Annotated in this window: 56 protein-coding genes (2 of these 56 cut by a window edge); 36 read left to right on the top strand and 20 right to left on the bottom strand. The window is 68.7% G+C overall.

Going from position 1 to position 54,953, the window contains the following annotated elements; translation table 11 throughout:
* A protein-coding gene (locus tag QTI68_RS26240; RefSeq protein ID WP_286525840.1) for an FAD-dependent oxidoreductase crosses the window boundary here: on the bottom strand, positions 1-1,095 show its 5' portion. Its footprint begins 366 nt before the window's first position; 1,095 of the gene's 1,461 nt are visible here — the first part of the coding sequence; the start codon lies at positions 1,093-1,095; its stop codon lies beyond the left edge, outside the window.
* A gap of 207 nt (positions 1,096-1,302) precedes the next feature.
* On the opposite strand from QTI68_RS26240, the gene QTI68_RS26235 reads away from it, so the two are divergent.
* Complete coding sequence (locus QTI68_RS26235) at positions 1,303-2,244, top strand: Bug family tripartite tricarboxylate transporter substrate binding protein (protein WP_286526089.1); 942 nt, start codon at positions 1,303-1,305, stop codon at positions 2,242-2,244.
* On the top strand, positions 2,241-3,260 hold the full coding sequence (locus tag QTI68_RS26230; protein ID WP_286525837.1) for a Bug family tripartite tricarboxylate transporter substrate binding protein: 1,020 nt from the start codon (positions 2,241-2,243) through the stop codon (positions 3,258-3,260). The genes QTI68_RS26235 and QTI68_RS26230 overlap by 4 nt, the downstream gene beginning before the upstream one ends.
* A 36-nt stretch (positions 3,261-3,296) precedes the next feature.
* Here the strand turns inward: QTI68_RS26230 and QTI68_RS26225 are convergent, their stop codons facing one another.
* Positions 3,297-4,103, bottom strand: coding sequence for an IclR family transcriptional regulator (locus QTI68_RS26225; RefSeq protein WP_286525836.1), 807 nt, complete (start codon positions 4,101-4,103; stop codon positions 3,297-3,299).
* Between the two features lie 181 nt (positions 4,104-4,284).
* Here QTI68_RS26225 and QTI68_RS26220 point away from each other — a divergent pair, with 181 nt between their 5' ends.
* The 3 genes from QTI68_RS26220 to QTI68_RS26210 are packed head-to-tail and all read left to right on the top strand — an operon-like array spanning position 4,285 to position 8,174.
* Complete coding sequence (locus tag QTI68_RS26220) at positions 4,285-5,262, top strand: tripartite tricarboxylate transporter substrate binding protein (protein WP_286525834.1); 978 nt, start codon at positions 4,285-4,287, stop codon at positions 5,260-5,262.
* A gap of 21 nt (positions 5,263-5,283) precedes the next feature.
* Positions 5,284-6,081, top strand: coding sequence for an enoyl-CoA hydratase/isomerase family protein (locus QTI68_RS26215; protein ID WP_286525832.1), 798 nt, complete (start codon positions 5,284-5,286; stop codon positions 6,079-6,081).
* Between the two features lie 5 nt (positions 6,082-6,086).
* Complete coding sequence (locus QTI68_RS26210) at positions 6,087-8,174, top strand: acetate--CoA ligase family protein (RefSeq protein ID WP_286525830.1); 2,088 nt, start codon at positions 6,087-6,089, stop codon at positions 8,172-8,174.
* An 88-nt stretch (positions 8,175-8,262) separates the two neighbouring features.
* Here the strand turns inward: QTI68_RS26210 and QTI68_RS26205 are convergent, their stop codons facing one another.
* Both QTI68_RS26205 and QTI68_RS26200 read right to left on the bottom strand, forming a co-directional pair.
* Positions 8,263-9,315 (bottom strand): Bug family tripartite tricarboxylate transporter substrate binding protein, encoded by a 1,053-nt coding sequence (locus tag QTI68_RS26205; protein WP_503011737.1) that lies wholly within the window; start codon positions 9,313-9,315, stop codon positions 8,263-8,265.
* Positions 9,316-9,832: 517 nt separating this feature from the next.
* Positions 9,833-10,546 (bottom strand): GntR family transcriptional regulator, encoded by a 714-nt coding sequence (locus QTI68_RS26200; RefSeq protein WP_286525829.1) that lies wholly within the window; start codon positions 10,544-10,546, stop codon positions 9,833-9,835.
* 138 nt (positions 10,547-10,684) lie between these two features.
* Between QTI68_RS26200 and QTI68_RS26195 the strand changes: the two genes are divergently transcribed.
* Genes QTI68_RS26195 through QTI68_RS26150 form a run of 10 tightly spaced genes read left to right on the top strand, consistent with a single transcriptional unit; the run spans position 10,685 to position 20,045 of the window.
* On the top strand, positions 10,685-11,551 hold the full coding sequence (locus tag QTI68_RS26195) for an SDR family NAD(P)-dependent oxidoreductase (RefSeq protein WP_286525827.1): 867 nt from the start codon (positions 10,685-10,687) through the stop codon (positions 11,549-11,551).
* Positions 11,552-11,609: 58 nt separating this feature from the next.
* Entirely contained in the window at positions 11,610-12,818 is a 1,209-nt protein-coding gene (locus QTI68_RS26190; protein WP_286525825.1) for an ABC transporter substrate-binding protein, read from the top strand.
* Positions 12,819-12,840: 22 nt separating this feature from the next.
* Positions 12,841-13,743, top strand: coding sequence for a branched-chain amino acid ABC transporter permease (locus tag QTI68_RS26185; protein WP_286525824.1), 903 nt, complete (start codon positions 12,841-12,843; stop codon positions 13,741-13,743).
* On the top strand, positions 13,740-14,693 hold the full coding sequence (locus tag QTI68_RS26180; RefSeq protein WP_286525822.1) for a branched-chain amino acid ABC transporter permease: 954 nt from the start codon (positions 13,740-13,742) through the stop codon (positions 14,691-14,693). Before QTI68_RS26185 ends, QTI68_RS26180 begins: the two co-directional genes overlap by 4 nt.
* Positions 14,690-15,454 (top strand): ABC transporter ATP-binding protein, encoded by a 765-nt coding sequence (locus tag QTI68_RS26175; protein WP_286525821.1) that lies wholly within the window; start codon positions 14,690-14,692, stop codon positions 15,452-15,454. The genes QTI68_RS26180 and QTI68_RS26175 overlap by 4 nt, the downstream gene beginning before the upstream one ends.
* Positions 15,447-16,178: an ABC transporter ATP-binding protein gene (locus QTI68_RS26170; protein ID WP_286525820.1), complete on the top strand. Its 732-nt coding sequence runs from the start codon at positions 15,447-15,449 to the stop codon at positions 16,176-16,178. Before QTI68_RS26175 ends, QTI68_RS26170 begins: the two co-directional genes overlap by 8 nt.
* 25 nt (positions 16,179-16,203) lie before the next feature.
* A complete protein-coding gene (locus QTI68_RS26165) occupies positions 16,204-16,956 on the top strand; it encodes an SDR family NAD(P)-dependent oxidoreductase (protein ID WP_286525818.1) in 753 nt (250 codons plus the stop codon).
* A gap of 16 nt (positions 16,957-16,972) precedes the next feature.
* Positions 16,973-17,710: an SDR family NAD(P)-dependent oxidoreductase gene (locus tag QTI68_RS26160; RefSeq protein WP_286525817.1), complete on the top strand. Its 738-nt coding sequence runs from the start codon at positions 16,973-16,975 to the stop codon at positions 17,708-17,710.
* Complete coding sequence (locus tag QTI68_RS26155; RefSeq protein ID WP_286525816.1) at positions 17,707-19,440, top strand: FAD-dependent oxidoreductase; 1,734 nt, start codon at positions 17,707-17,709, stop codon at positions 19,438-19,440. Before QTI68_RS26160 ends, QTI68_RS26155 begins: the two co-directional genes overlap by 4 nt.
* On the top strand, positions 19,437-20,045 hold the full coding sequence (locus tag QTI68_RS26150; protein WP_286525815.1) for a glutathione S-transferase: 609 nt from the start codon (positions 19,437-19,439) through the stop codon (positions 20,043-20,045). The genes QTI68_RS26155 and QTI68_RS26150 overlap by 4 nt, the downstream gene beginning before the upstream one ends.
* 24 nt (positions 20,046-20,069) lie before the next feature.
* Here QTI68_RS26150 and QTI68_RS26145 read toward each other — a convergent pair whose 3' ends face one another.
* A complete protein-coding gene (locus QTI68_RS26145) occupies positions 20,070-21,050 on the bottom strand; it encodes a LysR family transcriptional regulator (RefSeq protein WP_286525813.1) in 981 nt (326 codons plus the stop codon).
* A gap of 114 nt (positions 21,051-21,164) precedes the next feature.
* On the opposite strand from QTI68_RS26145, the gene QTI68_RS26140 reads away from it, so the two are divergent.
* Complete coding sequence (locus QTI68_RS26140; protein ID WP_286525811.1) at positions 21,165-21,713, top strand: 4-hydroxylaminobenzoate lyase; 549 nt, start codon at positions 21,165-21,167, stop codon at positions 21,711-21,713.
* A gap of 3 nt (positions 21,714-21,716) precedes the next feature.
* The gene (locus tag QTI68_RS26135) at positions 21,717-22,430 is read left to right on the top strand and encodes a nitroreductase (protein ID WP_286525809.1); all 714 of its coding nucleotides are present in this window, start codon (positions 21,717-21,719) and stop codon (positions 22,428-22,430) included.
* 42 nt (positions 22,431-22,472) lie between these two features.
* On the opposite strand, the gene QTI68_RS26130 is transcribed toward QTI68_RS26135, so the two are convergent.
* The gene (locus tag QTI68_RS26130; RefSeq protein ID WP_286525808.1) at positions 22,473-23,261 is read right to left on the bottom strand and encodes an SDR family NAD(P)-dependent oxidoreductase; all 789 of its coding nucleotides are present in this window, start codon (positions 23,259-23,261) and stop codon (positions 22,473-22,475) included.
* A 201-nt stretch (positions 23,262-23,462) separates the two neighbouring features.
* Here QTI68_RS26130 and QTI68_RS26125 point away from each other — a divergent pair, with 201 nt between their 5' ends.
* Positions 23,463-24,965, top strand: coding sequence for an ATPase domain-containing protein (locus QTI68_RS26125; RefSeq protein WP_286526086.1), 1,503 nt, complete (start codon positions 23,463-23,465; stop codon positions 24,963-24,965).
* 4 nt (positions 24,966-24,969) lie between these two features.
* The gene (locus QTI68_RS26120) at positions 24,970-26,676 is read left to right on the top strand and encodes a response regulator (RefSeq protein ID WP_286525807.1); all 1,707 of its coding nucleotides are present in this window, start codon (positions 24,970-24,972) and stop codon (positions 26,674-26,676) included.
* 24 nt (positions 26,677-26,700) lie between these two features.
* Here the strand turns inward: QTI68_RS26120 and QTI68_RS26115 are convergent, their stop codons facing one another.
* Complete coding sequence (locus tag QTI68_RS26115) at positions 26,701-27,528, bottom strand: YihY family inner membrane protein (RefSeq protein WP_286525805.1); 828 nt, start codon at positions 27,526-27,528, stop codon at positions 26,701-26,703.
* 120 nt (positions 27,529-27,648) lie between these two features.
* On the opposite strand from QTI68_RS26115, the gene QTI68_RS26110 reads away from it, so the two are divergent.
* Both QTI68_RS26110 and QTI68_RS26105 read left to right on the top strand, forming a co-directional pair.
* The gene (locus tag QTI68_RS26110) at positions 27,649-28,551 is read left to right on the top strand and encodes a phytanoyl-CoA dioxygenase family protein (RefSeq protein WP_286525804.1); all 903 of its coding nucleotides are present in this window, start codon (positions 27,649-27,651) and stop codon (positions 28,549-28,551) included.
* Positions 28,548-30,449: an acyl-CoA synthetase gene (locus QTI68_RS26105; protein WP_286525802.1), complete on the top strand. Its 1,902-nt coding sequence runs from the start codon at positions 28,548-28,550 to the stop codon at positions 30,447-30,449. Before QTI68_RS26110 ends, QTI68_RS26105 begins: the two co-directional genes overlap by 4 nt.
* 12 nt (positions 30,450-30,461) lie before the next feature.
* Here QTI68_RS26105 and QTI68_RS26100 read toward each other — a convergent pair whose 3' ends face one another.
* Positions 30,462-31,478, bottom strand: a complete 1,017-nt coding sequence (locus QTI68_RS26100; RefSeq protein ID WP_286525800.1) for a DUF2272 domain-containing protein — start codon at positions 31,476-31,478, stop codon at positions 30,462-30,464.
* A gap of 66 nt (positions 31,479-31,544) precedes the next feature.
* Between QTI68_RS26100 and QTI68_RS26095 the strand changes: the two genes are divergently transcribed.
* Entirely contained in the window at positions 31,545-32,027 is a 483-nt protein-coding gene (locus QTI68_RS26095; RefSeq protein WP_286525798.1) for a GNAT family N-acetyltransferase, read from the top strand.
* 47 nt (positions 32,028-32,074) lie between these two features.
* Here QTI68_RS26095 and QTI68_RS26090 read toward each other — a convergent pair whose 3' ends face one another.
* Positions 32,075-32,635, bottom strand: a complete 561-nt coding sequence (locus QTI68_RS26090) for a TetR/AcrR family transcriptional regulator (RefSeq protein ID WP_286525797.1) — start codon at positions 32,633-32,635, stop codon at positions 32,075-32,077.
* Between the two features lie 111 nt (positions 32,636-32,746).
* On the opposite strand from QTI68_RS26090, the gene QTI68_RS26085 reads away from it, so the two are divergent.
* Positions 32,747-33,316: a hypothetical protein gene (locus tag QTI68_RS26085; protein WP_286525795.1), complete on the top strand. Its 570-nt coding sequence runs from the start codon at positions 32,747-32,749 to the stop codon at positions 33,314-33,316.
* 69 nt (positions 33,317-33,385) lie between these two features.
* Entirely contained in the window at positions 33,386-33,877 is a 492-nt protein-coding gene (locus QTI68_RS26080) for a hypothetical protein (protein WP_286525793.1), read from the top strand.
* 7 nt (positions 33,878-33,884) lie between these two features.
* Here QTI68_RS26080 and QTI68_RS26075 read toward each other — a convergent pair whose 3' ends face one another.
* Positions 33,885-34,448 (bottom strand): methyltransferase family protein, encoded by a 564-nt coding sequence (locus tag QTI68_RS26075; protein ID WP_286525792.1) that lies wholly within the window; start codon positions 34,446-34,448, stop codon positions 33,885-33,887.
* A 15-nt stretch (positions 34,449-34,463) separates the two neighbouring features.
* A complete protein-coding gene (locus tag QTI68_RS26070) occupies positions 34,464-35,456 on the bottom strand; it encodes a hypothetical protein (RefSeq protein WP_503011736.1) in 993 nt (330 codons plus the stop codon).
* Between the two features lie 193 nt (positions 35,457-35,649).
* On the opposite strand from QTI68_RS26070, the gene QTI68_RS26065 reads away from it, so the two are divergent.
* Positions 35,650-36,732 (top strand): M4 family metallopeptidase, encoded by a 1,083-nt coding sequence (locus QTI68_RS26065; protein WP_286525787.1) that lies wholly within the window; start codon positions 35,650-35,652, stop codon positions 36,730-36,732.
* Positions 36,729-37,061 (top strand): protealysin inhibitor emfourin, encoded by a 333-nt coding sequence (locus QTI68_RS26060; RefSeq protein ID WP_286525785.1) that lies wholly within the window; start codon positions 36,729-36,731, stop codon positions 37,059-37,061. Before QTI68_RS26065 ends, QTI68_RS26060 begins: the two co-directional genes overlap by 4 nt.
* Before the next feature lie 4 nt (positions 37,062-37,065).
* Here QTI68_RS26060 and QTI68_RS26055 read toward each other — a convergent pair whose 3' ends face one another.
* The 4 genes from QTI68_RS26055 to glsA form a co-directional block, all read right to left on the bottom strand.
* On the bottom strand, positions 37,066-37,977 hold the full coding sequence (locus tag QTI68_RS26055; RefSeq protein ID WP_286525784.1) for a bestrophin family protein: 912 nt from the start codon (positions 37,975-37,977) through the stop codon (positions 37,066-37,068).
* Positions 37,978-38,023: 46 nt separating this feature from the next.
* A complete protein-coding gene (locus tag QTI68_RS26050; RefSeq protein WP_286525782.1) occupies positions 38,024-38,260 on the bottom strand; it encodes a YMGG-like glycine zipper-containing protein in 237 nt (78 codons plus the stop codon).
* Positions 38,261-38,271: 11 nt separating this feature from the next.
* Positions 38,272-38,658: a hypothetical protein gene (locus QTI68_RS26045; RefSeq protein WP_286525781.1), complete on the bottom strand. Its 387-nt coding sequence runs from the start codon at positions 38,656-38,658 to the stop codon at positions 38,272-38,274.
* A gap of 77 nt (positions 38,659-38,735) precedes the next feature.
* The gene (gene glsA / locus QTI68_RS26040) at positions 38,736-39,740 is read right to left on the bottom strand and encodes a glutaminase A (protein ID WP_286525780.1); all 1,005 of its coding nucleotides are present in this window, start codon (positions 39,738-39,740) and stop codon (positions 38,736-38,738) included.
* A 101-nt stretch (positions 39,741-39,841) separates the two neighbouring features.
* On the opposite strand from glsA, the gene QTI68_RS26035 reads away from it, so the two are divergent.
* Positions 39,842-40,069 carry a hypothetical protein gene (locus tag QTI68_RS26035; RefSeq protein WP_286525778.1) on the top strand — a complete coding sequence of 76 codons (228 nt, stop codon included), beginning with the start codon at positions 39,842-39,844 and terminating at the stop codon, positions 40,067-40,069.
* On the opposite strand, the gene QTI68_RS26030 is transcribed toward QTI68_RS26035, so the two are convergent.
* Together QTI68_RS26030 and QTI68_RS26025 are read right to left on the bottom strand one after the other, a co-directional pair.
* Positions 40,066-43,125: an FAD-binding and (Fe-S)-binding domain-containing protein gene (locus QTI68_RS26030; protein WP_286525776.1), complete on the bottom strand. Its 3,060-nt coding sequence runs from the start codon at positions 43,123-43,125 to the stop codon at positions 40,066-40,068. The genes QTI68_RS26035 and QTI68_RS26030 overlap by 4 nt on opposite strands.
* A 10-nt stretch (positions 43,126-43,135) precedes the next feature.
* Positions 43,136-43,831, bottom strand: coding sequence for a GntR family transcriptional regulator (locus QTI68_RS26025; RefSeq protein ID WP_286525775.1), 696 nt, complete (start codon positions 43,829-43,831; stop codon positions 43,136-43,138).
* Positions 43,832-43,956: 125 nt separating this feature from the next.
* On the opposite strand from QTI68_RS26025, the gene QTI68_RS26020 reads away from it, so the two are divergent.
* A complete protein-coding gene (locus QTI68_RS26020) occupies positions 43,957-45,198 on the top strand; it encodes a pyridoxal-phosphate-dependent aminotransferase family protein (protein WP_286525773.1) in 1,242 nt (413 codons plus the stop codon).
* A gap of 34 nt (positions 45,199-45,232) precedes the next feature.
* Positions 45,233-46,210, top strand: coding sequence for a Bug family tripartite tricarboxylate transporter substrate binding protein (locus QTI68_RS26015; protein ID WP_286525771.1), 978 nt, complete (start codon positions 45,233-45,235; stop codon positions 46,208-46,210).
* Positions 46,211-46,224: 14 nt separating this feature from the next.
* Here QTI68_RS26015 and QTI68_RS26010 read toward each other — a convergent pair whose 3' ends face one another.
* Positions 46,225-46,830 carry a lipid-binding SYLF domain-containing protein gene (locus QTI68_RS26010; protein WP_286525770.1) on the bottom strand — a complete coding sequence of 202 codons (606 nt, stop codon included), beginning with the start codon at positions 46,828-46,830 and terminating at the stop codon, positions 46,225-46,227.
* A 173-nt stretch (positions 46,831-47,003) separates the two neighbouring features.
* Between QTI68_RS26010 and QTI68_RS26005 the strand changes: the two genes are divergently transcribed.
* The 5 genes from QTI68_RS26005 (at position 47,004) to QTI68_RS25985 (ending at position 50,773) form a co-directional block, all read left to right on the top strand.
* The gene (locus QTI68_RS26005) at positions 47,004-48,026 is read left to right on the top strand and encodes a nitroreductase family protein (protein ID WP_286525767.1); all 1,023 of its coding nucleotides are present in this window, start codon (positions 47,004-47,006) and stop codon (positions 48,024-48,026) included.
* A gap of 102 nt (positions 48,027-48,128) precedes the next feature.
* Positions 48,129-48,890 (top strand): molybdate ABC transporter substrate-binding protein, encoded by a 762-nt coding sequence (gene modA / locus QTI68_RS26000; protein ID WP_286525765.1) that lies wholly within the window; start codon positions 48,129-48,131, stop codon positions 48,888-48,890.
* A gap of 27 nt (positions 48,891-48,917) precedes the next feature.
* On the top strand, positions 48,918-49,571 hold the full coding sequence (modB, locus tag QTI68_RS25995) for a molybdate ABC transporter permease subunit (RefSeq protein ID WP_503011735.1): 654 nt from the start codon (positions 48,918-48,920) through the stop codon (positions 49,569-49,571).
* Between the two features lies 1 nt (position 49,572).
* A complete protein-coding gene (locus tag QTI68_RS25990; protein ID WP_286525762.1) occupies positions 49,573-50,262 on the top strand; it encodes a sulfate/molybdate ABC transporter ATP-binding protein in 690 nt (229 codons plus the stop codon).
* Between the two features lies 1 nt (position 50,263).
* The gene (locus QTI68_RS25985; protein WP_286525761.1) at positions 50,264-50,773 is read left to right on the top strand and encodes a molybdopterin-dependent oxidoreductase; all 510 of its coding nucleotides are present in this window, start codon (positions 50,264-50,266) and stop codon (positions 50,771-50,773) included.
* A 19-nt stretch (positions 50,774-50,792) separates the two neighbouring features.
* On the opposite strand, the gene QTI68_RS25980 is transcribed toward QTI68_RS25985, so the two are convergent.
* A complete protein-coding gene (locus QTI68_RS25980; RefSeq protein ID WP_286525760.1) occupies positions 50,793-52,397 on the bottom strand; it encodes a SulP family inorganic anion transporter in 1,605 nt (534 codons plus the stop codon).
* Positions 52,394-53,392, bottom strand: a complete 999-nt coding sequence (locus tag QTI68_RS25975) for an AraC family transcriptional regulator (protein WP_286525759.1) — start codon at positions 53,390-53,392, stop codon at positions 52,394-52,396. The genes QTI68_RS25980 and QTI68_RS25975 overlap by 4 nt, the downstream gene beginning before the upstream one ends.
* A 142-nt stretch (positions 53,393-53,534) precedes the next feature.
* Between QTI68_RS25975 and QTI68_RS25970 the strand changes: the two genes are divergently transcribed.
* Together QTI68_RS25970 and QTI68_RS25965 are read left to right on the top strand one after the other, a co-directional pair.
* Positions 53,535-54,383 (top strand): TauD/TfdA dioxygenase family protein, encoded by an 849-nt coding sequence (locus QTI68_RS25970; RefSeq protein ID WP_286525758.1) that lies wholly within the window; start codon positions 53,535-53,537, stop codon positions 54,381-54,383.
* A gap of 26 nt (positions 54,384-54,409) precedes the next feature.
* A protein-coding gene (locus QTI68_RS25965; protein WP_286525757.1) for a beta-keto acid cleavage family enzyme crosses the window boundary here: on the top strand, positions 54,410-54,953 show its 5' portion. 515 nt of this gene lie beyond the right edge of the window; 544 of the gene's 1,059 nt are visible here — the first part of the coding sequence; its start codon is at positions 54,410-54,412; its stop codon lies off the right edge, out of view.

The following is a 54,953-nucleotide window of genomic DNA, read 5'->3' as shown; positions in this document are numbered from 1 at the left end:
GGGCCACTGGCTGCGCAGCACCGCGCCGACGCCGCTCAGGCGCCGCGCATGGCGCACGCCGATCTGCGGTGCGCTCAGCATCAGGTAGGCGTCCTCGAAGCCGGGCGCATGGGCGCGGAAGAAGTCGAGGTGCGCGGCCATCGCCCGGTGCGAGCGCACCTCCACCGCGGTGAGATCGTCGACGTCGAGCGCCGAGTAGCCCGACTGGCGCGGCCCCATGAACAAGGCGACGTCGTTGCGCCAGGAGACGAAGGGGCGCTCGAACAGGCCCAGCTGCTCGCGGCCGCGCGCCATGAAGGCGCTGAACGCGTCGGGGCGGCCGGCCTTGAAGTCGATCCAGCGGCCCATGTCGACGCCGCCGAACAGCCACGAGGTGTTCATGCAGTGGTGCACGTCGGCCTCCTCGATGTCGTTGACGAAGGCGGCGCCGGCGCGCGCGAAGAGATCGCCGTCGCCGGTGGCGTCGACCACCACGTCGGCCATGATCGCCATGCGCCCCTCCTTGCTCTCGAACACCACGCCCTTGACCGCGCCGTCCTGCACGATCGGCACCGCGGCCCACGAGTGGTAGATGAGCTTGACCTTGCGCTCCAGCACGATCTGCTGCGACAGCAGCTTGAGGCGCTCGGGATCGATGGTCGGCGACCACGTGACGATGCCGTGGTAGGCCGCGGTGCGCTGCGCCCAGTGGCTGGCCTTGGCCGAGTCCTGGGAGCCCCAGTCTTCCCGCGACGGCCCGGCCACCGCGTCGGCCGGCAGCCGATCGAACAGCTCCTCGGCGAAGCCGCGGATCACGAGCTGGCCCTCCCAGTCGGTCATGCGGTCGATCCAGATCACGAGGCCGCCGGTGGACAGCCCGCCCAGGTGGTTGTAGCGCTCCAGCAAGGCCACGTCGGCGCCGGCCCGCGCCGCCGACGCCGCGGCGGCGGTGCCCGACGGCCCACCGCCGACCACCAGCACGCCGCACCGGTGATAGACCGGTACGTCACGGCCCGGCTCGGACCAGACCCCGTGGTCGGGCCGTGCCACGCGACCGTCGCGATCGAAGATGTCGGAACTGAGGATGCGCTCGTCGGTGCGGACGATGGTTTTCATAACTTGGGTCAAAGGCGGGTTGATTCGACTATTTTGATTTCGATGTCCATTTTATTTATATCACTTGGCCTGAAATCCGGGTATTCCCTTGGCTTTGTTCGTCTTTTATGGTTTGACAATCCATTTTCAAGACGGAGACGAAAAATGGACATTCACCGGCAAGCAGGGCGGAACGCGCGGCGGCGATTGAGCCTCCTGCTCGGCAGCATGCTGCTGGCACTCACGCCCTGGGCCGGCGCGCAGGACTTTCCGGCCAAGGGAAAGCCGATCCGCATCGTGGTCGGATTCACCGCCGGCGGCGGCACCGACGGCCAGGCACGCCTGGTGGCGCAAAAGCTCGGCGAGGTGCTCGGCACCCCCGTGATCGTCGACAACCGTCCAGGCGCCAGCACCATGCTGGCGGCCAGCGAAGTCGCGCGTGCGCCGGCGGATGGCTACACGCTGATGTATGCGCCCTCGTCGACCATGGCGCAGAACCCGCACACGCTGTCCCAGGTTCCGTACGACCCCTTCAAGGACTTCACCGCGCTGTCGATGGGCGGCCGCGGGCCGCTGGTGCTGACAGTCAACGACAGCGTGCCGGCGAAGTCGGTCGGCGAGCTCGTGCGCTACGTGAAGGCGCATCCGGGCACGGTCAGCTACGCGTCCTTCGGTACGGGCACCTCCTCGCACATCTACGGCGAGGCCTTCGTCAAGAAGACCGGCATCGATGCAGTGCACATCCCCTACAAGGGCGGCTCGGACGCCGCCAAGGACCTGATCGCCGGCCGCGTCCAGTACATGTTCGACTCCGCCTCTTCCGCGATCATCACGGTCGGCTCCGGCAAGGTCAGGATTCTTGCCGTGGCCTCGGCCGCGCGCATCCCCGCCTTGCCGGAGGTCCCGACCTTCGCTGAGCAAGGCGTGGAAGGCCTGGACCTGCCGAGCTGGCTCGGTTTCTATGGCCCCGCGAACATGCCGGCACCGGTGGTGGCGCGCCTCAACAAGGCGCTCGGCCAGGTGCTAGAGATGCCCGCGGTGCAGGACTTCTATCGCAGTGGCGGCTACGAAGCCGGTGGCAGCTCGCCGGATGAATTCGCGCGCATCACGCGGTCGACCTACGACCGCTGGGGCGCGATGGTGAAACAAGTTGGATTGGCCAAGGAATGAAACCGCATCGTCTTTCCGTATGTCGCATCGACCGCCGCCGCGCACTCGGCGCGCTGGTCCTGTCCCTCGCGCCCGTGCTCGCAACCGGCGCACCGGCGGCGCCGCCTGCGTTCCCCGACAAGGGCCGGCCGATCCGGATCATCCTGGGCCTGGCCGCCGGCGGCGCCTCGGACGCGCAGGCGCGCTTCGTCGCCAACAAGCTCGGCGACGTGCTGCAGACACCGGTGATCGTCGAGAACCGCCCCGGCGCCAGCTTCATCCTCGCGACCGAGGAAGTCATCCGATCGGCGCCCGACGGCTACACGATCATGTACGCGCCCTCCTCGGTCGTGGCGCAGAACCCGCAGACGCTCGCCCAGGTGCGCTACGACCCGTTCAAGGACCTGACGCCGATCTCGCTCGGCGCACGAGGTCCGCTCGTGCTCACCGTCCACGTCAGCGTGCCCGCGAAGACCGTGCAGGAACTGATCGCGTACATCAAGGCCAACCCCGGCAAGCTCAGCTATGCCTCGTTCGGCACCGGCACCTCCTCGCACATCTACGGCGAGGCCTTCGCGCGCAAGGCCGGGCTCGACGTGGTGCACGTGCCCTACAAGGGCGGCGCGGACGCCGCCAAGGATTTCCTCGCCGGCCGCGTGCAGTACTACTTCGACGCCGCGCCGAACGCCATCACGAACACCGCGACCGGCAAGGTCCGCATGCTGGCCGTGGCCGCGCCCCGCCGCAGCCCGATGCTGCCCGACCTGCCGACGATGACCGAGCAGGGCGTGAGCGGTGTCGACATGCCGAGCTGGCTCGCCTTCTACGGCCCGGCACGCATGCCGGCCCCGGTCGTCGCCAGGCTCAACGCCGCGCTCGCGCAGGTGCTGGCAATGCCGGCCACGCGCGACTTCTTCCGCCAGGGCGCCTACGAGGCCGAGGCGTCGACACCGCAGCAACTCGACGAGCTCACGCGCTCGACCTACCAGCAGTGGGGCGGCATCATCCGCGAGCTCGGGCTGACGCGGCAGCAGTGACGCACCGCCGGCCAAGCGGTCGCAGCCCACCGATGCTCACCATGCGTCCGTCGCGACGTCCAAGTCGTGCTGAATGCGCGCGCTCAGCGCGAGCAGCGTCGGAGCGAGTTCGCGCACCGCCGACGCCAAGGGTTCGGCCGTCGACAGGCTCACGTTCAAGGCGTATCGCGAGCCCTTGAACAGCAGCGGAGCCGCCAGCGCCACGACTTCAGGCTGCCAGGCGGCGGCGCAGAAGCCCTTCTCCTCGACGTCCCGGATCGCGGCCGCGAGCGCCGGCCCGAGCGCCGCCCACTGGGTGCGCCGGGTCCGGCGAAAGTGCGCGAGCAAGGCCTTGCGCTGGCCCTCCGGCGCGACGGCCAGGTAGGCGCGACCGAGGGAGGTCAGCTCCATCGGCACACGCTGGCCTGACACCACCCGGCGCAGGGAGGGCCGGCGGTTGTATCGGATTGACTCCAGGTAGACCATCTCGTCCCGATCGGGAGCGGCCAGGCCCACGTTGAGCCGTTCCGCCTGGGATGCATCGCGCATGTGCGGCGCGGCGATGGCGAGCGCGGTGGAACCCGAACGCATGGCGTGCGCCAGGCTCAGGACCGCGGGCGCCAGGCGATACGCCCGGGTGCGTGCTTCCACCTGCAGATAACCCGACCCCACCAGCGTTTGCGTCAGGCGGCTCACCGTCGAACGGGAAAGGCCCGTTCGCTCGGCGATCTCGGCGTTGCCCAGCAGCTCCGAGCCGGGGCGGAACGATCGAAGGATCTCGATGCCCCGCTCCAGCGACCTGTTCGCGGGCGAAACCCCGGGCTTCTCCGCCCCCAGAGACTGCGCAGGCGTTGACGAATTCATGAGATTCAGCACCTCCATGCCGGACCGGACGACGGCGGAACGCCAGTGTATTGGGTTCCACTGGTTGGAATCGAAGGGATGCCAAACCGGCACCGGCTTCCTAAGCTACCTCCCATGGCGACTTCACCCGGAAGCCCCAGCGACAACAAAGACCTTTGCCCCGCGTAGCAGGAGACAACCGATGACCCGACCCTTTCGTTCCTTTCTGTGCCGCGTGGCCGGCTGTCTGGCCGCGACCGCACTGGCAGCCTCCGCGGCCTTCGCCGCCTTCCCGGACAGGCCCGTGAAGCTGGTCGTTCCCTTCGCCCCGGGCGGCGGGACCGACGCCATCGCGCGTGCGCTGGGCCTCGGCATGTCGCAGGCGCTCGGCCAGCCGGTCATCGTCGACAACAAGCCCGGCGCAGGCACCATCATCGGCAGCGATGCCGTGGCCAAGAGCGCGCCCGACGGCTACTCGGTGCTGGTGTCCACGTTCGCCCATGCGGTCAATCCCAGCCTGATGGCCAAGCTCCCCTACGACACGCAGAAGGCCTTCGCGCCGGTGGTGCTGCTGGCCCGCGGCCCGAACGTCCTCGTGGTGCGTGCGGACAGCCCCTACCGGTCGGTGTCGGACGTGGTGGCAGCCGCGCATGCCAACCCAGGAAAGCTCACCTTTGCCTCGCAGGGCAACGGCACTTCGGCGCACCTCGCGGGCGAGCAGTTCACGAACCTCGCGAAGGTGCAGATGACGCACATCCCCTACAAGGGCGCCGGCCCGGCCCTGACCGATCTGCTCGGGGGCCAGGTCGACATGATGTTCGCCACCGCCGCGGCGGTCTCGTCCCAGCTGGCCGCCGGCAAGCTGCGCGCCGTCGGGGTCACCACGCCGCGCCGTGCGCCGGCCCTGAAGGATGTGCCCGCGATTGCGGAGACCGTTCCCGGCTACGCCGTGGAGAGCTGGTACGGCCTGTTCGTCGCGGCCGGCACGCCGGCCGATGTGGTCGCCAAGCTGAACGCGGCCGCAAGGAAGGCGACCGAAAGCGCCGAGTTCCGCAAGATGCTCGAGCCCGAGGGCCTCACGGTCAGCGGCGGCACCCCGGCCGAACTGGACGACTTCGTCAGGTCCGAGGCCGTCCGCTGGTCGCGGATCGTGAAAGAAAACAACGTCAAGGCCGACTGAGGCCGAGGAAGGATGAACCCCATGGACTACACCCTGATCCAGCTGCAGGTCGAGCGCGGCATTGCCACGCTGACCTTCAACCGCCCCGAGAAGCGCAACGCGATGAGCGATGAACTGCGCGCCGAATTCAGCCACGCCCTGGAGCGCGTCGCCGCCGACAAGGAGATTCGAGCGCTGGTGCTCACGGGCGCCGGCAAGGGCTTCTGCGCCGGCGGCGACATCGCGGGCATGGAGCGCCGCATGAACGCGCCGGCCGGCGAGGTCGCATTCAACGGCTGGCATCGGCAGCAACGCGTGCACCACACGCAAGCGCTGCTGCACACGATGCCCAAGCCGGTGATCGCCGCAGTGAACGGCGCTGCCTCCGGCCTTGGCGCGGACACCGCGCTCGCGTGCGACTTCATCATCGCCAGCGAGTGGGCCAGCTTCACCTGGTCCTACATCCACCGGGGCATCATCCCCGACGGCGGCGGCATGTACTTCCTCCCGCGCCGCGTCGGCCTGGCCAAGGCCAAGGACCTGATCTTCACCGGACGCAAGGTGGAGGCCGACGAAGCGCTCGCCTTGGGCATCGTGGACCGCAAGACCACGGCGGACCGGCTGCTGGCCGATGCCCAGGCGTGGGCCGCCGAACTGGGCCGGGGTTCCGCGACCGCGCTGGCGCTGTCCAAGACGATCCTGAACCAGGCCTTCGAACTGCCGGCCCAGCAGGTCTTCGCCCAGGGCAGCCAGGCGCAGGGCATCTGCTACACGAGCACCGAGCACCGCGAGTCGGTCCGGGCCTTCCTGGCGAAGACCCACGGCACGGCCGGGGAATGATCGCCATGGAAGCGCTGTCCCGATTGCTCCAGCCCCGAAGCGTTGCCGTGATCGGCGCCTCGGGCGACCCGGCCAAGACCGCCGGCCGGCCGGTGTCGTACCTGCAGAAGCATGGCTTCGCCGGCACGATCTACCCCGTGAACCCGAAGCTCGATCGCATCGGCGAGCTGCCTTGCTACCGCGACGTGACCTCGCTGCCGGCGGTCCCCGACGTGGGCATCGTGCTGCTGGGCGCGGAGCGGGCCCACATCGCCGTGAAGGAACTCGCCCAACGCGGCGCGGCCGCGGCCATCGTGCTGGCGAGCGGCTACACCGAGACCGGCGAAGAAGGCGCACGGCGCCAGCAGCAGCTGCTGGAGGCCGCCGGCAGCATGCGCATCCTGGGCCCGAACACCATCGGCCTCGTGAACCTGACCGACCACATCGTGCTCTCGGCCAGCGGCGCGCTGGAGATGGATCATTTCCACGCCGGCGCCATCGGCGTGGTGTCGCAGAGCGGCGGCATCCTCGGCGCGCTGCTGTCGCGCGCCGCCGCCCGGGGCATCGGCTTGTCGAAGCTGGTGTCGACCAGCAACGAAGTGGATCTCGAGCTCGCGGATTTCGTCGACGCACTGGTCGACGACCCGGCGACGCGGGTCATCGCGCTGTACATCGAGGCGATCCGGCACCCGGAGAAATTCCGCGCCGCCGCGCTCAAGGCGGCGCGCGCCGGCAAGCCCATCGTCGCCTTCAAGATCGGGCGCTCCGAAGCGGGCGCCAAGGCCGCGGTGTCGCACACGGGGGCGCTGGCCGGCGCGGACCGCATGTACGACGCGCTGTTCCAGCGGACCGGCGTGATCCGGGCGCAGACCTTCGGCGACCTGCTCGACATCCCGGCCGCCCTCGCGACAGGGCGGGTCCTGCGCGGCAAGCGGGTCGCCATCCTGACTTCGACCGGCGGCGCCGGCACGCTGGTGTCCGACAGCCTGGGCGTGTCCGGCTTCGAGACCCCGGCGCCGGACGAAGTCACGGCAGCGGCCTTGCGGGCCTTGCAGACCGGCGACCATGCCGCGCTGGACCGCAATCCGATCGACGTCACGCTGGCCGGCCTGCAGCCGGATCTGCTGCGCGGCGCCATCAGGGCGCTGCTGGCCAGTCCGACCTATGACGCCTTGGCCGTCATCATCGGCTCGTCGGGCGTCGGCAGGCCCGAGCTGATGGCCGGCGCGATCGCGGACTGCCTGCCGCTGTCCGACAAGCCGGTGCTGGCCTACGTGAGCCCGCATGCGCCCGAGGCCGCCGCGCTCCTGACGCAGCGCGGCGTGCCCGCCTTCGTTGCCGCCGAGAGCTGCACCGCGGCACTGGCGGGCATGCTGCAGGCGAGCCGATGGCGGGCGCCGGCCAGTGCGCCGGACGGCGCCGCCCGCGTGCAACTGCACGAGTTCCCCGCGGGCTCGCTGGACGAGGCGCAAGCCAAGCGCTTGTTCGCCCGCTTCGGCGTGCCCTGCGCCCGCGAGGCGATCGTCTGCAGCGGCGAGGAAGCCGAGCGCGCAGCGCGCGAACTGGGCGGAAGGGTCGTGCTGAAGATCCTGTCGAGCGAGATCACCCACAAGAGCGACGTCGGCGGCGTCGCCGTCAACGTCGCGCCCGAGCAGGTTGCCGCCCGGCTGGTCGCGATGGCGACCGGGGTCGAACGTGCCACCGGGCTACGCCCGGAACGATTCCTGGTGCAGGAGATGGTGGACGGCGGATGCGAACTGATCCTCGGCATGCACCGCGACGCGCTCGGCACGGCCATCCTGCTCGGCATGGGCGGCGTGACCGCGGAACTGTTCAAGGACACGACGATCCGCCTGCTGCCGGCGCAAGGCGGCCTGGGCCGCGACGAGGCCCAGGCGATGGCGCGCGAACTCAAGACCTGGCCGTTGCTCGACGGCTTTCGCGGGCGCCCTAAGGCCGACGTCGACGCGCTGGCCGATGCCATCGTGGCCTTCTCCCGCATGGCGGCGCAATTGGGCGATCGGCTGGTTGAGGCCGAGATCAATCCGCTGTTCGTGCTGCCCCGAGGCGCCGGCGTGCGTGCCGCCGATGGGGTCGTCGTGCTTCGCGAATGACGGAGTCAAGAAAAAGTGGCTGAAGGCCGAGCGGCTACGGTACTGTCCTCCGATGGGTAGAGTGCCACCTAACGAAAATATCAACGACTCAGCCCGTCTTCAGCTTCAGCAGCACCGTCATCACACCGGCCATGGCGGAGTCGAGTTCCAGATATCCCTGGAAGTCTTTGCCCTCCATCCAGGAGGAATCCCAGTTCTGCCGCTTGAGGGTCTTCTGCCAGGCGTCGGTCTGAACCGCACGCCGCGCGAGAGCGACCAGTTCCTGTTGCCGCTTCGGCGGCACGGCCTTGCCGGTGAAGACACCGCGCCAATTCGCGAGGTCGGCATCGACCCCCTGCTCACGCGCTGATGGAATCCCGAGGAATGGTCGCTTCGCGGAGACGCCGATGGCGCGCAGCTTGCCGCTCGCGATGCCTTCGCTGAACTCGCTGTAGCCCGAGATACCGGCCACGGCCTTGCCGGACTCCAGCGCTTCCACCACCTGCGCACCGCCGGCATTCGGCAGGTAGACCAGCTTGGAGGTGCTACCGGCAAGTCGTGCAAGCATGCCCGCGAACATGTGGTCGACCCCGCCTGAGGAACCGCCTGCGATCGCCGTTGACTCCGGCTGGGTGCGAAGCCTGCCGATCAGGTCCTTGACAGTGACAACAGGCGAATCGGCCTTCACGGCGACCACCTCGTAGTCGCTCGTGAGGCGCGCGAGCGCATGAATGCGGCTCATGTCGATGGCCGGCTTCTGAAGCGCGACCGCGCCCACCATGACCATCCCACCGATGAGCAGCGCATTCGGATCGGCATCGTACTTTTCCACATACTTGGCCAATCCAATCGTCCCACCCTTGCCTCCGATGTTCTCGTAGTCAACGGCGCTCACAACGCCCCCGCCGAGCATTGCAGCGCCCAGTGCCCGGCCCGTCTGGTCCCAGCCGCCACCTTCGTTGGCGGGAATGACGATCCGCAGCCGCTCAATGGGCGCATTGCCCGCGGCATTGGACTGCGCTGCCTGGGACCGCGCAGGTTCAGCCAGAGCCAGGCCCGCCGACGCTACAGCCATCCAGGTCGCGAAGTCTCGACGCCGCAACGTGGCGCCTTCCGCGACGGGGGTCGAAGTGGGCACATGCCGGTCACTGCTTCTTTTCATAATGTATCCAAATGTTTTTTTCATCGTATGCAAGGCGGACCGGATGGCCGAACCGGGTAATCCCTCACCCGAGCAAAGAATCGACGTCGGTCGATGCGCCAGCGCGCGCGAGCGAGCGACTCTGAACGATTCCTGGTCTTCCGGTTAATCGGACCTTCATCGACAAGGCCTATGGCCGATGACCATCGTGGTCGGCCCCCGGCGTCGGCGCATTCCAGACCTCCGCATCGGGATACAGGGCGGCGAAGCGGGCTCGCAGGGCCAGGGGATCAAGGAGCGGCGCGTCCGGCGCGGTCGCGCCCGCAACGGCAGAAGGCCTCGGCCCTTGTCGTCGAGTTCGCTGCTCCATGGATATTCTTCGCGCTGCGAGTACCCGATGTAGTTCGCGCGCACGATCGGCCTGCCTTCGCAGCGGACCTCGAACGGCAGCGCGTCGCCCGGCCGAAGCTTGCCTGGGTGGGCGAGCGGAATGATTTCCAGGACTGGGCCCCGCCCCGCCGATGCTTCGCAGCAGCGGCTACACGCCGTGCCGCGTCGGCGGCTTCGCCCCCGGCGCCGCGTCACCCTCCGACAGCAGCTTCTCGTAGTTGCGCCGCAGGATCAGTCCCGCGTAGTAGACGTGTTCGCGCATGAGTTGCTCGGCGCGCACGCAGTCGCGGGCGAGGATGGCCTCGATGATGCGATGGTGGTCGCCGTGCGAGCGCAGGATGATGGCGTGGTCGTCCCAGAGAATGATCCGGTCGGACGCGAAGGGAATGTTCTGCGCCTGCTCTGCAAAGCGCGTGACCCATGGGTTGCCTGCGGCATGCAGCAGCGTGTCGTGGATGGTCACGTTCATCTGCTGGTAGGGCTCGTGGTCCTCGGGCCGCAGTTCCCCGCGCGCGAGGATGCGGTCGCCCTCGGCCAAAGCGTCCAGCAGCCGCCGCGACTGCTCTTCGGTCAGGCCGCGGGTGGCCGCATTGCGGCACGCCAGTCCTTCCAGCACGGCGCGCACGTCGTAGGCCGCCGCGATCTCGTCGACGTCGAAGCCGCGAACCAGGTAGCCGCGCTTGGGCTGGTGATTGATGAGCCCCTCGCTCGCCAGCGTGCTCAACGCGGCCCGCACGGGCGTGCGCGAGACGCCCAGCCTTTCCGCCAGGGGAATTTCCTCCAGCCGTTCGCCCGGCTGGATCTGGCCATGAAGGATCCAGTTGCGCAGCGTCTCCGTGACGTCTTGAGACAGCGTTCTCATCCCTGCTCCTTCTTGTGTGGGGTGCCCATCAAGTATACATATTGCGCTCATTCTGACGACTTTAGGGGTAAATACTGAGATTTACTCGATCTCATGTATACATAATCGCCGCTTCAAGAGATTCACGCGATTCAGATCATGAAGGACGACATGCACATGGCAAAGGCCGCGCAAGAGGCCGGCGGAGGCTGGTTGGGTCTGACGAACCGCGTCTGCGTCGTGACCGGCGCGGGCGGGGGCATCGGTTCGGAGCTGGCCTTGCAGCTGCTGGCGGTCGGCGCCCGCGTCGCACTGCTGGACCGCGACGCGCCGCGGCTGGCCGAGATCGCCGCGGGGCTGAGCGACCACGCGGACCGGGTGCTGACCATCGCCTGCGACGTGACCCAGCCGCAGAGCGTGGAAGCCGCGGCGTCGCAGGTCGAGCAGGCCTGGGGGCCCGCCGCGCTGCTGGTGAACAACGCCGCGGCGCTCTACGCCGGCGCGCTGATGGACATCGCCGTCGACAAATGGAACCAGCTGCTGTCGGTCAACCTCACCGGCTACCTGCTGTGCGCGCAGGCCTTCGGTCGCCGGATGACGGCGAACGGCGGGGGCTCGATGGTCCACATCGCGTCCATCTCGGCCAGCATCCCGCAGCCCTACAGCGGCGCCTACAGCGTGAGCAAGGCGGGCGTGAAGATGCTGTCGCAACTGCTCGCGGTCGAACTGGGCGAGCACGGCGTGCGCAGCAACGTGGTCAGCCCCGCCATGATCCGCACGCCGATGAGCGAGGGCATCTACCAGGACGCCGCCGTTCGCCGTCGCCGCGAGCAGATCGTGCCCGCGGGTCGCATCAGCACGCCGTCCGACATCGCCGGCGCCGTGCTGTTCCTGGCCAGCGATCGCGCCAGCTACATCAGCGGCCAGGAGTTCCTCGTCGACGGCGGCCTGACCCAGGCCTGGCTGGGCCTGATTCCCCGCCCCGGCTTCGAGAAGGACGACGCGGCCGTGGAACCGGCCCCCTGAGACCCTGCCCGCCCCCCAATCCCCCGTTCCGACCCCGCACCTCACAAAGGAGACTCCCTTGAAATCTGCCAAGTCCTTGCTCGTGGCCGCCGCGGCCGCGCTGTCCACGCTGTGTGCGAATGCCCAGACCGACCCCGGCTTGACCGACAAGACCATCAAGATCGGCATGTTCGGTCCCCTGTCGGGCAACTCGATGGCCTACGGCTTCGACGTCATGAACGCCGCCAAGATGTACTACGACAAGGTCAACAAGGAGGGCGGCATCCACGGGCGCAAGATCGAGCTGGTGATCGAGGACGACCGCTGCAACGCCAACGACCTGCTGGCGGCGGTCAAGAAGCTGACCGAGCAGGACAAGGTGTTCGCCCTCAACGGCGGCTCCTGCTCGGCCGCGGTGGTGGGCGCGCGCGAATACGTCGAGCGCTCGCAGATCCCCCTGGTGATGCTCAACGCATCGGGCGACGGCGCGCTGTACCCGCCGTCCAAGTACATCTACGGCGCGTTCTCCATCTCGCAGCGCGCAGTGGGCGGTTCGATGGTGCAGTTCGCCTCCGAATACCTCAAGGGCAAGAAGATCGGCTACATCAACCACGACGACGCCTACGGCGGCTGGAACCTCGAGGCGGCGGAATTCCAGGCCAAGAAGCTGGGCGTGGACCTGCAGGTGCAGTCGGTGGCGCCGAACCTCACCGACGTCACGGCGCCGATGCTCAAGATCCGCGCCGCGAACCCCGACGTGCTGCTGATCACGACCTATGCCCGCCCGGTCAGCCTGCTGGTCAAGAAGGCGCAGGAGCTGGGCTGGACCAAGCCGATCGTCATCGCAGTCAACGGCACGGCCGACCTGAAGCAGCTGGTCGAGAACGTCGGCAACATGGACGCCTTCAAGAACGTCTACCTGCAGGAAGTCATGGCCGACGTGGCCGGCGGCCCCAAGCTCAAGTGGGTGTACGACATGTACAAGTCCTACTACCCCGAGCTGGCCAGCAAGCCGGGCTACCCGCAGACCTACATGCCCTACGGCATCCCGTCGGCGATGACGGTGGTCAATGCGCTAAAGGCCGCTGGCCCGCAGCCGACGCGCGAGAAGTTCCTCACCGCCCTGTCGCAGACCAAGTTCGAATCCAACGTGATGGCCGGCCCGATCGAGCTGACGCCGGTCGACCATGCGGGCCAGAAGTCGGCCATCTACCTGAAGTTCGACGGCACGACGATGACCCCGGTGCCAGGCGCATACCGCAGCCTCTGGACCTACCAGCCCAAGTAAGCAACCCGCACCAGGGACCGCGATGAACTTCAGTGAGATCTGGCTGTTCCTGCAGCAGGGCATCCTTTCAGGACTGGTGACGGGCAGCGTGTATGCGCTGCTGGCGATCGCGATCGTCGCCATCTTCAAGACCACCGACGTGCCGAACTTCGCCCAGGGTGAGATGTTCATGATCGGTGGCTACGTGGCGCTGTCCCTGTTGCTGATCGCCGGCTTCTCGTATGCCATGGTGATTCCGCTGACCGTGGTGGCGCTGGCGGTCGGCGCGGCCCTGTTCCAGCGCGTGGTCATGGAGCGCGTCACCCATTCGAAAGGCGTCGGCCCGCAGCTGGTCATCGCCACGCTCGGCCTGGCCTACACGCTCAAGGGCCTGGTGCGGCAGACCGGCCTGGGCGACACGCCGCGCTCGCTGCCCTCGCTGGTGTCCAACGACCCGGTGATCATCGGCGACGCCTTCCTCACCCGGCTCGACGTCGCGATCTTTCTCTGCGCCATCGTCGTCATGGTGCTGATCTACCTCATGTTCAGCCACACCCGCATCGGCAAGGCGATGCGTGCCGTCGGCATGAACCCGCGCGCCGCCCAGATCGTGGGCATCCGCCTGTCGCGCATCCGCATGCTGGTGTGGGCCATGTCGGGCGTCATCTCGGCGCTGGCCGCGCTGCTGATCACGCCCAAGATCCTCATCACGCCCGACATCGCGCACATCGCCATCCTGGCGTACGCCGCGGCGATCGTGGGCGGCTTCACCAGCCTGCCCGGCGCGGTCCTCGGCGGCCTGATCATCGGCATCGTCGAGAACCTGGTCGGGCTCTTCATCTCGACCAACGCCATCGTGGTGGCGCCCTTCCTGGCCATTCTCGTGACGCTGATCGTGCGTCCGCAAGGCATCCTGGGCGGCAAGCCCCAGGTGAAGAAAGTATGAAAACCATCACCCGCGATCACTGGGCGTTGCTGGCAGGCGCCGCGCTGCTGATGCTGCTGCCGTTCACGGTGTCCGGCTACGTTCTCTATGTCGTCAACCTGCTGATGGTCTTCGTCGTGCTGGCGCTCGGCCTGCACGTGGTGATCGGCGAGACCGGGCAGTTCGCCCTGGCCCATGCCGCCTTCTTCGGCATCGGCATCTACACGGCGGGCATCATCAACACCGCCTGGCATCCGCCCTTCATCGTGTCCATCCTGGCCGGCGGCCTGCTGTCGGCGGTGCTCGGCTACCTGATCGGCTACCTCGCGCTGCGCATGCGCGACATCTACCTGGCGCTGGCCACTTTCGCCTTCGGCGAGGCGATGCAGTGGGTCTTCCTGAGCTGGGAGAAGGTCACGGGCGGCTCCAACGGCATGAAGATGGACCCCGCCGAGCTGTTCGGCTACAAGCTGACCAACGACCTGCAGGCCTATCCCTTCGTCATCGTCCTGACGGCCCTGATGCTGTGGCTGACCGTGGCGCTGGCGCGCTCGCAGTACGGCTCCTCGCTGCGCGCGGTGCGCGAGAGCGACGTGGCCGCCATGGCGATGGGCATCAATGTCAAGGCCATGAAGCAGAGCGCCTTCGCGATCTCTGCCGCCTTCGCGGGCATCGCGGGCGGCATGTACACGCTCTTCACGTCCTTCATCCACCCGGAGAGCCTGGGTTTCCAGACCACCATCCTGATCCTCACGATGGTCGTGGTGGGCGGTATCGGCTCGGTGCGCGGCGCGGTCGCCGGCGCCATCGCCTTCGGCCTCATCTCCGAACTGCTGCGCCAGCTGATGTCGGTGCAGGAGATCATCTACGGCGTGATCCTCATGGGCTTCATGATGTTCAAGCCCAAGGGCCTTTTCGCCGACCGCAACCGCCGGGTAGCGCGCAAGGCAGCGAAGGAGCTTGCCCAGTGAGCACGCGCCCCTTCCTCGAGGTCTCGGGCATCACGGTCCGCTTCGGCGGCCTGGTGGCGGTCAACAGCCTGTCGTTCGAGGTCGCGCGCGGTTCCATCCACGCGCTGATCGGTCCCAACGGCGCCGGCAAGTCGACCACCTTCAACTGCATCTCGCGCTACTACCAGCCGACCGAAGGCCGCATCGTGGTCGACGGCGAGGACGTGACGCACCACGCACCGACGCGGATGGCCGGCATGGGCATCGCCCGGACCTTCCAGAACCTGGAGCTGTTCAGCGACCTCAGCGTCTACGAGAACGTGCTGCTGGGCTGCCACTCGCACAGCGCGGGGACGCTCGGCCGCCTGCTGCGCCGCCCCAGCGGCGAGATCCGCGACCTGGTGGACAGCCTGATCGAACGCGTGGGCCTGACCCACGACCGCGAGACCCGCGCCAAGGAGCTCGACTTCGGCCACCAGAAGCTGCTGGAGATCGCACGCGCCCTGGCCCTCAAGCCGCGGCTGCTGCTGCTCGACGAGCCGGCGGCCGGCCTGCGCAACCGCGACATCGAGAACCTCGACCACCTGCTGACCGAGCTGGCCCAGAAGGACGGCATCACCGTGCTGCTGGTGGAGCACGTGATGCAGCTCGTGATGTCGATTTCGGACCGCATCACCGTCATGTCCTTCGGCCAGAAGATCGCCGAAGGCACGCCGAAGGAGATCAGCGAGAACCCGACCGTGATCGAGGCCTATCTGGGCAAAGGAGCCGCGCATGTCTGAACCCGGCAAGGGACCGCTGCTGGAGGTCCGCGGCGTCAGCGCCGCCTACGGCGCCATCCAGGCCTTGTCGAAGGTCAGCCTGAGCGTGCCGCAGGGCGCGATCGTGGCGCTGCTGGGCAGCAACGGCGCCGGCAAGAGCAGCACGCTCAACGCCATCTCCCACCTCATCAATCCTTCGGCCGGCGAGGTGCACTTCGCGGGCGAGGCCATCCATCGCCTGCCTTCCGACGAGATTGTCGGCAGGGGCCTGGTGCAGGTGCCGGAAGGCCGCGAAGTGTTCAAGGAGATGAGCGTTCGCGAGAACCTCGAACTCGGCGCCTTCCTGCGGCGCGACCGCGGCGCCATGGCCGAGGACCTCGACAAGGTGTACGCCATGTTCCCGCGGCTCAAGGAACGCGCCGACCAACGCGCCGCCACGCTGTCGGGCGGCGAGCAGCAGATGCTCGCCATCGGCCGCGCCCTGATGTCGCGGCCGCGCATGATCATGTTCGACGAGCCGTCGATGGGCCTGTCGCCACTGCTGGTGGAGCAGATCTTCGAGGCGATCCAGCGCCTCAACCGCGAGCAGGGCCTCACGATCCTGCTGGTGGAACAGGACGTGCGCCTGGCGCTGACCGTGGCCAGCCACGCCTACATCCTGGAGAACGGCGAGATCTCGCTGCAGGGGGCCTCGGCCCAACTCATGAACGACCCGGCGGTGCGCCGGGCCTACCTCGGCGTGTAGACGCGCCAACTTCAGGAGCACTCGGATGGATCTTTTGGAAGGCAAGCTCGCGCTGGTGACCGGCGCCGGCGGCGGGCTGGGTTCGGCCATCTCGCTGGGTTTCGCAAGGGAAGGCGCCCGCGTCATCGTCGCGGACATCGACAAGACGCGCGCCGACGCCACCGCCGCCCGGATCGGCGCGGCCGGCGGCGAGGCCTGGAGCATCGCGGTGGACGTCTGCGACCGCGCGGCCGTGCAGGCCTGCGCCGCCGACCTCGAGGGCCGCATCGGGCCCATCGACCTGCTGGTCAACAACGCCGGCATCTCCGGCCGCGCACGCATCGACGACCCGCAGGCCACCGAGGTCTGGGACCGCCTCATCAACGTCAACCTGCAGGGTCTGTTCAACGTCACGCACGCCTTCGTGCCGGCGCTGAAGAAGACCCGGGGCTGCATCGTCAACCTGTCGTCGATCGTCGCCTTCGTGAGCGGCATCTCGTCGGCGGGCTACGTGGCATCGAAGGGCGCCGTGCGCTCGTTCACGCAGGTGCTGGCGCGCGACCTCGCGCCCTTCGGCGTGCGTGCCAACGCGGTCGCGCCAGGCCTGATGCTGACCGAGATGGTCGCGCCCCAGCTGGCCGTCCCGGGCGGCACCGACTGGTACATGAAGCGCGTGCCCATGGCGCGCGGCGGAGAGGTCGAGGAGATCGTCGGGCCGGTGGTCTTCCTCTGCTCGCCCATGGCCAGCTATGTCAATGGCGTCGTGCTGCCGGTCGACGGCGGCTTCCTCTCGGCCTGAACGGAGTCATCTGAACATGAGCAACAGCAAGCAACCGATGGCCCTCGTCACCGGCGGCGCCGGCGGAATGGGCCTGGCCACCGTGGAGCGCCTGGCGCGGGACGGCTTCTCGGTGGTGATGGTGGACCGCGACGAAGCCCTGGCGCAGCGCGAGACGCAACGACTCCAGGACCTGGGCCTGGCCGTGCAGTGCCGCGTCCTGGACCTGACGGACGAAGCCGCGGTGCGCGCCCTGGTTCAGTCGCTGCCGCCCCTGAACGCGCTGGTCAACAACGCCGGCATCTTCGACGAACGCAAGTTCCTGGAAGTGAGCAGCGCGGACTTCCGCCGGGCCTACGAGGTCAACCTGATCGCCGTCGCCACCCTCACCCAGGAGGTCGCCAGGACGATGCCCGAGGGCGGCCGCATCGTGAACATCGCCTCGCGCGCCTATCTGGGCGCGAAGAACCACCCGCACTATGTCGCCTCCAAGGCCGCTGTGGTGGGCTACACGCGGGCCAGCGCCATGGAACTGGCGGCGCGCGGCATCCTGGTCAACGCCATTGCTCCGGGGCTGATCGACACGCCGATCCTGCGCGCCCTGACGCCCGAGCGGCTGGCCGCGCAGCTCGCGCTGCAGCCCACCGGCAAGGCCGGTCGGCCCGAGGACATCGCGCAGGCCGTCGCCTTCCTGGTGTCGCCGCAGACCGGCTTCATCACCGGACAGGTGCTGTTCGTGGACGGCGGCAAGTCGCTGGGCGGGTCCGGCGCATGACGACCCCCGCCTGGGACGCGGAGTACGACGTCGTCGTCGTCGGTGCCGGTGCCGGCGGCATGGCCGCGGCGCTGACGGCGAAGATCGAGGGTTGCAGCGTGCTGCTGGTCGAGAAGACCGACCGCGTCGGCGGCTCGACCGCCGTCTCCGGCGGCGCCGTGTGGGCGCCGCTGAACGCGCAGTCGGCCCGGGTCGGCCACCCCGACACCTTCGAGAAGGCCTGGACCTACATGCGCAACACGGTGGGCGATGCCGCGCCCGCCGGGATGCAGCAGGCCTTCCTGCGCCAGGGCGCCGGGATGGTCGACTACTTCGAGAAGAACACGGCGGTGCGCCTGGTCGCGCGCAGCTACTCGCCCGACTACTACCCGGACCGCGACGGCGCGGCCCTGGGTGGCCGCTCGCTCGACCCGGCCATGTTCGATGGACGAGAACTCGGCCCGAAATTCAAGGAGCTTCGCGATCCGCTGCCCGAGTTCATGGTGCTCGGCGGCATGATGATCACCATGACCGACGCCAAGCACCTGCTGGCCGTCACCCGCTCGTTCACATCCTGGCGCGAAGGCGTGAAGCTCGTGCTGCGCTACTTCTCCGACCGGCTGCGCGGCTACCATCGCGGCACCCGGGTCGTGCTGGGCAACGCGCTGGCGGCACGCTTGTTCAAGAGCGTGATCGACCGCGGCATTCCGTACTGGCTCGACACGCCGCTGCAGAAGCTGCACTTGGTCGACGGCGCCGTGGCCGGCGTGGCGCTGTTGCACGAGGGCAAGGCGACCAACGTGAAGGCACGGCGCGGCGTCGTCGTGGCGACGGGCGGCTTCCCCTGGAGCGAGGCCCTCCGCGGCGAGCAATACCCCCAGCCCACCGGGCCGTGGTCCATGTCGCCGCAGGACAATCGCGGCGAGGGCATCGCGCTGGCCCGCGACGCCGGCGCCGTGATGGGCCAAGGCCACACCAACCCGGCCTTCTGGGCGCCGGTGTCGATCCTGGAGCGGGCCGATGGCACGGTGGTTCGCTACCCTCACCTCGTGTGGGACCGCGCCAAGCCGGGCCTGATGGCCGTCAACGGTGCCGGCCGCCGCTTCGTCAACGAATCCACTTCGTACCACGAGTTCGTCCGCGGCATGTACCGCTCCCACGAGACCGTGCCCACGCTGCCCGCCTATCTGGTGTGCGACCACGACTTCATGGAGAAGTGGGGCATGGGCCTGGCGCTGCCGGGCGGGCGGCCGCGCGACCACCTGCTGAAGGCCGGCTACCTGCACAAGGCAGAAACGCTGCGTGCGCTGGGCGATGCCCTGGGCATCGACGGCGCCGCGCTCGAAGCCTCGGCCGCGCGTTTCAACGCCCAGGCCGAGCAAGGCCGCGACGACGACTTCGGCAAGGGCAGCACCGAATACAACCGCTACCTGGGCGATGCCGAGCACGCGCCCAACGCCTGCCTGGGCGCGCTGCGCAAGGCGCCCTTCTATGCCGTGAAAGTCTATGCCGGCGACATCGGCACGGCCGTGGGAATCGCCTGCAACGAGCAGGCCCAGGCGCTCGATGCGGCCGGCCGCCCCATTCCGGGCCTGTACATGGCCGGCAACGACATGCATTCGGTGATGGGCGGCGAGTACCCCGCGCCCGGCATCACGCTGGGCCCGGCGCTGACCTTCGGCTGGATCGCCGGCCGCCAGCTGGCACAGGCCGCCGTCAACAACGATCGATCAACGTCTGGACACCCATGAAGATCTACTTCTCCCCCTTCTCGCCCTACGTCCGCAAGTGCCTGGTGGCAGCCCACGAGCTGGGTCTCCATGGCCGCGTGCAACTGCTGCCGTCGAACGCCAACCCGGTCGAGCGCGACCAGGAGATCATCGCCAGCAACCCGCTGGGCAAGGTGCCGACCTTCCTCACCGACGACGGCACCGTGCTGTACGACAGCCGCGTGATCTGCGAGTACCTGAACGAACTGGGCAACGGCGCGCTGTTCCCGCGCAGCGGCGACGCGCGCTGGAACACGTTGACACTGCAGGCTCTTGGCGATGGCATCCTCGACGGCGCGCTGCTCGCGCGCTACGAGGACGTCGCTCGCCCCGAGCCGCTGCGCTGGCCCGAGTGGCGGGCCGCGCAGCTGGACAAGGCCGAGACCTCGCTCGCCCACCTGTCGGCCCACCCTGCCCTCATGGCGCCCGACCGGGTGGACATCGGCACGCTGACGGTGGCCTGCGCACTGTGGTATCTGGATCTGCGCTTCGCCGACCTGGGCTGGCGCGATCGCCATCCCGCCGTGGCGGCCTGGTACGCCGGGTTCTCGCAGCGGCCCTCGCTGCAGGCCACCTGGTCCCTCTGAGCCCGTCCCGGGCGCCCGGGCCTGCTACCCGAGCGCCTCTTCGGCGGCCCGAGCCGCCGCCGCGACCCTCTCGAGCAGCCAGGCGTGACCCGCATCGTGCGCGTCGCGGCCATGCCAGACCGCGCGCAGGGTCTCGGTTCCGGCCTTGTACGGCGGCGCCCGGCGAACCAGATCGCCGCTCTTCGCCAGCGCCACGGCCAGGGACGCCGGCACGATGGCCAGCATCTGCGTGTCACGCAGCAGCGCCGGAATGGCGAGCGAATGCGGCACGGTGACCCTGGACCGGGGCTCCTGCTTGGACTCGCGCAGCGCCTCCTCCAGCGCGCGACGGTCGAACATCTCCGACTGGCGCGCGAGACCGCGCTCGACGATGAAGCCTCCTACCGCGCCTTCCTCCTGCCCGCCGACGGACAGGGTCACGAGCGGGTACTTCGTCAGGTCGCGCAGCGTGAGCTTCCGGCGCGCGGCGGGATGGCCCTTTCGCATGAGGATGGACTCTCCCTGGGACATCAGCGTTCGCGAATTCAGGCGGGGCGGAATCTGGGAAAAGATGCCGATGGCGAGGTCGATGCGTCCCAGGTCGATCTGCTCGGCCAGGTCCAGCCGCGTGGAGGGCCGGATGACGAGATCGATGCCCGGCGCTGCCTGTTGCAGATCGCGGGACAAGGGCGCAACGATCACCGCGGTGACGTGATCGTTGGCCGCGATGACGAAGCGCCGCCGGGAGCTGTCGGGAGAAAAAGGCTCGACGCCGAGGCTGTCCTCGATGCGGCGCAACGCGTCCCGCAGGGCCGGCGCCATCGCGGTCGCACGGCCGGTCGGCACCATGCCCTTGCCCGTGCGCATGAAAAGCTCGTCACCGACCAGCTCACGCAGCCTGCGCAGCGCATGGCTGACCGCCGATTGGGTCAGATGCAGGCGCTTTCCCGCCAGCAGCAGGTTGTGCTCCTCGTAGACGGCCTCGAACACCTTCAGCAGGTTGAGGTCCGTGCGGCCGATGCTCATGACGTCGCTCCATCACTTGAATTCCATGCATTATGGAATTGCAGAGACATCAGTTCCATTCAATTCGGTGTTCGCCCATGATCCGGTCCATCCAATTGACGGAGAGCGAAAACCATGACGCAAGACACCCTCATCGACGATCGGGAAGCGCTGATCGCGCGCTGCATTCCCTTCCTCGATGAAGTGAAGGACCTGACCACCGGCGCCGCGATCGAACGCTGGTTGAATCACAAGTACGGGCCCGACAGCGAGCTCTACCAGACCCTGGCCCGCCTGGTGAGGAAGGGCGTGGAGGACGGCTGGGCGGCGAACGCCCCGATCGACGGGCCGGCCTACCGCCGCAGCCGCATCGCCGAGCCTTCCGGGCGCACGCTCCACTTCAGCATCACGGCGGTCTACATGGACAGCACCGGCAACCGGCAAGGCCACCCGGACCATCGGATGCGCGGGCAATACCACGGCCATCCCTACGGCGAATTCAACATGGTCGTTCCGCTGACGCCGGGCGCCGCGCTGAACGGACCGAACGGCTGGTGCTTCGGCGGTTGGACCGCACCGGCACCGGGCAGCCACCACTACCCGGAAGCGAAAGGCGGCGCGGTGATCGCGCTGTTCTTCCTGCCCTCGGGCCGGATTTCCTATCACGACGCCCCGCAGGAGTGATCCATGGTCGACACGGCAACGACCGAATGGTCGCAGGAGACCATCGCGAAATGCGTGTCGGCCGTCGTGCGTTCGCGCCGGTCGGTTCGCGCATTCAAGCCGCAGCCTCTGCGGCGTGACATCGTCGAGGAGATCCTCGAGGATGCGGCGGCAGCCCCGAGCGGTGCCAACATCCAGCCCTGGCGGGTCTATGTGGTCAGCGGCGAGGTGAAGGATGCGCTGGCCGAGACCCTGGTCGCCGCGTCCCGCGCCGGAACCGTACCCGCGCCGACCCACTTCCCCGAGCCGTTGCCGGACCTGTTCCGCGCGAGGCTGCTCGACTTCGGGGCCCGCTACTACGCTTCGTTGGAGATCGATCGCGGCGACGCTGCGGCGCGCATGCGCCAGACCGAGAAGAACTACTCATTCTTCGGCGCCCCGGTCGGCCTTATCTTCAGCATCGACCGCCGATTGAAGCCGCACAGCTGGATCGACCTCGGTCTTTTCGCGCAGAACCTGATGATCGCCGCCAAGGCGCGTGGCATCGACACCTGCCCGCAGGTCGCCTTCGCGCCCTTCCATGACCCGATCGCGGCCCATCTGCAGATGCCGCCGCACGAGCAGACCGCCTTCGGCATGGCCATGGGATACGGCGATCTCGAGGCCCCGGTGAATCGAGCCGGCATGCCCAGGGAACACAGGCACGAATTCGCGCGGCTCCTCGGCTTTCCGGCCTGAGCTTGCGGTGCATGCTGTCCCCGGGGCTGAGCCTTCACGGCCTCAGACCACCATCGGCACCGCGGCGCCGTCCATCGAGACAATTGCCCCGGAGATGTAGCCGGCCGCACCCGATGCCAGGAACACGACCGCGCGCGCGATGTCCTCGGGTGCGGCGACCCGCCCAAGGGGCATGCGGGCCTGCGCGTCGCGCAGCACCGCCTCGGCGCTGGTCTTGTGCAGCCGGGCCTCGGCGGCCAGGCCCTCGGCCATGCGGTCGGTCAGCGTCAGCGCCGGGTTGACCGCATTCACGCGCACGCCGCGCGGCCCGTAGGCCGCGGCCAGGCCGGCGGTCGCGAGCATCAGCGCCGCATTGGCGGCACCGCCCGCCAGGTGGGTGGTGGTGGCGACCTTGCCGCCCATGCCGATGACGTTGACGATCGCCCCCGTGCCGCGCGCCCCCATGCGCTTGATCACCGGGTCCATGACGTTGACGTAGGTGAAGAACTTGGCCTGCATGGCGTCCTGCCACGCTTGCGGCTGCAACTCGTCGAAGGGCGTGCGGCGCGCGGCCCCGGCCGAGTTGACGAGCACGTCGATCGGGCCACCCTCGGCTTCGGCGGCATCCACCATCGCGAGCGCCGCACCCGCATCACCGAGGTCGGCGAGCTGGCCGTGCGCCGCGTAGCCCTCGGCGCGCAATGCCGCCACAGCGGCCTCCAGGTGCGCGGCCGTGCGCCCGGCCAGGCTGACCCGCGCGCCTTCGCGCAGGAACTCGCGGGCGCAGGCCAGCCCGATACCGCGGCTGCCGCCCGTGACCAGCACGTGCTTGCCGCTCAATTGAAGATCCATGGCACCTCCTTGGATGAGACGTTCAGTGTCGAAGGGTCCACTGTGCCAGAGCCTGAGCGCCTGCAGCCCGTACCCACACGCGTTCAGGAAAAGCGCCTACATGCGGGCGCGCGCTGCATCGCTCGAGACGACATCCTTCATCACACTAGATTCAGGCTGCGCGCCATTGATAGTGAAAAGAACAAACCGGATGCTTTCGCCATGACGAATCAACGCACTGCCTCGCAGCCGTCGCTCTTCGAGCCCACCGGGGTGCCAGGCCTCGACGAGGTGCTGGCCGGAGGACTGCCCGCGGGACACCTCTACCTTGTCGAAGGGACCCCGGGCGCCGGCAAGACGACGCTGGGCCTGCAGTTCCTTCTCGAAGGTCGGGCACTCGGCCGAAAGGGCTTGTACGTCACGTTGTCGGAGACTTCCGACGAGCTTGCGCAGGGTGCGATGTCGCACGGGTGGGGACTCGACGGCATAGAAATCTTCGATCTCGTGAGCGACGAGGGCCTCAGCGCAGACGCCGAGCAGAGCATCCTCAACCCCTCCGATTTCGAGTTGGGCGAGACGATCCGCAACGTCATGGCCCTGGTGGAACGCGTGCGGCCGGAGCGGGTCGTATTCGACAGCCTCTCGGAGCTGCGCTTGCTGTCCCAGAACCCGCTGCGCTATCGGCGGCAGATCCTGGCGCTCAAGCGCTTCTTCCTGACGCAGCGCTGCACCGTGCTCTTGCTCGATGACAAATCGGCTGGTGCCGGCGACATGCATCTGCACAGCATTGCACACGGCGTGATCCATCTCGAGCAGAACACCGGCACCTACGGCCCCGACAAGCGTCGCCTCCGCGTAGTGAAAATGCGCGGCGTGAGGTTCCGGGAAGGCGAGCACGACTTCAATCTGGATCGGGGCGGACTGCAGGTGTTCTCGCGCCTGGTGGCCAACGAGCACGGCCGCGAGCATGCGAGCGAAGCCGTGAGCTCCGGCAATGCCGAGCTGGACCGGCTCCTGGGCGGCGGGCTGGTCCCGGGCAGCAACTTGCTGTTCGCCGGCCCCGCCGGCGTCGGCAAGACGACCACTGCCGTGTGCTGTGCGGCTGCCGCCATGCAGCGCGGGGGCAAGGCGGCATTCTTCCTTTTCGACGAAGGAATCAAGACACTCCTGATGCGCTCGCGGGCCCTGGGACTGGACATCGAAGAGTACAACGCGTCGGGACAGCTGGATCTGCACACGATCGACCCGGCGGCGATTTCCGCCGGCGAGTTTTCGCATCGCGTGCGCGATGCGGTCGAGCGGCGGGGTGTCGGCACGGTCGTGATCGATACGCTGAACGCCTACCTGGTCGCGATGCCCGGCAGCAACTTCCTGCTGCTGCAGATGCACGAGCTGCTGACGTACCTCAATCTGCAGGGGGTGACGACCATCCTGGTCCTGTCCCAGCACGGCCTTTCCGGCGAGGTTCCCAACGATGTCGACCTGAGCTATCTGAGCGATTCGATGCTGCAGTTCCGGTACTTCGAGGCCCGTGGGCAACTCCTCAAGGCGGTGTCGGTGATCAAGAGCCGCACCAGCGCGCACGCCTCCACGATCCATCAATTCAGGCTCAGCCCGAGCGGCCTCGAGATAGGTGAGGCGCTCACGGATTTCGAAGGTGTCATGGCTGGCGTTCCGCGCTATCGCGGACAGACCTCGCTGCTCGGCGGCGCCGAACAGGCGTGACGGCGTGGAGAATCGAATACTCGTCCTGGCGCCGTTCGGGCGCGACGCCCGGGTCATCACTGAAGTACTCGCGGCACGGCGGGTCGTTGCACACATCTGCGAAAGCGGCGACGCGCTGGTCCGTGAAATGTGCCAGGACTCGGCGGCGACGATCCTCACCGAAGAAGCGCTGGGCGACGGCATCGTCGATGCGCTGCGCGAGATGCTCGCGAGCCAGCCGCCATGGTCCGACTATCCGTTCGTCGTCTTGGCGGCGCGGCAAACGCTGCACCGGACCGATCGTGCCCGGTCTGCGCTGCAGGAGCTCAGCAATCTGGTGCTGCTCGAGCGGCCGGTCAACCCCGACACCCTGGCGAGTGCTGCCGAGTCCGCATTGCGGGCCCGGCAGCGCCAATACCTCACGCGCAAGCATCTTGCCGAGTTGGAGGCATCCAAGTTGAGCGTCGAGCAGCTCAACGACAAGCTCGAAACCCGGATCGCCGAGCGGACCGCCGACCTCGCGAGCGCGAACGATCGATTGATGCGCGAGATCCTGGAGCGCGAACGCGTCGAGAGTTCGCGGGTCCAGAACCAGAAGATGGAGGCACTGGGCCGCCTGACCGGCGGCATCGCCCACGACTTCAACAACCTGCTGCATGCCGTCAACCTGAACTTGCAGTTGATCGAGCGGCTGACTGTCAAGGACGACCGCGTTCGCCACTACGCGCGCCGGGCCAAGGAGGCCGTGGACCGCGGCTCGCGCCTGACCGGTCAACTGCTGTCTTTTGCGCGCACGCAGAGCCTGGTGCCCAAGCTGCATGACGTGAACGATCTCATCCGCAACATGGCCGAATTGATTTCGATATCCGTGGGCGCCCATGTCAAGCTGTCGCTGACGCTTTGTCCCGGGCCCGCCTACGTCGTCGTCGACGCCGCCCAGATGGAGATGGCCATCCTCAATCTCTCGGTGAACTCGCGCGACGCCATGCCCCTGGGCGGGATGCTGGAAATCCACACGCAGATGGCGGCCTCCGGCACCGAAGCCGACGCCAGTCCCGGCGGCGCCGTCGCCACCGCGTATCCACTGGGCTCGGTCAGCGTCGCCGTGCGCGATACGGGCGAAGGGATCCCGGACAACCTGCTGGGCAAGGTGTTCGATCCGTTCTTCACGACCAAGCAGCACGCCGGTACCGGGCTCGGCCTGAGTCAGGTCTACGGATTCACGCGGCAGTCGGGCGGCAATGTGGAAGTGCAGAGCGAGGTCGGCGCAGGCACGACGATCAAGCTCTGCTTCCCGCTGGCCCCGGCGCCGAAGGAAGCGGCCGAAGCCATGCTGCGCGGACAGAACGCCGCGATGGCGTTGCAGGCCGAGATCCTGGTCGTCGAAGACGACCCCGCCGTTCGCCGGAGCATGGTCGAATGCCTTCAGGTGCTTGGCTTCCACGTCCGTCAGGCCGCGGATGGCGCTGCGGGCCTGACCGAGTTGAAGAAGGCGCGACCGGACCTGCTGCTGGTCGACTATCTGATGCCGCGCATGAACGGCGCGGAACTGATCGCCCATGCACGCGAGATGTACGTCGATCTGCCGATTCTCATGGCGACCGGCTACGCGGACATGAACGCCGTCGAGCGCCTGATCGGCCCGCACTCGGTGCTCGCCAAGCCTTTCGACCTCGACACCATGGGCAAGGCGGTGTCGATGGAACTTCGGCGAAAGCGCCCGCCGTCCTAGGCACCTCGGCCGCGCGCCACCAGGTCATGCCGCTCGACTCGAGGATCGTCGATTTTCCTTCCTGGCACGCCCCAGGTTGGCCGCGATCATGGCCGCGACCAACGTGACCAGCCACGAGAAATACACCCAGAGCAGGAACATCGGGAACGCCGCGAAGGTCCCGTAGACCGCCTTGTAGGTCGGCACCTTGGCGAGGTAGCCGGCAAAGCCGCGCTTGCCGAACTCGAAGGCCAGGCTGGCGACCAGGCCACCGGCGAGGGCATCGCGCAGGCGCACCTGGGTGTTCGGGACGAGGTAGAACATGCTGGTCAGCGCCGTCAGGACGAGCAGCAGCGGGCCGAGATCGAACACGAAGGCGAGCGAAGCGGGCAGCGCGCCGATCCAGCCCAGCGAGGCGCCGAGCACATGGGAGCTCGCCCACAGGCTCAGGCCGAGGACCGGCGGCCCGACCGCCAGCATCAGCAGGTACAGGCCGACCCGCCTGAAGAACGGCCGGTTGCGCCGCACCTCCCACATCTGGTTCAGGGCGTTCTCCACGGTGAGCAGCATCGCCACCGCCGTGCAAAGCAGCAGCAGCGAGCCGACCCAGGTCAAGCCGCTGGCGTTGGCGGCGAACCGGTTCAGGTACTGCAGGACCGTGCGCGCGATATCGGCCGGCAGCAGCGGGCTCAGCAGGAACTCCTGGATCGCATCCTTGAATCGCCTGAAGACCGGGAAGTGCGTGAAGAGCGCGAAGCTCGCCGCCAGCAAGGGCACGATGGACAGCAGGGTCGTGAAGGTCAGGCTCCCGGCGACCTGGGGCAAGCGCTCTTTCCGGGCGCGCTGGATCGTCATTCGGGTCAGGGTGAACATGGGTCGCGGCAAATGAGATTCGGCCCGCCGATTGTGAAGGCTGCGGCCGCCGGCCTCGGGGTTCCTCTTGGTTGTCCGGGCCGGCGTTCCGGGCTACGCTGCGCGCGACCGAGGATCTTCATGACCACATTGACGGACACGGCGCCAGACCACCAGGACAGCGCCATCGGTGTGCAGCGCCATCTCGCCGAGCTCGACGCCCAGGGCTACACGGTCATCCCCGACTTCCTGCGGCCGGACGATCTCCAGCGGGTCCGCGCGGGCCTCGCACCGCACCTGGGCAGCCACACCGGACGCAACAACTTCGAGGGCGTGCGCACCGAGCGGGTCTACACGCTGGTCGGCCGGGGCCGCTGCTTCGAGGACATCGCCGAAGACGCGCGCGTGCTGGCCCTGCTCGACCGGCTGCTGGCGCCGGGCTGCCTGCTGACGGCGAGCCAGGCGATCTGCATCCATCCGGGCGAGACGCCGCAGCCGATCCACTACGACGACTCGTTCTACCCGGTGCCGCGCCCGCGGCCCTCCATCAGCTTCAGCACGATCGTCGCGGTCGATGCGTTCACGGCCGAGAACGGCGGCACCGAGGTCATTCCCGGCAGCCACCGCTGGAGTGACGCCCAGATCATCGGGGCCTACGACGGCCGCGATGCCGACGCGCCGATGCCCTCCTCGCTGGAGCGCATGCTGGTGCCGATGGTCGTGCCAGCCGGGGCCTGCATCTTCTTCCATGGCACCCTGATGCACCGCGGCGGCGCCAATCGCAGTGCGGCGCCGCGGCTGGCGTTCTCTAACCAGTACTGCGAACCCTGGGCGCGAACCCAGGAGAACTTCTACCTCGGCATCCCGCCGGCGCTGGTGCGCGGCATGTCGCCGCGCCTGCAGACGCTGCTCGGCTACGAGATCATGCCGCCCTTCATGGGCCACGTCACGGCGTCGCATCCGGCCAAGGTGCTGCAACCCGACCATGTCAATGCCGTAGCCGCCGCGCCTCGCGACGGCCGGCGCGAGGAGGAGAACCCATGACACACCCCCTGGACCGGCTGATCGGCGACGAATGGCCGGCCTTCGCGACCGACGCCCAGCTGCGGGCCTTCGAAGCCACGCCCTATGCCGAGCGCATCGCAGCGCAGAGCACCTACGAGGCCCTGCAGCGCGGCGCCGCCTGCGACCCGGACGCCGATGCCATCTTGTTCCTGCCGCAGGCGGAGCCCGACGAAACGCCGCTGCGCATCAGCCATCGGCAGTTCGTCGGCCGCGTGACGCAGGCCGCGAACCTGTTCACCGAACTCGGCGTCGGCCCCGGCGACGTCGTCAGCCTGCTGCTGCCGCTGGTTCCCCAGAGCTTCTTCTGCCTGTTCGGCGCCGAAGCGGCCGGCATCGCCAATCCGGTCAATCCGCTGCTCGAGGCGGGCCAGATCGCCGAGATCCTGCGCGCCGCCAACACCAAGGTGCTGGTAGCGCTCGGCCCGGTGCCCGGAACCGACATCTGGGCCAAGGTCGAACGCATCCGCGACCAGCTGCCGGGCCTGAAGGCGATCGTCGTGGTCGGCGGCGAGAGCGACCCGGCACGCGCCGTGCACGGCTTCGACGCGCTGGTGGACCGGCAGCCCGCCGACCGGCTGCTCGGCGGCCGCCAGATCGCGGCCAGCGACACCGCCGCCTACTTCCACACCGGCGGCACCACCGGCATGCCGAAGCTGGTGCGCCATACGCACGGCAACCAGGTGTACCAGGCCTGGGCCGTGAGCCTGATGCTGCACGTGCGCGCCGGCGCACCGCTGCTGTTCGGCTTGCCCCTCTTCCACGTGGGCGGTGCGCTGACGCAGGGCCTGGCGCAACTGAGCGCGGGCGGCACGATCGTGGTGCTGTCGCCGTCGGGCTGGCGCAACCCGGTGGCGGTGCGCAATGTCTGGCGGCTGGTCGAACGCTTTCGGCCCGAAGTGTTCGGCGGTGTTCCGACCGTGCTCGGCGCGGCGCTCAACGTGCCGGTCGACGGCGCCGACGTCTCGAGCATCCGCATCTGCTCGGGCGGCGGCTCGGCGATCCCGGTGCCGATCGGCAGGGCCTACGCGCAGCGCTTCGAGGTGCCGGTGGTCGAGGTCTATGGCATGACCGAGACCTCGAGCGTCCACACCCTGGCCTACCTCGACCGGCCCATCCGCCTGGGCTCGGTCGGCCATCCGGTGCCGTACAGCCGGGTGCGGATCGTCGAGGTCGATGCCGAGGGGCGCGCCACGCGCGACTGCGCGGTGGGCGAGAGCGGGGTCGTGGCGATGAGCGGGCCCGGCGTGTTCAGCGGCTACCTGAGCGACAGCCACAACCGCGAGGCCTTCGTCGCGCCCGGCTGGGTGAACTCCGGTGACCTCGGCCGCCTCGACGCCGAAGGCTACCTCTGGATCACCGGCCGCGCCAAGGACCTGATCATCCGCGGCGGCCACAACATCGACCCGATGGCGATCGAAGAGGTCTTCTTCCAGCATCCCGCCGTGGCGCAGGCCAGCGTCGTCGGGCAGCCGGACGTCTATGCGGGCGAGCTGCCGATCGCGTTCGTGCAGCTCAAGCCGGGCGCGGCGGTCGAGGCGGCCGACCTGCTCGCCTTCGTTGCCGCCGGCACGCCGGAACGCGCAGCGCTGCCGGTCGAGGTGCTGTTCGTCGAGGCCCTGCCGCTGACCGCGGTGGGCAAGGTCTTCAAGCCCGCGTTGCGATGGCAGGCGGCGCAGCGCGTGGCGTTGCGCCTGCTGTCGGACTTGCAGCAACCCGATCGAGAACTGACTGTCGAGGTCGGCGCCCACGCGCTGCACGGCAGCCTGGTCACGGTCGCGGTCACCGGCGTGGCCACGGGCGATCGCGAATCGGTCGCGCGGCAGATCGATGAGCGCCTGGACCCGCTGGTCCTGAAGCACGAGACGGTCTGGCGCTGAGCCCGGCGTGGCTCAGCGCCACTGCAGCAGCAGCGACCAGGGCTGCCGGCTCATGTGGCGATCGACGCAGTCGGCCGTGCCTGCAGTGCAGCCGTCGCTCAAGTAGCTGGGGTCGAGCCGCCGGGTCCCCGGCGCAAAGGCCAGCCGGCGCAAGGTGACGGACTGCAGCACGTTGCCGCCGATGGCATCGAAGCCCAGGGCATCGACCGCCACCACGACATCGCAGTGCATCGGCAAGGCGCCGCCGCCGGTGCGGCGGGCCGCCAGCGCCTCGCCGATCTTCTCGAAGCTGTCGAACCCGGCACCGGTGCCGCGCGCCTGGCAGACCAGGTCGCCGACGCGCGGCGGGGTGCGCGTGATGTCGCAGGCGCGCATCGCGTAGGCGGTCGGACGGCCGGCCGCCTCGGCGCTGCCGGCCTGCCAGGCCGCGCCCGCATAGTCGGCATGGGCCTCGGAGAACTGGAACTCGTCCGCGCCGAGCCCGGCCTGGCGCGCGAGCCAGCTCACGAAAGCCGCGGACCAGGGGGTGTCGATCACGGCGACCCGGTCGATCGCGGCCTGCGCGGCGCGCAGCTCGTGCGATTCCAGGCCCTGGTCCGGGCCGACGCCCAGGCCTTGCAGATGGGCGGCCGTGGCCTGGTTCAGCGCCTGCAGCAGGAGTTGCCGATCGGCCGGGCGCAGCGCGCCGAAGCGCACGAGGTAGGGCAGGCGGCCTTGCTGCGGATCGACGGCGCCCCAATAGCCGAGCACCCGCTCCCAGGGTGCGCGGGCCCACACACCGGCGCGCACGTCCTCGGCCTCCGACAGGCCCGATTCGGTGAGCCGGCCTTCGGCATCCATGGCCTGTCCGCCGAAGGCCCGGTGTTCGCGCTCGGCCGCGGCCGCCATGGCCAGCGCACGGGGCGGCGGGGGGGATCGCGTGGCGGTATCGAGGCACAGCGAAGCGGCCCCGGCAGCGAACGGCGCGGCCATGGCCAAGAGAGAAACGGCGACCGGAAGAAGGCGCCGCGGCACGAAATGAAGAGACATTCGGACCCGAGCATAGCCCCGGTGCGCGACTACACTCGGCCGCCCCTCCGACGCCTCCACACCACCATGCGACGCCTCGCCCGACCCGACGACATCCGCCAAGTCTTCTCGATCTACAGCCACGAGAAGGTGGTTCCGTTCCTGACCTACGACCCGATGCCCTTCGCAGACTTCGAAGACGTCTATGCCCAGTTGCTGGTGAGCGGCAGCTTCTTCGTCTGGGAAGTCGACGGCGAGATCGCCGGCTTCTACAAGACCACGCGCTACCCGGGCCGGGTGCGCCACGTGGCCCTGCTCGGCACGCTGGCGGTCGACCCGCGCCGGCACGGCGCGGGCATCGGCCGCGCCATGATGGAGGACGCGATCGCGCGGCTGCGCGCAGAAGGCATCCGGCGGGTCGAGCTTTACGCCGAGAGCGACAACACGCAGGCGTTGCGCTTCTACGAAAAACTCGGCTTCGTGCACGAAGGCACGCTGCGCGACTTCTACAAGCGAGGCGACGAATCGCACTACGTCGACGAGCACGTGCTCGGGCTGCTGCTGGCCTGAATCGCCGGGCGGCGCCCCAGGTCTCCGGAGGATGCGAAACATGGCGCTCAGGCCTGCAGTCGCCGCGCCTCGTCGAGAAGTTGCTGGGCCACCGCCTCGAAAGGCTCCAGGCTCTGGTCGGCGCGGCTGAGCACGACGGCGCCTTCGGTCGAGGCCAGCAGCACCATCGCGAACCGGCGCGCCACCGAGGGCGCCAGCCCGGCCTGCTTCAGCCGGGCGGCCAGCCGCTCGCGCCAGGCGCGGAACACGGCCGTGGCGTGCGCCAGAAGGTCGGCCGAATCGGTCGCCACCGTCACCGCCAGCACCGCACAGCCCGCTTCGCAATTCGAGCGCGTCAGCACCGCGCGCCAGACGGCGAGGAAGTTCCGCACCACCTCCTCCGCGCTGCCGGCCGAACCGCGCTCGAGCACGCCGAGCAGCACCTCGCCGGCGCGATCGACCGCCGCGGCCATCAACTGCTCCTTGCCCTCCGGGAAGTGGTGGTAGAGCGATCCGCGCGGCGCGCCGGTGGCCGCGAGGACCTCCGAGAACGACGTCGCGTGCAGGCCCCGCCGCGCCAGCAGCGCCATCGCCCCCTCGACCATGCGATCGCGAACTTCACCTGCCATGACGCACCGGCTGCCTTTTCGAAGAAGTGTTGACCTGGACTATGACGCCCATCATAATCACGCCGACTATGACGATCGTCATAGTCGATTCGAAGTCAAGGAGCCTTTCCCATGAACGTGGACTCAATCCGGCAGGCGCTGATCGGCGAATGGGCCAGCATCGCGCCCGAGATCCGGCCCAGCGCCGCCAAGAACCCCGACGGCACGCTCAAGCCCTTCTACCTGACGCGCGACTTCAAGGCACTCGACGGCGACCGCTTCGAACTCGCCGTCGTCAATTCGGCCGATCCCTACGGCAAGGTGCCGCTGGCGCGCATCCTGATCCGTGGCCACATGCGCTGGCGCGGCGAGCATCCGGTCGCGCCCGGTGCCCAGAAGGTGGATTTCGTGGCCGACGAAGGCTACGAGGTGACGCCGATGCACCAGGGCTTCGTCGACCTGCTGAACCAGGTGGCGAGCCAGGGCTACGCGCGGTGGGAAGCAGGCGGAGCGCAGAGCGTGTTCGGCAAGGCCTTCGTGCCCTTCGGCCTGGTCGAAGGCCAGCACTTCATGGAGTACGACCTCGTCCACCTCTCGCACGGCCTGCTGTTCTGGGGCGCGCGCAACATCGACGGCCGGGGCTTCGACACCGAGGCCAACCGGCCGACTCACCTGCAGATCCCGTTGGCGCGCAAGCCCTGACCGCGAGACCGGCGCTGGTAAGCTCCTCACCCCGCCGGCGCCCCAGCCGGCGATGACGGAGAAGCGTGCATGGCCGACCCATGGCTACCAAGAGAAGAGTACGTCGCCCTGCAGCAGGAAGTGCGCAGCGGCGAGGCGCAACTCGCACGCCTCGAGCTGGCCTGCGTGTTGGGCGTGGCGGCCCTGTTCGTCTGGCTGGTCCGGGGCGCGGGCGACTATGTCGGCTACCAGGGCCTCGTGTGGTTCCTGCCGATCGTCGTCCCGGCCTACGGCATCCTGAAAACCAGGGCCGTCCGCGCCCGCCTGGCCCTTGTGGCCGACTACCTGGCGAAGCTCGAAGGCCACGCGTCCCCTGGCGAGGAACGTTGGCAGGCCTACCTCGAGCGACAGCGTCCCAGGGCGCGCAGCGGCCTCGCGACGACCGCCTGGCTGCTGCTGCTCGCAGCCACGATCGCGGCGAGCGCCTTCGGTTTCGCGGACTTCCGCGAACAGTGTCCGGGACTGCTGCGCGATGCCTGTCTGCAGGACGCCGGGCCGGACGAGCAGACCGAGGGCGCATAGGCGGCAGCTACAGCAGGAAGGGCACGAAGCGACGCGTGCGCCGCATGTAGTCCCGGTACGCCTGGCCGAAATGCGCGAGGCATTCCTGCTCTTCGCGCAACGCAGTGACGAACAGCAGCACTGTCGCCGCCACCACCAGCGCCAGCCCCAGCCAGGTGAACTGCTGCAGAAAGATGCCCCAGGCCAGGCAGATCAGCGCGGTGTACATCGGATGGCGGATGTAGCGGAAAGCGCCGGCCGTCACGAGCGTGGTCGTCTTCTCGAATCCGATCAGCGCTTCGTCCTGGCGCGCCTCGCCCGGATGGCCGTCGCGCCGCAACAGTCGGAATGCATGCAGCGGCAACCAGACCGAGGCCATGAACAGCACCATCGCCACCCGCTGAGGCAGCGCGCGCGGGTCTGCGCCCCAGACCGGCAGGTTGATCCAGATGAGCCCGAGGATGCACTCCCAGGCGAAGAAGCGGTAGAAGCCGTGCGAGCGTGGACGCATCATCGCGCCGCGCGAGATGTAGAGCAGCGCCGAACTCACGACCACGAAGGTCGGACCATAGGCTGCGAGGGGGAGGAGCATACGGTGCGCCGTCGTCTAGAAGCGCATGCCGACGCCGGCCATCAGCAGGTCGGCGTCGCGGTCGTAGCGCGTGGCCACGCGGTTCCACGTGAGCCGCAGCAGCCATCGCGCATCGAAGCGGTAGCTCGCGGACACCGAGACCAGGCCCGACACGCGGCCGTCTCCGGTGCGGTTGGCCGCGAGCTCGTCGTTCTGGGAGATCGCGACATAGGGTCCGATCCCTGCCGACAGCGCCAGCCGGTCGTCAAAGAAGGCGCGCGTCAGCCACAGCTGCACTGCAAGGCCATCGCGACGGGACTGGGTGCGCCCGCCTTCATGCAGGTAGCTCGCGCTAATGTCCAGGTAGCGGTCGAGCCCGTGCCGATACTCCAGGCCTTGGGCGCTCGCCGTTTCCGAATCGAAGCTGTTCAGGATCGACCTGCCGAGCATCAGCGTGAGTTCATCGCCGGTGACGTTCGAGCTGCGCACCTCGGCGCGCTCGCGCGGACCCGGGCCGCTCGGGGCTTCGAGCTGATAGCCGAGGCCGACGACGATCGCGGTCGTGTCCGGTCCGTGATAGGCCTGCACGTGATTCAACTGCATCTGCGCGATCCAGCGGTTGTCGAAGTAGTAGGCGGCGCGAAGGCTCAGCACCAGGCCCCAGCCATGGGTGTCCGAATAGTTGCCGCCGGCCTCGGCCGCAACCGTATCGAAATAGCGGTACGGACCCGCACCGGCCGACAACTCGAGCCGGTTCTCGCGCAGCGGCAGGCGGCCCCAGAGCTGGATCAACTGCCCGTCGCGATGGTGGTTCGGAATGTGGCCTTCGTTGAGCCAGGAGAAGCTCCAGGCCGCATGACGCCCCAGGCCCTCCCGGTACGTGGCTTCCCAGGAGTAGGTGTCTTCGTCCCTGCTGACCAGCGGCCCGGCGAGCATTGAAAACTCCTGCGCGCGCAGGCCGGACGAACACAGCGCGCAAAGTGCGGCCGCGAAAAGTGCTCTGGCGGGAACAGCGCTCGGGATTCGCATGAGCCTCCATGACGCCTGCCTGCGGCAGCGAACGGGTCGACGCAAGGATAACCGAGCTGACTTCGCACTGACTGCATGCGCGCATGGCTCCTTCGCGTGGAGGTCGCATTCCGCGAGCACCCGGTTCCTAATTGCGTTCCGGCCCGGCGCCAGTTCGCACGCCGAAGGACCGGGGATTTTCAAGGAGAACGCCATGTCATTTGCCAATGCATGCGGCCGACCATCCGATGCGCCGGTCCTGCCCTATCGATCGATGTGCTGCTTCATCGTCCCGCCCGGGGTGCTGAAAAAATACGCGCGCGATGGCGCGATCGACGCCGCCACGCGCAAGTCCCTGCAGGACACCTATGTGGAAACCGAACGCCTGCGCGGACTGCGAGAAGCCCATCGCATCGCGACACTGCGCGACGCGGACCGCTTCCTGGCCGGCGCGGCGGTCCATGTGCCGGCCCAGCATCTGTTCGACTGCATGCATCGCAAGGGACTGCCGGGCAAGGCGGTGGCGGCGCCTGCCGGCGCCTTCAAGACCGTGTTCGACACCACCGCCAAGGTGGTGGAGTTCTACAAGACCGTGATCGGCCGCAATTCGGTCGACAACAAGGGCTTCGACCTGGCGTCCAGCCTGCACTACGCCAGGAACTACGACAACGCGTTCTGGAACGGTTCGCAGATGGTGTACGGCGACGGCGACGGCAAGCTGTTCGGCGAGATGTACCTGTCGCCCGACGTCATCGGCCACGAGCTGACCCACGGCGTGACGCAGAACCTCAGCGCCCTGCGCTACGAAGGCGAGTCGGGTGCGCTCAACGAGAGCATCAGCGACGTCTTCGGCACCGTGTTCAACCAGTGGCTGAACAACTGGGCCGTGACCGAGCCGCGCGGCTGGCTGGTCGGTGCCGGCATCATGGCGCCGACGGCACTGGCCAAGGGCTTCACCTGCCTGCGCGACATGGTGCAGCCCTCGGCCAAGCATTGCCTGTCGCCGCAGCCCGAGCTCTACAGCGAGATCGACCCGACGGCCGACGTGCACGAGAACAGCGGCGTGCCGAACAAGGCCTTCGCCACCTTCGCGCGGGCGGCCGGCGGGCAGGCCTGGGGCAATGCCATCAAGGCCTGGTACGACACCTGCATCAACCGGGCGCTGCGCAGCGACGCCACCTTCAGCGAGTTCGCGGCACTGACCATCGCCTCGGCGCTGAAGATCGGCGGCGCCGCGCTGCAGGCCCAGTGCACCAGCGCCTGGACCGGGGTGGGCGTCACGCCCGCGAGCCCATGACCGAGCCCGCCGATCCCGCCCGGCCCGCGGTGCGCCGCGTGCGCATCGAGCGCCGCGGCGGCCTGGCCGGGCTGGCCGTGAGCGCCGAGCACGACTTCGCGGCGCTCAGCGCAGCCCAGCAGCAGGCATTGGGACGGGTGATCGAAGCGGCGGCGTCGGACCGGCCGGCCAGGTCGCGCGGTGCGCCGCCCGGCCCGGCGCCTGGTGCCGACCGCTTCAGCTATCGCCTTCGCGTCGAGGACGCGGCCGGGGGCGAACAGGTGATCGACCTGCCGGAGGATGCGATGCCCTCGGTGCTCGAATCGCTCGCCAGGCCGACGCTGCCCTGAGGGCTCAGGTCTGGATGAACGCGCCCGGCCCGGCGTCCTGCGGCGCCAGCGGCTCGCCCATCATCTCGCGCAGCGAGGACTCGATCATGTGCGACATGGCGTCGAGGGCCAGGTCGTTGGGGTCGGTGCCGAAGGGCTCCTCGATCTGGGCGCCCAGGGCCTCGAGCGCGAAGAAGGTGTAGGCGATGAAGGCCACGATCACCGGCGTCATGGGGCCGATGGCATCGACCAGTCCGAACGGGAGCAGCACGCAGTAGAGGTAGATGGTGCGGTGGATGATCACGGTGTAGGTGAACGGGATCGGCGTGCCGGCGATGCGCTCGCATCCGCCCAGTGCGTCGGTGAGCCGCCCGAGCGGCCCTTCCATGGCCTGGACCAGCGCCGGTGCGATCCGCCCGGCCTGCCGCCGGTCGCGCAGCCACTCGCCGGCCATGAGCAGCAGCAGCGCGGGCTTGTAGCGTGCCGGGCGCAGGCGGTCGCGGTCTTCGGCGCAAAGCAGGCGCTCGAAGTCCGCCGCCGGATCGGTCCGGCGCAGCTGGTGGCGCAGTGCATGCACGAATGCGATCAGCCGCACCGCCAGCAAGGACGCCTCCGACGGCGCGTCCGCCAGGGTGAGCGCCTGCCGCACCAGCGCCCGCGTGTCGTTGAGCACCGTGCCCCAGAGCGTTCGCGCCTCCCAGTAGCGCGCGTAGCTGGTGCCGTTGCGAAAGCCCAGGAAGATCGCCAGGGTCAGGCCGATCAGCGAGAAGGGCACGAAGTTCAGCGGGATCTTCCACTGGAACAGCCGCCCGTGAAGCACGGTCACGAGGATCGCGAAGGCCGTGGTCGCCAGCAGCTGCGGCAGGATGTCGGGCAGTACCGATCCGCGCCAGACGAACAACAGGCGCAGCCAATGGGGTCGGGGCCTGACGATCATCGGGCGCGCGCCATGTCGGGCCGCGCAGCTCGCGCCCGGTGCGCGGTCACCACCCCTGCTGCTGCTGGCGGCCGCCCTTGATGTTGCCGGCAATGCCGCCGGCGATGCCGCCGATCGCTGCACCCGTCCAACCGTCGCCGCCGGCGATCGCCGCGATCCCGGCGCCCGCCGCGGCGCCAATGGCCGCGCCGCTCATCGTTCCCTGTTGCTGCGGGGTCATGTTGGTGCAGCCCACGAGGAGCGTCACGCTGGCGATGCCCGCCATCCAAGCAAGCGATTTCATGAGGGCCTCCGTCATTTCTTTTGCATTCCGGGCACGGCCATCTCGAACCAGATGATGTCCAGCACCGGGCGCTTCAGCTTGGTCGGGTTCGCGGCATACCAGCGGTCGACGCCTTCGCGCACGCTGTCGAGGGTCTGGCCCTGCATCCCCCTGGCCATCCGCGGCACGATGCTCTGGGCGTCCGAGGGTGGCGTCGCGCCGTTGTAGGCGCGCTCGACCTGGACCATGTTGGCGACACCGACCAGGTAGGCCTTCTTGACGGCATCGCTGGAGGTGGTCCATTGCTCGCCGGTGACCACGGCGACTTCGGCTGCGCGGACCGTGCTCCAGGCCATGCCGATGGCGAGTGCAAAGCTGGCGATCAGGGCCGCGCGTCCCGGAGGGGTCAGTGCTTTCATTGCATCTCCTTGAGGACTTCCCGCTTGCATTCTTCCTCGCAACAATGGCGGGTGCAAGGCCTTTCGACCCTGAATCTTCAGTGGTCGGGCTTCGACGCGAACAGGTTCAGGCCCATCCGCTCCGAGAGGTACTTGGACACCCGCTGGCCCTTGATGCTGTTGCCGGCCTCGTCCAGCGCCGGTGCGAAGGTGCCCAGGCCGCCCTTGCCCGGTATCACCGTGACGATGCCGCCACTGACGCCGCTCTTGCCCGGCAGGCCGATCTCGTAGAGCCAGTCGCCCGAGAGCTCGTAGAGCCCGGCCGTGGCGAGCACCGCGAGCACCCGTTTGCAGATCGAGGCGTCGACCACCCGCTCCTCGGTGACCGGATTGACCCCGCCGTCGGCCAGCGTGGCGCCCATCACGGCGAGGTCCTTCGCGGTCACCTTCAGCGCGCACTGCCGGGTGTAGATGTCGGTGGCCTCCAGCGCGTCGAAGTACATGCGGCCATAGCCCTCGAGCAGCTTGGCGATGCCTCGGTTGCGCAGGTTGGTGGCCGCCTCGGACTGGTAGATCTCTTCGTCGACCTCGAGCCTGCGGCCGGCGAAGCGCGACAGTCCATCCTGGATGAAGCGCCATTTCTCGTCGGCGGTCTCGCCCGGCGCCAGGCTGGTGGCCGCGATGGCGCCTGCGTTCACCATCGGGTTCATGGTCCGGTCCTGGTTCAGCTCCAGGGCGATGACGGAGTTGAAAGGCAGCCCGGTGGCGTTCACACCCAGCTTCCGGCGCGCCTCTTCGGCGCCGATGGCCTGGCAGACCAGGGCGAAGACGAAAGGCTTCGACACGCTCTGGATCGAGAACGCGTGCCCGGCATCGCCGACGGCATTGACCGAGCCGTCGACGCCGACGAGGCAGACGCCGAACAGGTCGCGCGGCACCTTGGCCAGCGCCGGGATGTAGTCGGCGACCGCGCCTTCGTCGATCGATCGGTAGCGGTCATAGGCTTCGTCGACCAGCGCCTTCACGCGCTCGGGCGGCGGCAGGTGGCCGGTGGAAACCAGCGGCGGATCGGTCGGTTCGTCGAGCGGAATCGGCGTGTGCACGGGCTGGGTCCTCCGCGCGCAGCGTAGCACGGGCCATCACCCGCCCGTCCAATCCGAAGCAGAATCGGGCCTCACGCTTGGACTCTCGAAGGATGGACGAAATGGATGCGGAAGAACTCAACGCACGGCTCCGATCGCTCGAGCTGAGGGCTGTCGCCCAGACCGCGGCCCTCGCGGTCCTGCTCCAGGAGCAGCCCAACGCATCGGCGAAGCTGCACATGGTCGCCGAGCACCTGGTCGACGCGCCGCCGATTCCCTTGTCCGATGAAGACCTGGTCAAGGTCGCGGCCTACATCCAGGCGATGCTCGGCGGCCCCTGGATCGACTAGGAAGATGCGGGTGTCGCAAGCTGCCGGTCGAGCAGCACCGCGACGTGGACCGCCTCGCGCTGCGCGCCGTCGGCGATCTGGTGACGGCAGCTGGTGCCATCGGCCACCACGATCGCGTCGGGCCGACACCGCACCGCCGGCAGCAGGCTGGCTTCCGCCATCTGCATCGAGACGTCGTAGTGGGCCGCCTCGTAGCCGAAGCTTCCGGCCATGCCGCAGCATGAGCTTTCGATGAGCTCCGGCTTGGCGCCGGGAATCAGTTTGAGGACATCGAGGATCGGGCTCACCGCGCCGAAAGCCTTCTGGTGGCAATGGCCATGCAGCAGGATCGGCTGGTCCACCGCCTTGAGCGCCAGCTGGAACCGGCCCGCCTTCACTTCACGCGCGATGAATTCCTCGAACAGCAGCGCCTGACCCGCCACCGTGTCGGCCTTGGCCCCGAGCCCCATGACCAGCGTCTCGTCGCGCAAGGTCAGCAGGCACGAGGGCTCGAGGCCGACGATCGCGATGCCGGCTTCCGCCAACGGCATCAGCGCATCGATCAACGCACCGGCCCTGGCCCTGGCCTCGTCCACCATGCCATTGGCGAGGTAGGTGCGGCCGCAGCAGTGATGACCGCCGTCCTTCTGCACCGTGTGCAGCAGGTAACCGGCGGACTTGAGCACGCGGGCAGCGGCCCAGGCGTTCTGGCTTTCGAAGTTGCCATTGAAGGTGTCGACGAACAGCACCGCCACCTTGCGGCCTTCTCGCGCCGCGGCAATGGCCTGCTCGCGGCTGGCGAACGTCGAAGCGTCGGCAGCGCGCCAGAAGGTGTCGCTGCGCCACACGGGCAGCGATCGCCGGGCGGAAAGGCCCAGCACCTTTTCACCGAGCCAGCGTGCAGCCGGCACGCTGTTGCGCAGATTGAGCAGCCACGGCATCCGGCTGGCCAGGTGGGCATAGTCCGGCAAGCGGGCGATGAGCCGGTCCTTGAGCGTGTGGCCGTGCTTCTTCTTGTAGTGCGCCAGGAACTCGATCTTCATCTTCGCCATGTCGACGCCCGTCGGGCAGTCGCGCTTGCAGCCCTTGCAGCCGACGCACAGGTCCATCGTCTCGTGCATGGCCTCGCTGGTGAAGGCATCGGGGCCGAGCTGGCCGGAGATGGCGAGGCGCAGCGTGTTGGCGCGGCCGCGTGTCAGGTGCTGCTCGTCGCGCGTCACGCGGTAGCTCGGGCACATCGTGCCGGCGTCGAACTTGCGGCAATGGCCGTTGTTGTTGCACATCTCGACGGCCTTGGCGAAACCGCCCGTGAGGTCGCCGCCGGTGCCCGGCGCCGTGGTCGCTTCCGTCACCGGGTCGGCCTGCACGTTCCATGCGGACCAGTCGAGCACCGGCGTGAGCGGGATGCGCCGGTAGGGCTTCGGTGCCGTCGCCGGCGCGAAGCGGAACAGCGCGCCGTCGTCCATCTTCGGCGGATCGATGATCTTGCCGGGGTTGAAGAGATTGATCGGGTCGAGCTTCTGCTTGATGGACCGGAAGGCCTCGTTGATCGCCGGGCCGAACTGCCATTCGATCCACTCGCCGCGGCACAGGCCGTCGCCGTGCTCGCCGCTGAAGGCGCCCTTGTACTTGCGCACCAGCGCGCCCGCTTCCTCGGCGATGGCGCGCATCTTGGACCCGCCATCGGTGCGCATGTCCAGAATGGGCCGCACGTGCAGCGTGCCGACCGAGGCGTGGGCATACCAGGTGCCGCGGCTGCCGTGCCTGGCGAACACTTCGGTGAGGCCGTCGGTGTAGTCGGCCAGATGCTCGAGCGGCACCGCGCAGTCCTCGATGAAGCTCACCGGCTTGCCGTCGCCCTTGAGGCTCATCATGATGTTGAGGCCGGCCTTGCGGACTTCCCACAGGTTCTTCTGCGGCGCGTCGTCACGCATCTCGACCACGCTGCCGGGCAGGCCGAGCTCGCCCATCAGGTCCACCAGATCCTTCAGCCTGGGCAGCAGCGAGGCCTTGTCGCCGCCTGAGAACTCGACCAGCAGGATGGCGGCGGGCCGGCCGATGAGCGCGGTCTCGACCGTCGGCCTGAAGGCGGGGTTGGCGAGGCTCAACTCGATCATCGTGCGATCGACCAGCTCGACCGCCGTGGGGCCCAGCTTGACGATGTGCTGCGCCGAATCCATGGCCGCTCGAAAGCTCGGGAAGTTGACGACGCCCAGCACCTTCGCGCGCGGCAGTTCCGAGAGCTTGAGCGTCAGGCTGCGGGTGTAGGCCAGCGTGCCTTCGGCGCCGATGAGCAGGTGCGCCAGGTTGACGCTGCCGTCCGCCGTGTAGGGCTTCTCGCTCTGGTTGTCGAAGATGTCGAGGTTGTAGCCGGCGACCCGGCGCATCACCTTGGGCCAGCGCGCGTGGATCTCGCCGCGGTGCTGGAGCACCAGCTGCCGCACATGCAGCGCGATGTCGCTGGCCCTCGCACCCAGGTCCGAGACCGGGCCGAAATCGACCAGTTCGCCGTCGGACAACCAGGCGCTCGCACCGGCCACGTTGTGCACCATGTTGCCGTAGGCGATGGAGCGCGAGCCGCAGGAGTTGTTGCCCGCCATGCCGCCGAGCGTGGCTTGCGCGCTGGTCGACACGTCGACCGGATACCACAGCCCGTGCGGCTTGAGCCGCGCGTTGAGGTGGTCGAGCACGATGCCCGGCTCGACCGTGGCGGTGCGGCGGTCGAGATCGAGATCCAGCACGCGCCGGAAGTGCTTGCTGTTGTCGATCACCAGCGCTGCGCCGGTGGTCTGGCCGCACTGGCTGGTGCCGCCGCCGCGTGCCAGCACCGGCACCTTGAGATCGCGCGCCACGTCGATGGCGGTCGCGATGTCGCGCTCGGACTTCGGCACCAGGACGCCGACCGGCACGATCTGGTAGATCGACGCATCGGTCGCATAGCGGCCGCGCGATGCGTCGTCGAAGAGCACCTCGCCTTGGGTCTCGGCCGCCAGCCGCCTGGCCAGCGCCTCGCAGGTTTCGTTGGGGGGAAGGACTGTACCGGCTGGCTGCAGATGGCTGGCGGGCTCGATGCGCATGGGGTGGGCTTCAGGTCTTGGCCGCTGGGGCCCGTGGATAGATTTCGCCGGCGCGCAGGAGCTCCAGCACGGTGTCGCGCTTGCGGTTCAGGTGCTCGACCAGCACCTGCCGCATCGCGGCGGGGTCGCGGGCGCTCAAGGCTTCGATCATTCGCTCGTGCTCGGCCACCGCGCCGGCCCACTTGGCTTCGTTCTGGTTGGTGCGAAAGCGCAGCGACTGCACGCGCGCATTGACCGCGCGGTAGGTGCTGGTCAGGACCGGGTTCTTGGCAGCGTCGTTGATCGCCGCATGGATGCGGGCGTTGATCCGGTAGTAGCCGGAGAGGTCGCGGCGCGCGAAGCAGGCCATCATCTCGTAGTGCAGCGCGCGCACTTCGGCCAGCTCGCCGTCGGTGATGCGCTGCGCCGCCAGTTCGCCGGACATGGCCTCGAGCATCGACAGCAGCTCGAAGGTGTTGACCACGTCGGCCTCGGTCAGCTTGACGGCCACCGCGCCGCGGTTGGGCAGCAGGTCGACCAGCCCCTCCGCCGCGAGCAGCTTGATGGCTTCGCGCAGCGGCGTGCGCGAGACCCGCAACTGCTCGCACAACGCGCGCTCGTTGAGCTTGGCGCCGGGCGCGATCTGCCCTTCGATCAGCATGGTTCGCAAGCGCGACGCGACCTGGTCATGCAGCGCGAGGCGCGAGATTTCTATCACTTCGGCCATGGCTTCGTTTCCTCTGAGATGCATTTTGAATGCAAATTCACCATGCATCAATCATTGTGCGTAGGGGATAACGATCATGATTTTTTGTGTTTTGAATGCAAAACTGAAAGAGAAAGGACGGCCCCATGCTTCAACTCGACTCCCATCCCACCGGCAGGCACTTCCTGCAGATCCCCGGTCCGAGCCCGGTGCCCGACCGCATCCTGCGCGCGATGAGCCTGCCCACCATCGACCATCGCGGGCCCGAGTTCGGCGCGCTCGGCCGCAAGGTGCTGGCCGGCATCCGGCAGGTCTTCAAGACGCAGCATCCGGTGGTCATCTATCCGGCCTCGGGCACCGGGGCGTGGGAGGCGGCGCTGTCGAACACGCTGAGCCCCGGCGACCACGTGCTGATGTTCGAGACCGGCCACTTCGCCTCTCTCTGGCAGAAGATGGCCACACGCCTGGGCATCTCGACCGAGTTCCTCGCCTATGGCGGCACGGACGCGCAGCTGCCGCAGGCGGCGGGCTGGCGCCACGGCGTGCAGGCCGACCTGATCGAGGCCCGCCTGCGCAAGGACACCGAGAAGAAGATCAAGGCCGTCTGCGTGGTGCACAACGAGACCTCGACCGGCGTCACCTCCGACATCGCCGCGGTGCGCCGCGCCATCGATGCGGCGGGCCACCCCGCCCTGCTGATGGTCGACAGCATCTCCGGCCTGGCGAGCGCCGACTTCCGCCACGACGAATGGGGCGTCGACGTGACCATCAGCGGCTCGCAGAAGGGGCTCATGCTGCCGCCGGGCATCAGCTTCAACGCCATCTCGCCGCGGGCGCTCGACACAATGAAGAGCGCGAAGCTGCCCCGGTCTTTCTGGGCCTGGGACGAGATCGTCGAGATGAACAAGGACGGCTACTGGCCCTACACGCCCAACACCAACCTGCTCTACGGCCTGTCGGAATCGCTGGACATGCTTCTCGGCGAAGGGCTGGACAACGTCTTCGCGCGCCACCAGCGCTGGGGCGCGGGGGTGCGCGCCGCGGTGAACGCCTGGGGCCTGCCGATCCAGTGCGCCGACCCGGCCGTGTACTCGCCGGTGCTCACCGGCGTGATCACGCCCGAGGGCATCGACGCCGATGCATTGCGCCGCCTCATCCACCAGCGCTTCGATCTGTCGCTCGGCACCGGGCTGGGCAAGCTCAAGGGCCGGATGTTCCGCATGGGCCACCTCGGCGACAGCAACGACCTGACGCTGGTCGCGATGGTCGCCGGCGTCGAGATGGGCCTGAAGCTCTCCGGCGTGAAGCTCGCCGGCAGCGGCGTGCAGGCCTCGATGGACTACTTCGCCGGCCACGCGGCGCCGGCCGCGCTGCAGAAGGCGGCCTGAGCGCCGGCACGTCATTCAAAACAACGGAGACAACATGCAAAGACGTTCCTTCATCCAGGCCGCGGGCGCCGCTGCGGCCGCCCTGGGCGTGCCCAGCGTGTTCGCGCAGGAATGGCCCACCGGCCCGGTGCGCATCGTGGTCGGCTTCCCGCCGGGCGGCGGCACCGACGCGCTGGCCCGCGTGGTCGCGCAGAAGCTGTCCGTGATGTGGAACCAGACGGTCATCGTCGAGAACAAGGGCGGTGTCGCGGGCGTGCTGGCCGCCGAATACGTGTCGACGCAGCCGAGCGACGGCAGCACGCTGCTGATGGCGCACATCAACAGCCACGCGCTGGCGCCCAGCCTGCAGCCGAAGCTGCGCTACGACGTGCAGCGTGACTTCGTGCCGATCGTGCTGGTCGGCGTCACGCCCAACCTGCTGATCGCCAGCCCGACGCAGAAGGCCGTGACGGTGAAGGACATCGTCGCCCTCTGCGCCGCCGAGCCCGGCAAGGTGAGCTTCGGCTCGGCCGGCGCCGGGTCGGCGCAGCATCTGGCGCTGGAGATGTTCAAGCTCCAAGCCAAGGTCGATGCGCTGCACGTGCCCTACAAGGGCAGCGGGCCGCTGCTGGCCGACCTGATGGGCAGCCAGATCCAGTACAGCTTCGAGACCATGACCGCCGCGACCCCGCACGTGAAGAGCGGCAAGGTGATCGGCGTGGCGCAGACGCGGCTCAAGCGCGCCAAGGGCCATCCCGGTATCCCGACCATGCAGGAACAGGGCTTCGAGGGCTTCGAAGCCACCACCTGGTACGGACTCGCCGGCCCCGGCAAGCTGCCGTCGGCCATCGCCGACAAGATCAACCGCGACGTCAACACGGTGCTGGCGATGCCCGACGTGCAGGAACGCCTCGACACCTACGGCGCCGAGGACGGCGGCGGCTCGCGCGACAAGTTCGCGAAGTTCATCTCGAGCGAGATCGACAAGTGGGCGCGCGTGGTGCGCGACGGCAAGGTCAAGGTCGACGCCTGAGGGCGGCTGCCGCGCTAGGGCTGATTCAACTGCGCGTAGGGCACGAAGGCGGCGCCGCCCCAGTTGGCCTGCAGCAGGACGCCCTTGTCGGTGAACTGGTAGGTGGAGACGAAGGGGTTGAAGGAGGTCGACATGTCGGCCGACGCGCCCGCGGTGTTCAGCTTCATGGTGGCGTCGGCCGACGCGGCGACGTCGGCGCCTAGCTTGCGGAACTGGTCGAACACTTCGCGGTTCTTGAACACCATCACCTGCCGGAAATCTTTGTAGCCGATGCCCGGCCCGGTACCGGCGCGGGTTGCGATCATGAAGGTGTTCGCCCGCGTCGCGTTGTCGACCAGCACGCCGGTGCCGCGCGCCCCGACGAAGAGAAGGACGTTGATCTGCGAGGAGTCGAACACCGCGTAGCCGACCGCCTTGGCCACTTCATCGCGGGCCTCCGGCTTTTGCGCAAAGAGTTCTTCGAGCGTCCTGTCGCGCATGGCGAGGATCTCCGCCTTGGCTTTCGGGACTTCGGCCGCCGGCAGCGTGGGCTGCACCGAACTGGCACCTTGAGTCGATCCCGAGGCGCAGGCCGACAGCAGGACGGGCAGCAGGAAGAGCATCCAGGCAAGACGGTGCATGTCGAAGTCCTAAGGAGCGAGCCAGGGGCGGCGGCTCGGGCGTGCCATTGTGCCGCGTCGTCGCATGGGGCGGGGTGCATTTCGGACAGGCGCGGCGGGCCCTACACTCCGCTATTCCATCCATGCATAGCGCTTCCGGATGACCGCATCCGCAAGGGCCAAGGAGTGTTGTCGTGCCCATCGACCTGCCCACCGCCGCCAGCCGGCGCAACCACCTGTCGCGCCTGGGGCGCCATCTGCAGCGCTCGGTGCTGGCGACCTGCCTGCCCGCCGAGACGCTCGAGGCGCTGGTGCCTTGCGCCGGCAGCGGGCGCTCCACCCTGATCGCCGCCGCCAGCGCGGCCGCCGCGGCGGCCGGGCCCCGGGCCGACGCCCTGGACGCGGCCCTGAATGCGCGCCACCAGGCGGCAATCCGTCGCCTCGAAGGCGAATCTGACTGCGACAGTCTCCGGGCCTGCTGGATCGAGGCGGCGCGCTCGCCCGCCATGCCGGCCACCTACTGGGCGCTGCTGACCCACCCGCTGGCCGACCGCACGCTGCGCCACCTGGCCTTCGGCGACGTCGAGATGCTGCGCCAGGCGGCCGAGCCCGTGCCGTCCTTGCCGCTGCTGCTGGAGCGGCGCTCCGTGGCGCCCCGGCGGCTCGGCGCGCCGGCGCCGGCCGCCGACCAGATCGACCTGATGGTGCAGGCCGCCCTGGCCGCCCCCGACCACGGACGGCTGCGGCCCTGGCGCGTCATCGAGTTCGGGGCCGACTGCCGCGCGGCATTGGCCGACCTCTTCGAGCGCGAGAAGCGTCGGCGCGACCCGCTGGCCAGCGCCGCGGACCTGCGCAAGGCGCGCGAACATGCGCTGCAGCCGCCCTGCCTGCTCGGCTTCGTGGTCTGCGCCCGCCCGCGCAAGCGCGTGCCCGAACGCGAGCAGCTGCTGGCCGCCGGCGCCGCCCTCGGCAACCTCCTGAATGCCGCCCAGGCGCTGGGCTTCGGCGCGATCGTGCTGAGCGGCGACCGCTGCTTCGACCCCCAGGTCGCTGCCGAACTACGGCTGGCCGACGGCGAATTCCTGGCCGGCTTCGTCAGCATCGGCAGCGTGCTGCAGACGCCACCCGAGGCGACGCGTCCGCTGGCGCAGGACGCCTGGAGCTGCTGGTATCCGATGCAGCATGCCGCAGCCTCTTCGACCGAGAACGCGCCGTGATGCCGGACGCGCTGCCGGGCCGCAGGGCCGATGAACGCATGGCCTGACGGTGTTGCTATCATCGCTATTCCCAAATTGAATAGCGATCGAGAGGAACCGGCCATGACGATTTTCCCGAGGCTCCGCAGCGCAGCCCTGGTCGCGACGCTGTTGCTGGGCAGCGCCGCCTGCAGCGCGCAGGAATTGATCGTCTCCGCGGCCGCCAGCCTGACGAACGCCTTCCAGGCGGCCGGCAAGGCCTTCGAGCAAGCCCGGCCGGGCGCGAAAGTCACTTTCAATTTCGCGGCATCGGGTCCGTTGCTGGCCCAGATCCAGCAAGGCGCGCCGGTCGACGTGTTCGCTTCCGCCGACCAGGAGACCATGAACCGCGCGGCCGGCGCCAATCTGATCGCGCCGGCGACGCGGGTCGACTTCGCGGCCAACACGCTGGTGCTGATCGTGCCCGCGGCCTCGACCCAGGCTCCGAAGCAGCTGGGCGACCTCGCGAACCCGTCGTTCCAGCGCATCTCGACCGGCACGCCGGCGACGGTCCCGGTCGGGCGCTACACCATGGAGGCGATAGACAAGGCCGGCCTCACGGCGCAGCTGCAATCGCGCTGGATCTATGGCGAGAGCGTGCGCCAGGTGCTCAACTACGTGGCACGCGGCGAGGTTGATGCCGGCTTCGTCTACCGCACCGACGCGCTGATCGAGCCCGAGAAGACCCGCATCGTGCTGACGATCCCGACCACCACGCCCGTGACCTATCCGATCGCGCAGATCGCCAGCAGCAAGAACGCCGCCCTGGCCGGCGAGTTCATCGCCTTCGTGCGCAGCGCCCCGGGCCAGGAGATCCTCCAGCGCTACGGCTTCTCAAAGCCCTGACGCGACGCCAGGCAGCACGTGCACGCCTTGTTCGTCCCGCTCTGGCTGACGCTCAAGGTCGCACTGTTCGCCACGCTGATCGCCGCGGCCATCGGCATCGCGCTGGGGTGGTGGCTGGCGCGCCGGCCCTTTCCCGGCCGCAGCATCGTCGACTCGCTGCTGATGCTGCCGATGGTGCTGCCGCCGACCGTGATCGGCTACTACCTGATCGTGCTGATCGGCCGCAACGGCATCCTCGGCCAGTACCTCGACCGCTGGTTCGGCATCAACCTGATCTTCACCTGGCAAGGCGCGGTGATCGCGGCCTCGGTGGTCTCGCTGCCGCTGGTCTACAAGGGGGCGCGGGCCGCCTTCGAGGAAGTCGACGGCCGTTTCGCCAACGCCGCGCGGACCCTCGGTGCCGGCGAGCTCGAAGTCTTCCTGCGGGTGTCGCTGCCGCTGGCCATCCGCGGCATCGCGGCCGGCGTGATGCTGGCCTTCGCGCGCGCCATGGGCGAGTTCGGCGCCACGCTGATGATCGCCGGCAACCTGCCCGGAAAGACGCAGACCCTGTCGATCGCCGTCTACGAGGCGGTCCAGGCGGGCAACGACAGCCAGGCCCTGTGGCTGACCCTGGTGATCTCGCTGGTCTGTATCGTGGTGCTCGTGGCCTCGGGCCGGTTGCTGCAGGCGAGGCACTGAGATGGCCGCGCTCGAAGTCCAGCTGCAACTCACCTTGCATTCGCCCGACCGCAGCTTCGAACTGGACGTCGATTTCAGCGCCGCGTCGCAGCGCACCGCATTGATCGGGCCGTCGGGTTCCGGCAAGTCGACCGTGCTGCAGGCCATCGCCGGCCTGCTGCCGCAGGCGCGCGGCCGGGTGCGGGTCGGCGGGCACGTTCTGCTGGACACGCCGCGCGGCATCGACCTGCCGGCACGCGAGCGCCGGGTGGGCGTGGTGTTCCAGGACTATGCGCTGTTCCCGCACATGACGGTGGAGCAGAACCTGCAGTTCGGCCTGCGCCGCCTCGGCCAGCGTGTGGATGCCGGGCACACACGGCGCGTCGACGCGCTGATCCGGCAGTTCGATCTCGCGAGCGTTCGCGGCGGCCTGCCACGCAACCTGTCCGGCGGCCAGCGGCAGCGCGTGGCGCTGGCCCGGGCGCTCGCCATCGAGCCCCGCCTGCTGTTGCTGGACGAGCCGTTGTCGGCGCTGGATTCGCCGTTGCGCAAGCGGCTTCGACACGAGTTGGCCGAGATGCTCGAGCGCGTGCAGGTGCCGACGCTGCTGGTGACGCACGATCCGCAGGACGTGGAAGCGCTGGCGCAGGACGTGATCTGTATCGACGATGGTCGCATCGTCGATTGCGACCCCCTTCCAGGAGCTGTTTGACATGCCGCTGATCCGATGGGCCTTCTGGCTGCTGCTGTCGTTCGCGAACGCCTCGCCCGCCTTTGCCCAGGCGAGCGCCAGCGTGGAAGTATCGGGCGCGGTGCAGAAGAGCCTCGACCTCGATGCCGCCGCGCTCGCGGCCTTTCCGGCGGCGGCGATCGGACAGTTCACGCAGTCGCGCAGCGGCTCCGGCGCGGACTCCCGGAGCACCGTGCGCGGCGTCAGGCTGGCGGCGCTGATCGAGCGGGCCGGGCTGGACTCGGCCGACCGCAACGCATGGAAGTCGCTGGCCGTCATCGCGACCGCGACCGATGGCTATCGCGCCGTGTTCTCGTGGCCGGAGATCATGAACACGCCGGTCGGCGAAGGCGTGCTGGTGCTGTTCGAGCGCGACGGCAAGCCGCTCGACGAGCGCGAGGGCCGCATCGCGCTTATCTCCGCGGCCGACCTGAAGACCGGCCCGCGGCACGTGCGCAACCTGAAGCGCATCGAGGTGCGGGCATTGAACTGAAGCCCTCGCTCCGATGCCTTCAGCGCACCGCGTCGTCGACGCTCCAGTTCGCATAGACCGCCGCCGGAAGGTCCGGCGAGCCCACCTGCGCGAGCAGGTCGCGCACCCGGTCCTTGACCCGCGCCAGCACCAGCTCGGCCCGGCGCGCGCGGACGAAGGCGGCGAAGTCGCACAGGGCCTCGATGGTGGTGGCGTCCAGGTCGGGCGACTCCTCCAGACTCAGCACGAAGCGGTGCAGGCCGGGCGTGGCGTCGATGCGGTTGCGGATGCTCGCGAACACCGCCTCGGCGTTGCCGAAGAAGAGCGGCACCTCGGGCCGCGCGATCAGGGTGGCGGGCGGCACCACCGCCTCGGGGTGGCGCGCCGTGTCGACGTAGTCGTGGCTCTGGCCGAGCCGGCCGAGCCAGCTGACCGTCGTGCGGGCGAAGCCCCGCAGCAGCAGCAGCAGGCTCACGCCGATGGCCGCCAGCAAGCCGTCGAGCACCCCGAGCAGCAGCACCGCGACCACCGCCACGACCGAGATCAGCCGGTCGCGCCGCCACCTGAAGTACGGCTTGAGCACGGTCGGGCTCAGGCTGTGGCTGACGGCGTGGATCACGATCGCGGCCAGTAGCGGCTCCGGTATGTGCGCGATCCATGGCAGCAGGGTCAGCACCGCGATCAGCACCACCAACCCGGCGATCGCGCCGGCCGCACGGCTCTGCGCCCCGGAGGACTCGTTGGCCGAGGTCGCCGAGTAGCCGGCGCCCACCGGCATCCCCTGCAGCAAACCGGCGCCGATGTTCGCGACGCCCAGCGCCAGCAGGTCGCGGTTGATCGACACGTTGTCGCCGTGCCGCAGCGCGAAGGTGCGGATCGAGCCATAGGACTCGGCATAGAGGATCAGCGCCACGGCGAAGGCCAGCTCGCCCAGGCGGAGCCAGTGCGCCCGGTCCAGCGTCGGCAGCGCCGGCTCGCCGAGCCCGATCACGATCGGCCCCACCGGCGACACGCCCCAGGCCTGGCACCAGCCGGCGCGGTCGAGCAGGATGCCCGCGACGATCACGAGCAGCGCCGCCGGCACGGCGCGCCAGCGCGCCAGCACCCGCATCAGCACCAGCGCCATGGCCGCCATCGCGGCGCCGGCCAGGTTCCACTGCCGCCAGCCCGCCGCCAGCTCCGCGACCAGCGGGAAGAAATCGCCATGCCCCGGATGGACCACCAGCACCTTGGGCAACTGCTTGACGACGATCGTCAAGGCCAGGCCGAGGGCGAAGCCGCGCAGCACCGGCTTGGCGATCAGGCTCGAGACCGCCCCCAGCTGCGCCAGCGCCGCCGCCACGAAGAACAGGCCGGCCAGCAGCACGACGCCGACGCTCAGGGCGGCGCGGGTCGCCGGATCCGCCGCGCCCATGGAGTGGGTGGCCGCCAGCAGCACGGTGGCCGAGGACGAGGTGGCCGACACGATCGCGAAGCGGCTGCTGCCGAGCAGCGCGTAGACGAACAGGCCCACCAGCAGCGCGATCACGCCCGCCTGCGGCGGCAGCCCGGCCAGGCCCGAGTAGGCCACGGCCTCGGGCAGCAGCAGGCCTGCGATCGAAGTGCCGGCCACCAGGTCGGCGAGGATGCCGGACGCCTTCGTCATGGCCTGCGATGCCTGTTGCGCCACGCCTGCGGCGCACAGCCGAACTGGGCGCCGAACCAGCGCGAGAAGGCGCTATGGCTGCCGTAGCCCAGCATGGCGGCGATCTGGCCCATGTCGTAGTGCGGGTTGGCCAGGTAGCGTTGCGCGAGCTCGCGGCGCACCTGGTCGAGCAGCGCCGTGAACGACAGCCCCTCGGCATCCAGCGTGCGTTGCAGGGTGCGTATGCTGCGGCCCAGTCCCTGCGCCACGCCGGCGCAGGTGGCGCGACCCGAGGGCAGCAGCAGGTAGATGGCACGGCGCACCTGCTGGGCGCTGCTGGCGTCGCGGTTGCCGAACTGGGTGTCCACCAGCGTCTGGGCGTAGCGCGCCAGCGCGGGGTCGGCCAGCAGGTTGGGCTCGTTCAAGTCGGCCGCCTTGCAGACGATGCCGTTGAACTCCGCATCGAACTCCACGCGGCAGGCGAACAGGCGCTTGTGCACGGCCAGGTCCCTCGGCGCCGAGTGGCCGAAACACACGCGTTGAGGCCGCCAGCGCTCGTGCAGCAAGGCCGCGCAGGTGCGATAGAGCACGCCGATCGCCAGGTCCACCGACTGCGGCATGGGCCCCGGGGCCACGATGTCTTCGCGCAGGATGACCAGGCTGCCCGCGTCCTCCATCTGGATGGCCAGCGATTCGTTGAGCAGGTGCGAATAGGCGATCAGCGTGGCCAGCGCCTGGCGCAGGGTCGCCTGGTGCAGCAACAGGAGGCTCAGCACGCCGAAGTGCGACAACTGGCGCGATTCGGCCATGCGCAGGCCGAAGGTGTCGCACTGCGTGGCCTCGGCAGCGTCTTCCACCAGTTGCGCGGCCACCGCGGCCTCGATCAGCTGGTCCGGCTCGCGAACCAGCGCTCGCCGCAGGCCGGCGCGGCGCAGGGCCCGGTCCGCGTCGCCGCCCAGGGCGTGCATGACCTCGGCAAAGCCGGTCAGGGCCGCTGCTCGCACCAAAGTCACCATCTGCGGCCGCTCCTGGGGAAACCCGTACTGGCACGAAGAGTACAGCCGGTGGCACGAAATGCAAAGCGTGGAAGCCCCCTCGTTCCTACAGTTGCGCCACTGGACGACAGATCCAATCCCGATCTTCCCGATGGAGACAACGATGCGTATCGAACCACTGACTTGCGCCATTGGCGCCGAAGTCTCCGGCGTCAGCCTGGCCGACGCGGCCCATGACGCCGACCTGTTTGCCGAGATCAGGGCCGCGCTGCTCCAGCACAAGGTGGTGTTCCTGCGCGGCCAGGACATCGCCCGCGCCGACCATGTGGCCTTCGCGCGCCGCTTCGGCGACCTGGAAGACCACCCGGTCGTCGGCAGCGACCCCGACCACCCCGGCCTGGTGCGCATCTACAAGTCGCCCGAGAGCCCGGCCGAACGCTACGAAAATTCCTGGCACGCCGACGGCACCTGGCGCGAGGCCCCGTCCATGGGCGCGGTGCTGCGCTGCATCGAGTGCCCGCCCGTGGGCGGCGACACCATGTGGTCCAACATGGCGCTGGCCTACGAGAGGCTGCCTGCGTCCATCAAGGACCTGATCGCCCCGCTGCGCGCGCGCCACAGCATCGAATGCACCTTCGGCGCGGCGATGCCGATCGAGAAGCGCCACGCGCTGCGCGCCCAGTACCCGGACGCCGAGCACCCCGTGGTGCGCACCCACCCCGAGACGGGCGAGAAAGTGCTGTTCGTGTGCGGCTTCGCCACCCACCTCACCAACTTCCACACTGCCGCCAATGTGCGCGTCGGACAGGATTTCGCGCCGGGCTCGGCGCAGCTGCTCCAGTACCTCATCAGCCAGGCCGCGATTCCGGAGTACCAGGTGCGCTGGCGCTGGAAGCCCGACGATGTCGCCATCTGGGACAACCGCGCCACGCAGCACTACGCGGTGATGGACTACCCCCCCTGCCATCGCAAGATGGAACGCGCCGGAATCATCGGCACCCCCACCGCCTGACCCTTAGCCCCCAAAGAGAAACCACCATGAACTTCCTCGACGGCCACCTGTTCCCCGAGAACATGCAACCCCTGATCATCACCGCCGCGCCCTATGCGCCTTCCTACGTGCCCTCGGATTTCCCCGGCGAAATCGCGGTGACGATGGAAGAACAGATCCAGATGGCGGTGGACTGCTACAACGCCGGCGCCACGGTGCTGCACCTGCACGTGCGCGAACTGGACGGCAAGGGCAGCAAGCGGCTGTCCAAGTTCAACGAACTGATTGCCGGCGTGCGCGCCCGGGTGCCGGACATGATCATCCAGGTCGGCGGATCCATCAGCTTCGCTCCCGAGACGGATGGCGCAGCGGCCAAGTGGCTCAGCGACGACACGCGGCACATGCTGGCCGACCTGGACCCCAAGCCCGACCAGGTGACGGTGACCATCAACACCGCGCAGATGAACTTCCTGGAGCAGTTCGACCACCGCGACGTGCAAGGCAGCTCCCTGGAAGACCCGGCTGTCTTCAACGCCTACAAGGAAATGACCGTGCCCGCGCAGCCCGGCTGGGCCGAGGAGCACATCCGCC

Source organism: Variovorax sp. J31P207 (assembly GCF_030316965.1).
Classification (GTDB): Bacteria; Pseudomonadota; Gammaproteobacteria; order Burkholderiales; family Burkholderiaceae_C; genus Variovorax; species Variovorax ginsengisoli_B.
Note: the sequence above shows the minus strand (reverse complement) of the source record. Positions and strands in the feature narration are given on the sequence as shown.

Coding starts and splice junctions, on each gene's coding strand:
- QTI68_RS26235 (WP_286526089.1), top strand. CDS start 1,303: ATGCTGCTGGCACTCACGCCCTGGGCCGGCGCGCAGGACTTTCCGGCC.
- QTI68_RS26230 (WP_286525837.1), top strand. CDS start 2,241: ATGAAACCGCATCGTCTTTCCGTATGTCGCATCGACCGCCGCCGCGCA.
- QTI68_RS26225 (WP_286525836.1), bottom strand. CDS start 4,103: ATGAATTCGTCAACGCCTGCGCAGTCTCTGGGGGCGGAGAAGCCCGGG.
- QTI68_RS26220 (WP_286525834.1), top strand. CDS start 4,285: ATGACCCGACCCTTTCGTTCCTTTCTGTGCCGCGTGGCCGGCTGTCTG.
- QTI68_RS26215 (WP_286525832.1), top strand. CDS start 5,284: ATGGACTACACCCTGATCCAGCTGCAGGTCGAGCGCGGCATTGCCACG.
- QTI68_RS26210 (WP_286525830.1), top strand. CDS start 6,087: ATGGAAGCGCTGTCCCGATTGCTCCAGCCCCGAAGCGTTGCCGTGATC.
- QTI68_RS26205 (WP_503011737.1), bottom strand. CDS start 9,315: ATGAAAAGAAGCAGTGACCGGCATGTGCCCACTTCGACCCCCGTCGCG.
- QTI68_RS26200 (WP_286525829.1), bottom strand. CDS start 10,546: ATGAGAACGCTGTCTCAAGACGTCACGGAGACGCTGCGCAACTGGATC.
- QTI68_RS26195 (WP_286525827.1), top strand. CDS start 10,685: ATGAAGGACGACATGCACATGGCAAAGGCCGCGCAAGAGGCCGGCGGA.
- QTI68_RS26185 (WP_286525824.1), top strand. CDS start 12,841: ATGAACTTCAGTGAGATCTGGCTGTTCCTGCAGCAGGGCATCCTTTCA.
- QTI68_RS26180 (WP_286525822.1), top strand. CDS start 13,740: ATGAAAACCATCACCCGCGATCACTGGGCGTTGCTGGCAGGCGCCGCG.
- QTI68_RS26170 (WP_286525820.1), top strand. CDS start 15,447: ATGTCTGAACCCGGCAAGGGACCGCTGCTGGAGGTCCGCGGCGTCAGC.
- QTI68_RS26165 (WP_286525818.1), top strand. CDS start 16,204: ATGGATCTTTTGGAAGGCAAGCTCGCGCTGGTGACCGGCGCCGGCGGC.
- QTI68_RS26160 (WP_286525817.1), top strand. CDS start 16,973: ATGAGCAACAGCAAGCAACCGATGGCCCTCGTCACCGGCGGCGCCGGC.
- QTI68_RS26155 (WP_286525816.1), top strand. CDS start 17,707: ATGACGACCCCCGCCTGGGACGCGGAGTACGACGTCGTCGTCGTCGGT.
- QTI68_RS26150 (WP_286525815.1), top strand. CDS start 19,437: ATGAAGATCTACTTCTCCCCCTTCTCGCCCTACGTCCGCAAGTGCCTG.
- QTI68_RS26145 (WP_286525813.1), bottom strand. CDS start 21,050: ATGAGCATCGGCCGCACGGACCTCAACCTGCTGAAGGTGTTCGAGGCC.
- QTI68_RS26140 (WP_286525811.1), top strand. CDS start 21,165: ATGACGCAAGACACCCTCATCGACGATCGGGAAGCGCTGATCGCGCGC.
- QTI68_RS26135 (WP_286525809.1), top strand. CDS start 21,717: ATGGTCGACACGGCAACGACCGAATGGTCGCAGGAGACCATCGCGAAA.
- QTI68_RS26130 (WP_286525808.1), bottom strand. CDS start 23,261: ATGGATCTTCAATTGAGCGGCAAGCACGTGCTGGTCACGGGCGGCAGC.
- QTI68_RS26125 (WP_286526086.1), top strand. CDS start 23,463: ATGACGAATCAACGCACTGCCTCGCAGCCGTCGCTCTTCGAGCCCACC.
- QTI68_RS26115 (WP_286525805.1), bottom strand. CDS start 27,528: ATGTTCACCCTGACCCGAATGACGATCCAGCGCGCCCGGAAAGAGCGC.
- QTI68_RS26110 (WP_286525804.1), top strand. CDS start 27,649: ATGACCACATTGACGGACACGGCGCCAGACCACCAGGACAGCGCCATC.
- QTI68_RS26105 (WP_286525802.1), top strand. CDS start 28,548: ATGACACACCCCCTGGACCGGCTGATCGGCGACGAATGGCCGGCCTTC.
- QTI68_RS26100 (WP_286525800.1), bottom strand. CDS start 31,478: ATGTCTCTTCATTTCGTGCCGCGGCGCCTTCTTCCGGTCGCCGTTTCT.
- QTI68_RS26095 (WP_286525798.1), top strand. CDS start 31,545: ATGCGACGCCTCGCCCGACCCGACGACATCCGCCAAGTCTTCTCGATC.
- QTI68_RS26090 (WP_286525797.1), bottom strand. CDS start 32,635: ATGGCAGGTGAAGTTCGCGATCGCATGGTCGAGGGGGCGATGGCGCTG.
- QTI68_RS26085 (WP_286525795.1), top strand. CDS start 32,747: ATGAACGTGGACTCAATCCGGCAGGCGCTGATCGGCGAATGGGCCAGC.
- QTI68_RS26080 (WP_286525793.1), top strand. CDS start 33,386: ATGGCCGACCCATGGCTACCAAGAGAAGAGTACGTCGCCCTGCAGCAG.
- QTI68_RS26075 (WP_286525792.1), bottom strand. CDS start 34,448: ATGCTCCTCCCCCTCGCAGCCTATGGTCCGACCTTCGTGGTCGTGAGT.
- QTI68_RS26070 (WP_503011736.1), bottom strand. CDS start 35,456: ATGCGAATCCCGAGCGCTGTTCCCGCCAGAGCACTTTTCGCGGCCGCA.
- QTI68_RS26065 (WP_286525787.1), top strand. CDS start 35,650: ATGTCATTTGCCAATGCATGCGGCCGACCATCCGATGCGCCGGTCCTG.
- QTI68_RS26060 (WP_286525785.1), top strand. CDS start 36,729: ATGACCGAGCCCGCCGATCCCGCCCGGCCCGCGGTGCGCCGCGTGCGC.
- QTI68_RS26055 (WP_286525784.1), bottom strand. CDS start 37,977: ATGATCGTCAGGCCCCGACCCCATTGGCTGCGCCTGTTGTTCGTCTGG.
- QTI68_RS26050 (WP_286525782.1), bottom strand. CDS start 38,260: ATGAAATCGCTTGCTTGGATGGCGGGCATCGCCAGCGTGACGCTCCTC.
- QTI68_RS26045 (WP_286525781.1), bottom strand. CDS start 38,658: ATGAAAGCACTGACCCCTCCGGGACGCGCGGCCCTGATCGCCAGCTTT.
- QTI68_RS26035 (WP_286525778.1), top strand. CDS start 39,842: ATGGATGCGGAAGAACTCAACGCACGGCTCCGATCGCTCGAGCTGAGG.
- QTI68_RS26030 (WP_286525776.1), bottom strand. CDS start 43,125: ATGCGCATCGAGCCCGCCAGCCATCTGCAGCCAGCCGGTACAGTCCTT.
- QTI68_RS26025 (WP_286525775.1), bottom strand. CDS start 43,831: ATGGCCGAAGTGATAGAAATCTCGCGCCTCGCGCTGCATGACCAGGTC.
- QTI68_RS26020 (WP_286525773.1), top strand. CDS start 43,957: ATGCTTCAACTCGACTCCCATCCCACCGGCAGGCACTTCCTGCAGATC.
- QTI68_RS26015 (WP_286525771.1), top strand. CDS start 45,233: ATGCAAAGACGTTCCTTCATCCAGGCCGCGGGCGCCGCTGCGGCCGCC.
- QTI68_RS26010 (WP_286525770.1), bottom strand. CDS start 46,830: ATGCACCGTCTTGCCTGGATGCTCTTCCTGCTGCCCGTCCTGCTGTCG.
- modA (WP_286525765.1), top strand. CDS start 48,129: ATGACGATTTTCCCGAGGCTCCGCAGCGCAGCCCTGGTCGCGACGCTG.
- QTI68_RS25990 (WP_286525762.1), top strand. CDS start 49,573: ATGGCCGCGCTCGAAGTCCAGCTGCAACTCACCTTGCATTCGCCCGAC.
- QTI68_RS25985 (WP_286525761.1), top strand. CDS start 50,264: ATGCCGCTGATCCGATGGGCCTTCTGGCTGCTGCTGTCGTTCGCGAAC.
- QTI68_RS25980 (WP_286525760.1), bottom strand. CDS start 52,397: ATGACGAAGGCGTCCGGCATCCTCGCCGACCTGGTGGCCGGCACTTCG.
- QTI68_RS25975 (WP_286525759.1), bottom strand. CDS start 53,392: ATGGTGACTTTGGTGCGAGCAGCGGCCCTGACCGGCTTTGCCGAGGTC.
- QTI68_RS25970 (WP_286525758.1), top strand. CDS start 53,535: ATGCGTATCGAACCACTGACTTGCGCCATTGGCGCCGAAGTCTCCGGC.